General features: G+C 67.3%; 43 protein-coding genes and 1 pseudogene. 16 read left to right on the top strand and 28 right to left on the bottom strand.

All coding sequences use genetic code 11. The features are described 5' to 3' along the window. Positions 1 to 163 precede the first annotated feature (163 nt). The 3 genes from FHW85_RS21630 to FHW85_RS21620 form a co-directional block, all read right to left on the bottom strand. On the bottom strand, positions 164 to 466 hold the full coding sequence (locus FHW85_RS21630) for a hypothetical protein (protein ID WP_168649616.1): 303 nt from the start codon (positions 464 to 466) through the stop codon (positions 164 to 166). A gap of 76 nt (positions 467 to 542) precedes the next feature. Further along, on the bottom strand, positions 543 to 1,691 hold the full coding sequence (locus tag FHW85_RS21625) for a M23 family metallopeptidase (RefSeq protein ID WP_168649615.1): 1,149 nt from the start codon (positions 1,689 to 1,691) through the stop codon (positions 543 to 545). Between the two features lie 205 nt (positions 1,692 to 1,896). Further along, entirely contained in the window at positions 1,897 to 2,385 is a 489-nt protein-coding gene (locus tag FHW85_RS21620; protein ID WP_168649614.1) for a peroxiredoxin, read from the bottom strand. Positions 2,386 to 2,630: 245 nt separating this feature from the next. Here FHW85_RS21620 and FHW85_RS21615 point away from each other — a divergent pair. Further along, a pseudogene (locus FHW85_RS21615) lies at positions 2,631 to 2,966 on the top strand (Hsp20/alpha crystallin family protein); the annotation flags it as partial. Positions 2,967 to 3,076: 110 nt separating this feature from the next. Next, positions 3,077 to 3,976, top strand: coding sequence for a J domain-containing protein (locus FHW85_RS21610; protein WP_168649613.1), 900 nt, complete (start codon positions 3,077 to 3,079; stop codon positions 3,974 to 3,976). A gap of 209 nt (positions 3,977 to 4,185) precedes the next feature. On the opposite strand, the gene pilH is transcribed toward FHW85_RS21610, so the two are convergent. The 8 genes from pilH to FHW85_RS21570 all read right to left on the bottom strand — a co-directional run bounded on the left by pilH (position 4,186) and on the right by FHW85_RS21570 (position 14,032). Next, positions 4,186 to 4,551, bottom strand: a complete 366-nt coding sequence (pilH, locus tag FHW85_RS21605; protein WP_026634409.1) for a twitching motility response regulator PilH — start codon at positions 4,549 to 4,551, stop codon at positions 4,186 to 4,188. 84 nt (positions 4,552 to 4,635) lie between these two features. Continuing rightward, positions 4,636 to 5,634 (bottom strand): YhdH/YhfP family quinone oxidoreductase, encoded by a 999-nt coding sequence (locus FHW85_RS21600; RefSeq protein WP_167257750.1) that lies wholly within the window; start codon positions 5,632 to 5,634, stop codon positions 4,636 to 4,638. A 23-nt stretch (positions 5,635 to 5,657) separates the two neighbouring features. Then, positions 5,658 to 6,254 carry a TIGR00730 family Rossman fold protein gene (locus FHW85_RS21595; protein WP_167257749.1) on the bottom strand — a complete coding sequence of 199 codons (597 nt, stop codon included), beginning with the start codon at positions 6,252 to 6,254 and terminating at the stop codon, positions 5,658 to 5,660. A gap of 188 nt (positions 6,255 to 6,442) precedes the next feature. Continuing rightward, complete coding sequence (gene lpdA, locus FHW85_RS21590) at positions 6,443 to 7,870, bottom strand: dihydrolipoyl dehydrogenase (protein WP_167257748.1); 1,428 nt, start codon at positions 7,868 to 7,870, stop codon at positions 6,443 to 6,445. Positions 7,871 to 8,048: 178 nt separating this feature from the next. Then, entirely contained in the window at positions 8,049 to 9,254 is a 1,206-nt protein-coding gene (odhB, locus tag FHW85_RS21585; protein ID WP_168649612.1) for a 2-oxoglutarate dehydrogenase complex dihydrolipoyllysine-residue succinyltransferase, read from the bottom strand. Between the two features lie 6 nt (positions 9,255 to 9,260). Continuing rightward, entirely contained in the window at positions 9,261 to 12,098 is a 2,838-nt protein-coding gene (locus tag FHW85_RS21580; RefSeq protein ID WP_167257746.1) for a 2-oxoglutarate dehydrogenase E1 component, read from the bottom strand. 246 nt (positions 12,099 to 12,344) lie between these two features. Continuing rightward, complete coding sequence (locus FHW85_RS21575; RefSeq protein WP_168649611.1) at positions 12,345 to 12,848, bottom strand: hypothetical protein; 504 nt, start codon at positions 12,846 to 12,848, stop codon at positions 12,345 to 12,347. Continuing rightward, positions 12,845 to 14,032 carry a cupin domain-containing protein gene (locus tag FHW85_RS21570; RefSeq protein WP_167257744.1) on the bottom strand — a complete coding sequence of 396 codons (1,188 nt, stop codon included), beginning with the start codon at positions 14,030 to 14,032 and terminating at the stop codon, positions 12,845 to 12,847. The genes FHW85_RS21575 and FHW85_RS21570 overlap by 4 nt, the downstream gene beginning before the upstream one ends. 249 nt (positions 14,033 to 14,281) lie before the next feature. Here FHW85_RS21570 and FHW85_RS21565 point away from each other — a divergent pair, with 249 nt between their 5' ends. From FHW85_RS21565 to FHW85_RS21550, 4 genes are read left to right on the top strand one after another with little or no spacing between them, the layout of a single operon-like run. Further along, positions 14,282 to 16,075 (top strand): assimilatory sulfite reductase (NADPH) flavoprotein subunit, encoded by a 1,794-nt coding sequence (locus FHW85_RS21565; protein ID WP_168649610.1) that lies wholly within the window; start codon positions 14,282 to 14,284, stop codon positions 16,073 to 16,075. 1 nt (position 16,076) lies between these two features. Then, positions 16,077 to 17,771, top strand: a complete 1,695-nt coding sequence (cysI, locus tag FHW85_RS21560) for an assimilatory sulfite reductase (NADPH) hemoprotein subunit (protein ID WP_168649609.1) — start codon at positions 16,077 to 16,079, stop codon at positions 17,769 to 17,771. Then, a complete protein-coding gene (locus FHW85_RS21555; RefSeq protein ID WP_168649608.1) occupies positions 17,768 to 18,490 on the top strand; it encodes a phosphoadenylyl-sulfate reductase in 723 nt (240 codons plus the stop codon). Before cysI ends, FHW85_RS21555 begins: the two co-directional genes overlap by 4 nt. A gap of 37 nt (positions 18,491 to 18,527) precedes the next feature. Then, on the top strand, positions 18,528 to 20,285 hold the full coding sequence (locus tag FHW85_RS21550) for a bifunctional sulfate adenylyltransferase/adenylylsulfate kinase (protein ID WP_168649607.1): 1,758 nt from the start codon (positions 18,528 to 18,530) through the stop codon (positions 20,283 to 20,285). Positions 20,286 to 20,409: 124 nt separating this feature from the next. On the opposite strand, the gene FHW85_RS21545 is transcribed toward FHW85_RS21550, so the two are convergent. Then, positions 20,410 to 21,387, bottom strand: a complete 978-nt coding sequence (locus tag FHW85_RS21545) for a LysR substrate-binding domain-containing protein (RefSeq protein ID WP_168649606.1) — start codon at positions 21,385 to 21,387, stop codon at positions 20,410 to 20,412. Between the two features lie 316 nt (positions 21,388 to 21,703). Here FHW85_RS21545 and cysG point away from each other — a divergent pair, with 316 nt between their 5' ends. Then, complete coding sequence (cysG, locus tag FHW85_RS21540; RefSeq protein ID WP_168649605.1) at positions 21,704 to 23,152, top strand: siroheme synthase CysG; 1,449 nt, start codon at positions 21,704 to 21,706, stop codon at positions 23,150 to 23,152. Between the two features lie 75 nt (positions 23,153 to 23,227). Then, positions 23,228 to 24,169 carry a cysteine synthase A gene (gene cysK, locus FHW85_RS21535; RefSeq protein WP_167257737.1) on the top strand — a complete coding sequence of 314 codons (942 nt, stop codon included), beginning with the start codon at positions 23,228 to 23,230 and terminating at the stop codon, positions 24,167 to 24,169. Between the two features lie 185 nt (positions 24,170 to 24,354). Here cysK and FHW85_RS21530 read toward each other — a convergent pair whose 3' ends face one another. Continuing rightward, positions 24,355 to 24,711, bottom strand: coding sequence for a helix-turn-helix domain-containing protein (locus FHW85_RS21530; RefSeq protein WP_167257736.1), 357 nt, complete (start codon positions 24,709 to 24,711; stop codon positions 24,355 to 24,357). A gap of 129 nt (positions 24,712 to 24,840) precedes the next feature. Here FHW85_RS21530 and gstA point away from each other — a divergent pair, with 129 nt between their 5' ends. Next, positions 24,841 to 25,455 carry a glutathione transferase GstA gene (gene gstA, locus FHW85_RS21525; protein WP_168649604.1) on the top strand — a complete coding sequence of 205 codons (615 nt, stop codon included), beginning with the start codon at positions 24,841 to 24,843 and terminating at the stop codon, positions 25,453 to 25,455. A gap of 60 nt (positions 25,456 to 25,515) precedes the next feature. Here gstA and purB read toward each other — a convergent pair whose 3' ends face one another. Beyond that, on the bottom strand, positions 25,516 to 26,883 hold the full coding sequence (gene purB, locus FHW85_RS21520; protein ID WP_168649603.1) for an adenylosuccinate lyase: 1,368 nt from the start codon (positions 26,881 to 26,883) through the stop codon (positions 25,516 to 25,518). 134 nt (positions 26,884 to 27,017) lie between these two features. Between purB and FHW85_RS21515 the strand changes: the two genes are divergently transcribed. Next, entirely contained in the window at positions 27,018 to 28,415 is a 1,398-nt protein-coding gene (locus FHW85_RS21515) for a class II fumarate hydratase (protein WP_168649602.1), read from the top strand. A 132-nt stretch (positions 28,416 to 28,547) separates the two neighbouring features. On the opposite strand, the gene FHW85_RS21510 is transcribed toward FHW85_RS21515, so the two are convergent. The 7 genes from FHW85_RS21510 to FHW85_RS21480 form a co-directional block, all read right to left on the bottom strand. After that, positions 28,548 to 29,093 (bottom strand): DUF2884 family protein, encoded by a 546-nt coding sequence (locus tag FHW85_RS21510; RefSeq protein ID WP_168649601.1) that lies wholly within the window; start codon positions 29,091 to 29,093, stop codon positions 28,548 to 28,550. Positions 29,094 to 29,124: 31 nt separating this feature from the next. Beyond that, positions 29,125 to 30,369: a serine hydrolase domain-containing protein gene (locus FHW85_RS21505; protein ID WP_168649600.1), complete on the bottom strand. Its 1,245-nt coding sequence runs from the start codon at positions 30,367 to 30,369 to the stop codon at positions 29,125 to 29,127. A 183-nt stretch (positions 30,370 to 30,552) separates the two neighbouring features. Next, on the bottom strand, positions 30,553 to 31,233 hold the full coding sequence (locus FHW85_RS21500) for a YggN family protein (RefSeq protein WP_168649599.1): 681 nt from the start codon (positions 31,231 to 31,233) through the stop codon (positions 30,553 to 30,555). Positions 31,234 to 31,314: 81 nt separating this feature from the next. Then, a complete protein-coding gene (locus FHW85_RS21495) occupies positions 31,315 to 32,286 on the bottom strand; it encodes a hypothetical protein (protein ID WP_167257729.1) in 972 nt (323 codons plus the stop codon). Beyond that, entirely contained in the window at positions 32,283 to 33,140 is an 858-nt protein-coding gene (locus FHW85_RS21490) for an ABC transporter ATP-binding protein (protein WP_167257728.1), read from the bottom strand. Before FHW85_RS21490 ends, FHW85_RS21495 begins: the two co-directional genes overlap by 4 nt. Next, entirely contained in the window at positions 33,137 to 33,502 is a 366-nt protein-coding gene (locus FHW85_RS21485; protein WP_167257727.1) for a GntR family transcriptional regulator, read from the bottom strand. The genes FHW85_RS21490 and FHW85_RS21485 overlap by 4 nt, the downstream gene beginning before the upstream one ends. 3 nt (positions 33,503 to 33,505) lie before the next feature. Further along, positions 33,506 to 33,835 carry a hypothetical protein gene (locus tag FHW85_RS21480; protein ID WP_167257726.1) on the bottom strand — a complete coding sequence of 110 codons (330 nt, stop codon included), beginning with the start codon at positions 33,833 to 33,835 and terminating at the stop codon, positions 33,506 to 33,508. Between the two features lie 308 nt (positions 33,836 to 34,143). Between FHW85_RS21480 and FHW85_RS21475 the strand changes: the two genes are divergently transcribed. The 4 genes from FHW85_RS21475 (at position 34,144) to FHW85_RS21460 (ending at position 39,341) form a co-directional block, all read left to right on the top strand. Then, positions 34,144 to 34,929: an SDR family oxidoreductase gene (locus FHW85_RS21475; RefSeq protein ID WP_167257725.1), complete on the top strand. Its 786-nt coding sequence runs from the start codon at positions 34,144 to 34,146 to the stop codon at positions 34,927 to 34,929. A gap of 12 nt (positions 34,930 to 34,941) precedes the next feature. Beyond that, positions 34,942 to 35,271, top strand: a complete 330-nt coding sequence (locus FHW85_RS21470) for a hypothetical protein (protein ID WP_168649598.1) — start codon at positions 34,942 to 34,944, stop codon at positions 35,269 to 35,271. A 159-nt stretch (positions 35,272 to 35,430) separates the two neighbouring features. Beyond that, entirely contained in the window at positions 35,431 to 37,473 is a 2,043-nt protein-coding gene (locus tag FHW85_RS21465) for a DUF4034 domain-containing protein (RefSeq protein ID WP_167257723.1), read from the top strand. A gap of 17 nt (positions 37,474 to 37,490) precedes the next feature. Continuing rightward, positions 37,491 to 39,341: a M48 family metallopeptidase gene (locus FHW85_RS21460; protein ID WP_168649597.1), complete on the top strand. Its 1,851-nt coding sequence runs from the start codon at positions 37,491 to 37,493 to the stop codon at positions 39,339 to 39,341. 10 nt (positions 39,342 to 39,351) lie between these two features. On the opposite strand, the gene FHW85_RS21455 is transcribed toward FHW85_RS21460, so the two are convergent. The 7 genes from FHW85_RS21455 to FHW85_RS21425 all read right to left on the bottom strand — a co-directional run bounded on the left by FHW85_RS21455 (position 39,352) and on the right by FHW85_RS21425 (position 46,420). After that, entirely contained in the window at positions 39,352 to 40,026 is a 675-nt protein-coding gene (locus tag FHW85_RS21455; protein ID WP_167257721.1) for a hypothetical protein, read from the bottom strand. Positions 40,027 to 40,482: 456 nt separating this feature from the next. Beyond that, positions 40,483 to 42,207: a hypothetical protein gene (locus FHW85_RS21450; RefSeq protein ID WP_168649596.1), complete on the bottom strand. Its 1,725-nt coding sequence runs from the start codon at positions 42,205 to 42,207 to the stop codon at positions 40,483 to 40,485. Positions 42,208 to 42,246: 39 nt separating this feature from the next. Beyond that, positions 42,247 to 43,710, bottom strand: a complete 1,464-nt coding sequence (locus FHW85_RS21445) for a S41 family peptidase (protein WP_168649595.1) — start codon at positions 43,708 to 43,710, stop codon at positions 42,247 to 42,249. 84 nt (positions 43,711 to 43,794) lie between these two features. After that, complete coding sequence (locus FHW85_RS21440; protein WP_168649594.1) at positions 43,795 to 44,553, bottom strand: AraC family transcriptional regulator; 759 nt, start codon at positions 44,551 to 44,553, stop codon at positions 43,795 to 43,797. Between the two features lie 44 nt (positions 44,554 to 44,597). Beyond that, positions 44,598 to 45,218 carry a hypothetical protein gene (locus FHW85_RS21435; RefSeq protein ID WP_168649593.1) on the bottom strand — a complete coding sequence of 207 codons (621 nt, stop codon included), beginning with the start codon at positions 45,216 to 45,218 and terminating at the stop codon, positions 44,598 to 44,600. Next, positions 45,179 to 46,108 carry a DUF692 family multinuclear iron-containing protein gene (locus tag FHW85_RS21430; RefSeq protein WP_168649592.1) on the bottom strand — a complete coding sequence of 310 codons (930 nt, stop codon included), beginning with the start codon at positions 46,106 to 46,108 and terminating at the stop codon, positions 45,179 to 45,181. The genes FHW85_RS21435 and FHW85_RS21430 overlap by 40 nt, the downstream gene beginning before the upstream one ends. Positions 46,109 to 46,126: 18 nt before the next feature. After that, on the bottom strand, positions 46,127 to 46,420 hold the full coding sequence (locus FHW85_RS21425; RefSeq protein WP_167257715.1) for a hypothetical protein: 294 nt from the start codon (positions 46,418 to 46,420) through the stop codon (positions 46,127 to 46,129). Positions 46,421 to 47,180: 760 nt separating this feature from the next. Between FHW85_RS21425 and FHW85_RS21420 the strand changes: the two genes are divergently transcribed. Further along, on the top strand, positions 47,181 to 47,486 hold the full coding sequence (locus FHW85_RS21420; RefSeq protein ID WP_168649591.1) for a hypothetical protein: 306 nt from the start codon (positions 47,181 to 47,183) through the stop codon (positions 47,484 to 47,486). 507 nt (positions 47,487 to 47,993) lie between these two features. After that, positions 47,994 to 48,194 carry a hypothetical protein gene (locus FHW85_RS21415; RefSeq protein ID WP_168649590.1) on the top strand — a complete coding sequence of 67 codons (201 nt, stop codon included), beginning with the start codon at positions 47,994 to 47,996 and terminating at the stop codon, positions 48,192 to 48,194. Positions 48,195 to 48,492: the final 298 nt, after the last annotated feature.

The raw sequence follows: 48,492 nt of genomic DNA, 5'->3' as shown, positions 1-48,492 counted from the left end.
TCTCTTTGGTTACTTTCTCTTTGAGCCAGCAAAGAGAAAGTGACTCGGGCGCCGGCAGGCGTCCGAAATGCCCGCTGCATAAGCGGCCAAATCGCCACACCGCAAAAACCAGGCGATATACCCCGTCCTACGCCGGAACAACACCAAACCCACCACGCCAAACTTATTCGTAAGTGGTAATAGTCAACCGCGCATCACTCCTGGCATAGCCAGTGAAATACCTCAGCAGCTCCGGTGTATCGCCGCTGGCCAGCGCAGCACTCAACAACTGCTTGCGCGCGACAGCCGAGTTCCCATCCGGCAACACATGCACACCGGCAACGCTCAACGGCGCCGCAGGCGCCACCAATCTTCCGGTGAATTGAATCCGCCCTTGCTCGGCTTGCGCGGCAGCGGGCGACAGCAGCAGGGTGGCGATGGCGAAACCGAAGGCGGGCCGCGTGCGGCCGGTGTGACGAAGATCCATGGATAAGCATTCGAATAGTGAAGGTGACCGTAGATGTATCCGGTCACCTAGGACTATTCCTTGAGGTATTTCCCGATCAAGGCGATTTCGTCGTCGGGGATACTGCTTTGAAGACATACGGCGGCGTAAAGCTCAGCACCGACAGCGGCGCCGGCAGTTCTCCTCGGCGCACCATGACGCTGGCCGACGGCAGCCAGTGTTTCTGCTCGCCGAAATCGCCGATCGAGGCATAGCTGCCGACCCAGCCGAACTGGTCGAACGCATAAGGCAGGCCCTCCGCATCCAGCGGCACGTTCGCGTCGGCGACATGCATATGCAGATGCGGGCCGGTGGTTTCACCGGTGTAGCCGAGGCGTCCGATCACGTCGCCGCGATGCACTGCCTGGCCGCCTTTCACCGTGATGCTGCCGGTCTTCAGGTGCTCGTAGAACACGTAGTGCCCACTGCCCAGGTCCAGGCTCACGTAGTTGCCGGTGGCGTCCTGCAGCGGCACTCGGGTGGGTTTGCCGGGGTCGACTTTGGCCGGCTCCGGCATGCCGTCCAGCGCCGCGGCGATCCTGCCGTCCGCTACAGCCAGCACTTCTTCGCCGTAGCCGAGCCAGTGGTTCTTGTCGGTGGGATCGCCCTGGGTGTAGCGGCCCTGCGCGTCGACCTTGATCCAGTCGACGGCGAAGCGTCCGGGCACGTGCACCGCGCCGTTCACCGCGTACAGCGTGCGGCGATGGCCGCGCGGCCAGGCGCTGTCGTAGATGGCGACCCAGTAGCCACCGCGCAGCGGCGGCGAGAACACCACGGGTGCGGGCCCATGCCGCAGCGTGAGCTGGCCGCCTTGCGCCTGCACCGCCGTACCGTCGTCGCGTGCTGCGCTGAGTTCGTGGGTGAGATGCAGGTCCGCCGGCGCTTCGTCGAAGCTCAGGTTGAGATACACCACGGCATGCGCGCCCGGCGCGATCGTCGCATCGCCTTTCTTGCCGGACATGCCCGGCCCGCCGAGCAGCGCGCGCAGAGCGGTTTCGTCGTAGTCGCGCAGCACGTGGCCGTTGTCGGCATCGAGCACGCGCAGTTGCTTCGGCTGCAGCGGGTCGGCGGCGTAGTTGTCCACGTGCAGCTCGTACAGCAGCTGCCATTGGCCGTTGACCTTGACCGGCTGAGGTTGCCACGGCACGCGCAGGTCGAAGGTCTGCACGACGGGGGCGCGCTGCGCGAAGGCGGGGGATAGCGACATGCCGAGAAGCGCGATGGCGAAGGGAAGGAGCTGGCCGAACGTCGAAGCGGATTTCATGAGTCCCCCGATGGCGATGCCGGCCAATGTGGGAGACCACGAAGCGGCGCGCTAGTGCCCACACACCATGACCAATGGCGGGCGCCCCACGGTGTTGGGGTTCGCCTGCGGCTCACCCCAACCTACGCCGGTCGGTACCGAGAGGTTGCTAAGCGTCCAGTGCGGCCAGCATCGCTTCGGCACTGGACACGCGAAATTCGCCCGGCGCTTCCACCTGCAGCTGCCGCACCACGCCGTTCTCCGCATACAGCGCGAAGCGGCGCGAACGCAGGCCCATGCCATACGAAGCGCCGTCGAGTTCCAGCCCCAGCGCGCGGGTGAAACTGCCATTGCCGTCGGCCAGCATCAGCATGCCGGGCGGCACCTTCTGGTCGCGTGCCCAGGCCTGCATCACATAGGCATCGTTGACCGCCATGCAGATCACGTCGATGCCGCGCTGCTGGAATTGCGCGAAGCGCTGCACGTAGCCGGGCAGATGCTTGTTGGAGCAGGTCGGCGTGAACGCGCCGGGCACGGCGAACAGCACCACTTTGTGCTGGCCGAACAGCGCGGCGGTCTGGCGGGTTTCGATCTGGCCGTCGACGATGGCTTTGATCTCGAGGTCGGGCAGGGCCTGGCCGGGCTGGATCGTGGTCATGGGAACGCACTCTGCAGAAAGGGTAAACGCGGGGATGCTAGCGCCTCGGGGCCGCGGCTGTCGTCTTGGCTGGTCATCTTGAATCGCCGCGGCGTGCACCTATCTATCCAGGCAGGCGGTGATGGCACCGCAAACCTGTTCGAGGATTCACCATGTATCTGGGACGTACGCTTTCCTGGCCCCGGCAGCGCCTGGGCGACCATCTGTTCCAAGTGGAGCAGCCCGTCAATGCCAACACCGGCGAGGCGCAGTGGGCGCCGCGCGTGGACATCAAGGAAGACGACAAGCGCTTCGTGATTCTGGCCGACATCCCGGGCATCGACCCGGCCGGCATCGAAGTGAGCATGGACAAGGGCGTGCTCACCATCAAGGGCGAGCGCAAGCAGGAGGCCCCGGCCGAGGGCGAGCGCCACACCCGCGTGGAGCGCGCGCACGGCGCCTTCCTGCGCCGCTTCGCGCTGCCGGACAGCGCCGATGCGGAAGGCATCACCGCGCATGGCCGCCACGGCGTGCTGGAAGTGTCGATCCCCAAGCGGGCCGAGAGCGCGCCGCGCCGCATCACCATCGAAACCACGCACTAAGCGCGCACATCAGACGCTTGCGTGTTGCGGCTACGGCCCGCCACGGACCATGATCCGTGGCGGGCCGTCCGCGTTGTTTGGACTTGCAGCAGCCATTGGCGGGAGTGGCAGTGGAATTCAAAGACTATTACGACACCCTGGGCGTGAAAGCGGACGCCAGCGAGGCCGAGATCAAGGCGGCCTATCGCAAGCTCGCCCGCAAATACCATCCGGACAAGAACAAGGACGCGGGCGCCGAGGAGAAGTTCAAGGCCATCAACGAGGCCAACGAAGTGCTGCGCGATCCGGAAAAGCGCCGCGCCTACGACAACCTGCGCGCCGGCGGCTACCGCGGCGGCGAACAGTTCCGTCCGCCGCCGGGCTGGGGCCAGGGCCAGAACTTCGATTTCGGCGGCGGTGGCGGCGGCGATTTCAGCGACTTCTTCGAAAGCCTGTTCGGCCGCGCGGCCGGCGGCGCGCACGGCCAGGCCCGCGCCAGCCGCGGCAGCGACATCCAGGCGCAGGTGCAGATCGAGCTGCAGACCGCTTTCGACGGCGGCCGCACGCGCGTGGCCCTGCACGACGGCAGCGGCAACGAGCGCGTGCTGGAAGTGAAGATCCCCGCCGGCATCCAGCCCGGCCAGGTGATCCGCCTGTCCGGCCAGGGCCACCCCGGCCGCGGCGGCGGCCCCAGCGGCGACCTGCTGCTGGAAGTGCAGTTCCGCGACGACGCGCGCTTCCGCCTGGACGGCCGCAACGTGCTCCACGTGCTGCCCATCGCCCCCTGGGAAGCCGCCCTGGGCGCCACCGTGCCGGTGCCGACCCTGGCCGGCACCGTGGACCTGCGCATCCCCGCCGGCTCGCAGTCGGGCCGCAAGCTGCGCCTGAAGGGGCGTGGCCTGCCGGGAGCGCATCCGGGCGACCAGCTGGTGGAACTGTCGATCCGTGCGCCGGCGGCGGAGTCGGAGGCGCAGAAAAAAGCCTATGAGGCGTTGCGCGATGAGTTCGAAGGATTCGATCCGCGGCGTTGATTAAAGCCCCTCTCCCACCGGGAGAGGGGTTGGGGTGAGGGTACGGGCGGAGCGCAAGAGTGATGCGCACGGCTCCGGCCGAACCCTCATCCGCCTGCCGGCACCTTCTCCCGGTGGGAGAAGGAATCAGGATTAAGTACCGAGGCAATCATCAATAAAAAAACGGCGCCCCAGGGCGCCGTTTTTCTGTACTGCTTTGCCCGATGAGTTCAGGCCGGCAGCAGACCCTTCAGCGTCTCCACCAGCTCTTCTTCCTTGATCGGCTTGGTCACATAGGCCTTCGCACCCTGGCGCAGGCCCCACACCTTGTCGGTTTCCTGGTCCTTGGTGGTCACCAGGATCACCGGGATGTGCTGCGTTTCCGGATCCTTGCTGATGGTGCGCGTGGCCTGGAAGCCGTTGAGATTGGGCATGACCACGTCCATCAGGATGAGGTCGGGCTTCTCGCGCTTGGCCACCTCCACGCCGGCGGCGCCGTCTTCCGCAGTCAGGGTCTCGTGCCCCAGCTTCTCGACGATGCGCTTGATGCCCAGCAACTGCGACGGCGAATCGTCGACGATCAGAATACGTGCCATAAGGTGGGAGTCCCCTTGTTGTTTCGTGTTTCGAAGGATTCTAAGCCGCGCTAGCGGCTCTTCCAAGTCGGTTCAGCTTGGGCTTTACACTTCAAGTCTCACAACTGTGCGCCCGAACGAGTCGCCTGCCAGCATGCGCTCGAAAACGCCCGGCAGCTCATCCAGGCTCACTTCGCGAGTGGCGATCCGGTCGAGGTGCCGCGGTTTCCACTCGCCCGCCAGCTTTTCCCATACGCGCTCGCGCTGGTCCCGCGCGGTGCCGGCCGAGGCCACGCCCAGCAGGTTGACGCCGCGGATGATGAAAGGCATCACCGTGCTGTCGAACGCGATGCCGCCCGCATTGCCGCAGATCGCCACGTTGCCGTAGGGCGCCACCAGCGGCAGCAGGCCGGCCAGCATGGCGCCGCCGACGTTGTCCAGGGCGCCGCCGAAGCGCGCCGAATCCATCGGCTTGCCGCTGAACACCAGCTCGTGGCGATCGATGCAGGCGCTGGCGCCGAGGCTGCGCAGGAAGTCGAAATGGTCGGCCTTGCCGCTGATCGCATGCACGTCGTAGCCGGCGCGGCTGAACATGTCGATCGCCAGCATGCCCACGCCGCCGGAGGCGCCGGTGACGGCGATCGGACCCAGCGCCGGCGTCTGGCGGTTGTCTTCCATCTGCAGCAGGGCCAGCGCGGCGGTGAAGCCGGCGGTGCCCAGCACCATGCTTTCGCGCAAGCTGAGGCCGGCGGGCAGGGGGATGGTCCAGTGCGCGTCGAAGCGCGCGTATTCGCCGTAGCCGCCGTCGCGCACTTCGGAAAGGCCGCTGCCGGTGCACAGCACCGCATCGCCTTCCTTGAACTTGGGGTCGGTGGAAGCCACCACGATGCCGGCCGCATCGATGCCGCCGTTGAGCGGGTACTGGCGCAGGATCTTGCCCTTGCCGGTGCCGGCCAATGCATCCTTGAAGTTGACCGAGGACCAGGCCGTCTTCACCAGCACCTGGCCGGCGCTGAGCGCGGCGGTGCTCATGGTTTCGATGCCGCCGCGATAGCCGGAGCCGTCGTTGTGGATACGGAAGGCGCGGAACTCGATGTCGCTCATGGCGTGGCGTCCGGAAGGATGGGTCAGGCTTCGACGCTGCTGCGGTCGATCCACTTGGGGCTGTAGTGGCCCTGGTAGTGCTCCATCCAGTGGAACAGTTTTTCCATGCTGTCGCCGAACCACACGCTGTCGCGCTGCTCGGCGCGCACGAAGCGCTCGTCCACCATGTGGTCGAGCATGCCGCGCAGCTGGCGATAGTAGCCGCGCACGTCGAGAAAGGCGCAAGGGAAGCTGTGCAGGCCCAGCTGCGCCCAGGTCAGCATCTCGAACATCTCGTCCATGGTGCCGAAGCCGCCGGGCAGGGCGACGAAGGCGTCGGAGCGCTCGAACATGCGGGTCTTGCGCTGGTGCATGGTCTCGACCACTTCCAGTTCGCTCAGGCCCGCGTGCGCCACTTCGCGCTCCACCAGCTGGCGCGGGATCACCCCGATCACCTTGCCGCCGCCCGCCAGTACCGCATCGGCCACCGTGCCCATCAGGCCGACCTTGCCGCCGCCGTAGACCAGGGCGATGCCGCGCCGCGCCATCTCGGCGCCGAAGGCGCGCGCCTGCTCGGTGTATTCCGGCGAGCCGCCCGGGCTCGAGCCGCAATAGACGCAGATGGCGGTGGGCTGGGGCATGGGGGTCTCCGGGGAAAAGGAATTAGGGGGCGACGGCAGGTCGCGGGGATGTGAAGGAAGCCGGCTTTTCGGAGCTGTCCCCGAAAACGGACGGCCCGCCCATGTCGCCATGGACGGGCCGCGCCGGTGATGCCTGGATCCCGGCTCGACGCGCAGCCCGCGCCGTCCGGGATGAGGTCGTCCTGACCTCAGTTGCCCTTGTGGATCGCGCGCTTGTCCACCGACAGCGCGGCTTCGTGCACGGCTTCCGACAGCGTCGGGTGGGCGTGGACGATGCGGGCCAGGTCTTCGGCGGAGCCCTTGAACTCCATCGTCACCACGGCTTCGGCGATCAGCTCGGACACGCCCGGGCCGACCATGTGCACGCCGAGCAGGCGGTCGGTCTCGGCATGGGCCAGCATCTTCACCTGGCCGACGGCCTCGTTCATCGCCACGGCGCGGCCGATGGCGGCGAACGGGAAGGTGCCCACCTTGTAGGGGATGCCGGCGTCCTTCAGTTCCTTCTCGGTCTTGCCGGCCCAGGCGATTTCCGGTTCGGTGTAGATCACCCACGGAATGGTGTCGAAGTTGACGTGGCCGGCCTTGCCGGCGATCCACTCGGCCACCGCCACGCCTTCCTCGGAACCCTTGTGCGCCAGCATCGGGCCGCGCACGGCGTCGCCGATGGCCCACACGCCGTCCACGCCGGTGTGGTTGTGGTTGTCGACCACGATGCGGCCGCGCTCGTCCAGCTTCACGCCGGTGTCGTCGGCCAGCAGGCCGGCGGTGTAGGCGCGGCGGCCCACCGCCACCAGCAGCTTGTCCACCACCAGCTCGTGCGCGCCGTCCTTGTCTTCATAGGTGAGCGCAACCTCGTTGCCCTTGACCTCGGCCTTGGTCAGCTTGGCGCCGAGCTTGATCTTCAGGCCCTGCTTGGCGAATTCCTTGGCGGCGATCTTGGCCACGTCGGCGTCGGCCACCGAGAGGAAGTCCGGCAGCGCTTCGAGGATGGTCACGTCGGCGCCCAGGCGGCCCCACACGCTGCCCAGTTCCAGGCCGATCACGCCGGCGCCGATCACGCCCAGGCGCTTCGGAACTTCCGGAAAATCCAGCGCGCCGGCGTTGTCGACGATGAACTTGTTGTCGAACCTGGCGAACGGCAGCTCGATCGGCACCGAGCCCGAAGCCAGGATCACGTTGGTCGCGCTGATGGTCTGCTTGCTGCCGTCGTTCGCGGTGATCTCGACGTTGTTGCCTTTGAGCAGCTTGCCGGTGCCGTAGAAGGCGGTGACCTTGTTGGCCTTGAACAGCTGGCCGATGCCGCCGGTGAACTGCTTGACGATCTTGTCCTTGCGGCCGACGAAGGTGGCCACGTCGATCTTCGCGTTGTCGGCGGTAATGCCGTGCACGGCGAAGTTGTGCGTCAGGTTGTGGAACTGCTTGGACGAATCCAGCAGCGCCTTGGACGGAATGCAGCCCACGTTGAGGCAGGTGCCGCCGAGCGCCTGCTTGCCGTCCTTGCCGGTGAAGGCGTCGATGCAGGCGGTCTTCAGGCCCAGCTGCGCGGCGCGGATCGCGGCCACGTAGCCGGCCGGGCCGGCGCCGATGACGATGACGTCGAATTGTTGCTCGCTCATGTTATTCGCTCGCGGAATAGGGAAGGGGGAATAGGGAATCGGAAAAGCCAGGATGCTATGAGGGCGACCCGCTATTCCATCAACCAATCAAGGCAGCGAAGAGCGGGAATCGTGGGAGGGGTTTTTACTATTCCCTATTCACGATTCCCGATTCCCCGGTCTTTGATCGCAAAGGCGATCAAAGACCGAGCAGCATCCGCTGCGGATTCTCGAGCTGGTTCTTGATGTCGACCAGGAACAGCACCGCGTCCTTGCCGTCGATGATGCGGTGGTCGTAGCTCAGCGCCAGGTACATCATCGGCGCGGCGATCACCTGCCCGTTCTCGACGATGGCGCGGTCCTTGATGGTGTGCATGCCCAGGATCGCGCTCTGCGGCGGGTTCACGATCGGGGTCGACAGCAGCGAGCCGAAGGTGCCGCCGTTGGTGATGGTGAAGGTGCCGCCCTGCAGGTCGTCCAGGCCCAGCTTGCCGTCGCGCGCCTTCTTGGCGTACTCCAGGATGCCCTTCTCGATGTCGGCGAAGCTCTTGTCCTGCACGTCGCGCAGCACCGGGGTGACCAGGCCCTTGTCGGTGGACACGGCGATCGAGATGTCCTGGTAGCCGTGGTAGACGATGTCGTTGCCGTCGACCGAGGCATTGATCACCGGGTGGCGCTTCAGCGCCTCGGCGGCGGCCTTGACGAAGAAGCTCATGAAGCCGAGCTTCACGCCGTTCGACTTCTCGAACTGCTCGCCCAGCGTCTTGCGCATCTTCACCACCTCGGCCAGGTTCACTTCGTTGAACGAGGTGAGCATGGCGATCGAGTTCTTCGACTGCATCAGGCGCTCGGCGATGCGCGCGCGGATGCGCGTCATCGGCACGCGCTCTTCCGGACGCGCGCCCGGGGTCGGCTTCGCGGCCGGGGCTGCGGCGGCCGGCGCGGCAGCGGCGCCGCCCTTGCCGTAGTTGACCAGGTCTTCCTTGGTCACGCGGCCGTCGCGGCCGGTGCCGGCGACCTTCGACGCGTCGATGTTCTGCTCGGTGGCCACGCGCAGGCCGGCCGGGGACAGGTCCGCGCTGCCCTTGGCGGCGGTGGGAGCCGCGGCGGCCGGGGCGGGGGCGGCAGCCGGCGCAGCGGCGGCGGGCGCCGACGCGGCGGCCACGGCGCCTTCCTCGATCACCGCGATGACCTGCTGGCTGGTCACGGTGTCGCCGGACTGGAACTTCAGTTCCTTGATCACGCCGTCGACCGGAGCCGGCACTTCGAGCACCACCTTGTCGGTCTCGAGGTCGACCAGGTTCTCGTCGCGCTTGATCGCGTCGCCGACCTTCTTGTGCCAGGTGGCGATGGTGGCGTCGGAGACAGACTCGGGCAGAACGGGCACTTTGACTTCAATGGACATCGGGTCTTACTCCGCAGCGTGGTCGGTGCCGATCGGCGCGACCAGCGCCTGCTCGACGAGTGCCGCCTGTTCGGCGACGTGGGTATTGAGGTGGCCGGCAGCCGGCGCCGGCGAGCGGGCGCGGCCGGCGTAGGAGAGGCTCTGCTTGGCGTTGACGCAGGCCTGCAGGTGGTGGCGGATCTGGAACCAGGCGCCCTGGTTCATGGGTTCTTCCTGGCACCAGATCACTTCCTTGGCGGAAGCGTACTTTTCCAGTTCGGCCACGACCTGCGGACGCGGGAACGGATACAGCTGCTCGACGCGCACGATGGCGACGTCGGCGAGGCCCCGCTTCTCGGCGTCTTCCAGCAGGTCGTAGTAGACCTTGCCCGAGCACAGCACCACGCGCCTGACCTTCTTGGCCGGCAGCTCGCGGTGCTCGCCGATCACCAGTTGGAATTCGCCGTTGGCCAGTTCGTCCAGGCTGGAGATCGCCAGCTTGTGGCGCAGCAGCGACTTCGGCGTCATCACGATCAGCGGCTTGCGCGTCGGGCGCACCATCTGGCGGCGGATCATGTGGAAAGCCTGGGCCGGCGTGGTCGGCACGCAGACCTGCATGTTGTCCAGCGCGCACAGCTGCAGGAAGCGCTCCAGGCGCGCGGAGGAATGCTCCGGACCCTGGCCTTCGTAACCGTGCGGCAGGAACAGCGCCAGGCCGCACAGGCGGTTCCACTTCGACTCGCCGGAACTGATGAACTGGTCGATCACCACCTGGGCGCCGTTGGCGAAGTCGCCGAACTGGCCTTCCCAGATGTGCAGGGTGTAGGGGTCGGTGGTGGCGTGGCCGTATTCGAAGGCCATCACCGCCTCTTCGCTGAGCAGCGAGTCGATCACCTCGACGCTGGCGTTGTCGCGCAGCGTGGCCAGCGGCATATAGGTGTGGCCGTCCTTCTGGTCGTGCAGCACCGCGTGGCGGTGGAAGAACGTGCCGCGGCCCACGTCCTGGCCGACCAGGCGCAGGTTGTAGTTCTGGTCCACCAGGGTGGCGTAGGCCAGGTTCTCGGCGAAGCCCCAGTCGCCCGGCAGCTCGCCCGCGGCCATCTTGCGGCGGTCGTCGTAGATCTTGGCCACGCGCGACTGCAGCGTGGTGTCCGAGGGCACTTCGAGAATCTTGTTGGCCAGCTCGACCAGCTTTGCCTTCGGCACGCCGGTGTCGGCCTGGGTGGACAGCTTGCCGCCGATGAACTGGTTCCAGTCCACCTCGATGTCCTTGACCAGGGCGCTGGTCAGCTCGGTCATCGGGTCGCCGGCTTCCAGGCGCGAGCGGTACTCGTCGACCATCTTCTGGGCGTCGCCGTCGGCGATCACGCCTTCCTTGACCAGGGCCTGCGCGTACAGGTCGCGCGTGGTCGGGCGGGCGCGGATGATCTGGTACATCACCGGCTGGGTCGCGGCCGGCTCGTCGGCCTCGTTATGGCCGTGGCGGCGGTAGCAGACCAGGTCGATCACCACGTCCTTGCGGAACTGCTTGCGGAAGTCGTAGACCAGGCGGGTGGCCTGGATCACCGCTTCCGGGTCGTCGCCGTTCACGTGCAGCACCGGCGCGTTGACCATCTTGGCCAGGTCGGTGCAGTACAGCGTGGAGCGCGCGTCCTGCGGATTGGAGGTGGTGAAGCCCACCTGGTTGTTCACCACGATGTGCAGCGTGCCGCCGATGCGGAAGCCGCGCGCCTGCGACATGTTGAACAGCTCCATGTTCACGCCCTGGCCGGCCAGGGCGGCGTCGCCGTGGATCAGCACGGCCATGGACTGCTGGCGCTCGCTGTCGCGGCGGCGGATCTGGCGCGAATGCACCGAGCCGGCCACCACCGGGTTGACGATCTCCAGGTGCGACGGATTGAACGCCAGCGCCACGTGCACGCCGCCGTTGGGCGTCTTGACGTCGGCGGAGAAGCCCATGTGGTACTTCACGTCGCCGGAGTGGGCCGGGTCGTCCGGGTGCTCGAACTTGCCTTCGAACTCGTTGAACAGCGTCTTCGGCGGCTTGCCCAGGATATTGACCAGCATGTTCAGGCGGCCGCGGTGGGCCATGCCGACCACGACTTCCTTGATGCCGTTGTCGCCGGCCGTGCGCACCACCTCGTCCACCATCGGGATCAGGCTGTCGCCGCCTTCCAGCGAGAAGCGCTTCTGGCCCACGTACTTGGTGTGCAGGTAGCGCTCCAGGCCCTCGGCGGCGGTGAGGCCCGCCAGCACGCGCCGCTTGCCGGCCGGGTCCAGCCCGGCGCTGCCGCCGGCCTTTTCCAGGCGGGTGTAGATCCAGTTGCGCTGCTCATGGTTGCTGATGTGCATGAACTCGGCGCCGATGGTGCCGGCATACACCTTCTTCAGGCGCGCCAGCAGCTCGCGCAGCTTCATGCGCTGGCCGCCGCCGGCGAAGTTGCCGCAGTCGAATTCGGTGTCGAGGTCGGCGTCGCTCAGGCCGTGGAAGGCCAGGCCCAGGTCCGGCGCCGGCAGCTTCTCGGCCAGGCCCAGCGGATCGAGGTCGGCGGCCAGGTGGCCGCGCGAGCGGTAGGCGGTAAGGATGCGCAGCACCGCGGCCTGCTTGCGCGCGTGCTCGTCGTCGACGGGGGCGGCGACGCCCACGGCGCGCTGCTTCTGCGCGGCTTCGATGCGGGCGATCGCCGCGGAGTGCGGAACGTCACCGGATTCGCGGCCTTTGAAGGTCCCGAAATACTGGTTCCATTCGGCGGGGACCGACGCGGGGTCGGCCAGCCAGGACTCATACAACTGCTCTACGTAATCGGCGTTGCCGCCGGCGAGCTGGGACGAATCGAAGAACTCGCGAATCAGATTTGTGCTCACGTCACCACCGGTGAGGGAAGGGAGGCCTCAGGCCATCCGTCGACCTGGCGGATGGCGGGGAAAAATCCTGTTAATTATGGCCCCGGCTGCTGCACAGCGGCAACCCGGGAAACGGGTTCCAGGTGGGGTCGGAAGGCGTTATTTCGAGGCCGGAGGCTACCGACCATCGTCGTAGGCACGGGTTTTCGCCGGTTTCGCGCGCGGCGGCCGCCCGCAGGCGCAAGCGGGTTGCCGTTCAGCCGGGCGCTAGAGATCGAGCGGCTGCAGCGCGGTGGCGCGGGCCGCGCGCTCCCACGCTTCCTGGAAGTGCTGCTGCAGCGGCGCCTGGCTGGCGCGGTCTTCCATCGCGCCACGGCCGCGCGGGCGCGCCGCTTCCGGCAGGAACAGATAGCCGCCGGCGTCGGTGAGCAGGTAGGCCGAGCCATACGTGCGGTCGGACTCCTCCACCGGCTCGCGCACCAGCACCGTGCTGGGCAGGCGCTGGGCCAGGGCGATCAGCCGGTGGCTGTCGCGCAGGGCCGCGGCGGGGTCGTGCAGGATCAGGCGGATCTCGGCGCCGCGGCCGGCGGTGGCGATGCGGCGCAGCTCGTCCAGCTCGGCGGCATGGTTATAAGCGTCGGTGGGCAGCGCGGGCTGGTAGATCGCCACGCGGCGGCGCGCGCCGCGCAGCAGCTGCAGGCGCATGGCTGCCAGCGTCTTGCCGCCGTCGACGACGAGCGTTTCCGGGGCGGGGCGATCCGATGGCTTCACCGGCGGCGCGCCTTGCGCGGCACCAGGTGGCCGTCATTGACCAGCGCCAGCAGCAGCGCCCGCTCGGCGCCGGCCGGCGCGCGGCCGAACGCCAGCGTGCGTTCGGCGCACAGGCGCTCGGCCAGCTCGGCCGGCGCGGGGTAGGCCTGGCCGTTGGCGAACAGGGTGGCGCCGCCCTTCACCCGGGCCCAGGCCATGCGCGACCACGGATGGCGCAGCAGCTGCGCGCCGTCGCCCAGCAGCTTGGCCAGGGCGGCCTCGGTGCTGGCCTTGTCCGGCGCGGCTGGCGCGCGCGCCACGCGGTAGCGGGTGATATAGCGGCCGAACCAGTCGACCAGGGTGGCGTCGTCCAGCGCGGCGAACGGCAGGGCCTCGCGCACGCGGGCCAGGGCGGCGCGGTCGATCTCGCCGGCATGTCTGGCCGGGGCCAGGTCCGGGTCGCGGTAGCGCTGCTCGTCGGGCAGGCGCTCGACCAGGTAGTCGGCCAGGTCGCTGGCCAGTTCCGCGCGCGAGGGCGCGCGCATGCCCACCGAGAGGGTCATGCAGGGGCCGCCGAAGGCCACGCCGTCGTGCGGCACGCCCGGCGGCAGGTAGAGCATGTCGCCCGGTTCCAGCAGCCATTCGTGGGTGGGCTCGAAGTGCTTGAGCTGCTTCAGTTCCACGTCGTCGCGGAACTCGGTGGACGCCTGCGGATCGTCGCTGATCGCCCAGTGCCGCTGGCCCAGGCCCTGCAGCAGGAACACGTCGTACTGGTCGACGTGGGCGCCGACGCCGCCGCCGGGCTCGGCATAGGAAATCATGATGTCGTCCACGCGCCAGTTCGGCAGGAAGCGGAACGACTCCAGCAAGGCCGCCACGTCGGCGTCCCACTTGTCCACGTCCTGCACCAGCAGGGTCCAGTTGGCGGGCGGGGTCGTGGCGAAGTCGTCCTCGCTGAGCGGGCCGGTCTTGACCGACCAGCGGTCGCGGCGCTCGTCGTGGACGATCAGGCGCGACAGGGCTTCCTCTTCCAGCGCCAGGCCGGCCAGGTCGTCCGGCTGCAGCGGGGGCGTGAAGTCCGGGAAGGCGTTGCGGATCAGCAGGGGGCGCTTCTGCCAGTAGTCGCGCAGGAACTGCGCCGGGGTCATGCCGAGGGGCTGGCGGGCGCTGCCGCGGACTTCGAGGGGGAGGGTGGGCTTGGTCATCGGGAGATTGTACGGGGCGCGGCGCGGCCGGCGTAGGTTGGGGTGAGCCGCAGGCGAACCCCAACGCGGCGGGGCGCCTCGCATTGTTGGGGTTCGCCTGCGGCTCACCCCAACCTACGTGGGTGGTCGGGCTTAACGAGGAAATAATGGAAACGGCATGTGCATATGTCGATACATCCTTTCCGGCATAAGCACTCCGAGGTCTACCTTCGACGAATAGACGTATAGACGTCCAAAGAAGGTCAAGCCTTGAACGCCGTCGTTTCGCAGGAATCCCTCGCTTCGCCGCTCGCCGCCGACAAGGCCGCGCAACTCCAGCGCCTGCTGGAGGGTCTGGCGCCCCACGAGCTGTACTGGGTGGCCGCACGCAGCGCGGCGCTGGCGGCGCGCGGGCCGCAGCCGGCGCAGGTGCAGGCTGCGGCCGCGGCGACGGAGCGGGTCACCGTGCTCTACGGCAGCCAGACCGGCAATGCCAAGCGCGTGGCCGAGCAGCTGCTCAAGAAGCTGGAAGCGGCCGGCCTGCCGGCGCGGCTGGTGCGCGCCGACGCCTACGTGCAGCGCGAACTGGCGCAGGAGCGCCAGCTGTTCCTGGTGATCAGCACCCAGGGCGAGGGCGAGCCGCCGGACGATGCGCGCGGCCTGATCGACTTCATCGCCAGCCGCCGCGCGCCGCGGCTGCCGGCGCTGCGCTATGCGGTGCTGGGCCTGGGCGATTCCAGCTATCCGCAGTTCTGCGCGATCGGCCGCCAGCTCGACGCGCGGCTGGAGGAACTCGGCGCCGCGCGGCTGGATCCCCTGGCCGAGGCCGACGTCGACCTCGACGAAGTGGCCGCGCCCTGGACCGCCGCCGCGCTGGAGCGCGCCCGCGAACTGCTGAAGGCGCCGGCGGCCGCGGTGCGCGCGCCGCTGCTGCAGGCGGTGCCCACGCATGCCGTGCACGACCGCGACCACCCGTTCGCCGCCACCGTGCTGGCGAACCAGCGCATCGTGTCGCGCGACAGCGAGCGCGAGGTGCTGCATGTGGAGCTGTCGCTGGAAGGGTCCGGCCTCAGCTACCGGCCCGGCGATGCGCTGGGCGTGTGGCCGCGCAATCCGCCGGCGCTGGTCCGGCAGTGGCTGGCGCTGCTGCAGCTGGACGGCGACGCGGACGTGACCCACAACGGCCGCACGCTGCCGCTGCTGCGCTGGCTCACCGAGGAGCGCGAGCTGACCCGCCTGGCGCGCGGCTTCGCGCTGGCCCATGCCCGGACCAGCGGCGATGCCGGCCTGGCGCGGGCGCTGGAAGATCCGGTGGCGCTGACCGCGCTGCTCGACACGCACCAGCCGATCGACCTGCTGCGCCGCTATCCGGCCCCGTGGGAAGCCGCCGCGCTGGTCGCCGCGCTGCGCCCGCTCACGCCGCGGCTGTATTCGATCGCCTCCAGTTCCGCCGTGGTCGGCGACGAAGTGCACCTCACCGTGTCCACGGTCGACTACGAAGCCTTCGGCGAACGCCACTGGGGCGCCGCCTCAGCCTTTCTCGCCGCCAGCGGCGAAGACGCGCGCGTGCCGGTGTTCATCGAAGCGAACGAGCGCTTCCGCCTGCCGGCCGACAGCGCGCGCGACGTGATCATGATCGGCCCCGGCACCGGCGTGGCGCCGTTCCGCGGCTTCGTGCAGGAGCGCCACGAGACCGGCGCCAGCGGCCGCAACTGGCTGTTCTTCGGCAACCGCCATTTCGCCGACGACTTCCTCTACCAGCTGGAATGGCAGGAAGCGCTGAAGCAGGGCGCGCTGCGCCGGCTGGACCTGGCCTTCTCGCGCGACGGCGCCGGCAAGGTCTACGTGCAGCACCGCCTGCGCGAACACGGCAAGGAGCTGTACGCCTGGCTCAGCGGCGGCGCGCATCTGTATGTCTGCGGCGACGCCACGCAGATGGCCAGGGACGTGCACGCGGCCCTGGTCGACATCGCCGCCGAGCACGGCGGCCTCTCCCACGAAGACGCCGGCGCCTGGCTGGCCGACCTCCTGCAGCAAGGGCGCTACGCGCGCGACGTGTATTGATATGAGCGCAGCACTTTCCGATTTCGAACGCGTCAAGGCCGCCAGCCGCCAGCTGCGCGGCGGCATCGCCGCGGGCCTGGCCGATCCCGTCACTGGCGGCATCAGCGAGGACGACGGCAAGCTGCTCAAGTTCCACGGCAGTTACCAGCAGGACGACCGCGACCTGCGCGAGGAACGCCGCCGCCAGAAACTGGAGCCGGCCTACAGCTTCATGCTGCGCGCGCGCCTGCCGGGCGGCGTGGTCACGCCCGCGCAGTGGCTGGAATTCGACCGCCTGGCGCGCGAGCACGCCAACGGCACGCTGCGCATCACCACGCGGCAGACTTTCCAGTGGCACGGCATCATCAAGCGCAAGCTCAAGCCCACCATCGCCGCCATCCACGCCAGCCTGGCCAGCACCATCGCGGCCTGCGGCGACGTGGTGCGCAACGTGGTGAGCACCGCCAACCCGGTGGAGACGAAGGCGCACGGCGCGGCCTATGCGTGGGCGGCGAAGCTGTCGGACGATCTGGCGCCGCGCACGAGTGCGTATCACGAGATCTGGCTGGACGGCGAGCCGCTGGTGGGCGAACCGGAGGTGGAGCCGCTGTACGGCGCCACCTATCTGCCGCGCAAATTCAAGATCGGGCTGGCCATTCCGCCGTTGAACGACGTGGACGTGTTCTCGCAGGACCTCGGCCTGATCGCGATTGCGGAGGACGGCGAGCTGAAGGGTTTCAACCTTGCGGTGGGCGGCGGCATGGGCGCCACGCATGGCGATGCATCGACCTATCCGCGGCTGGCGACGGTGCTCGGCTTCGTCACGCCGGAGCAGTTGTATGCCGCCTCCGAGGCCGTGGTGGCGCTGCAGCGCGACTGGGGCAACCGCGTGGAGCGCAAGCATGCGCGGCTGAAGTACACGCTCGATCATCGCGGCGTCGACGTTTTCAAGGCCGAGCTGGAACGCCGCCTCGGTTTCGCGCTGGAACCCGCGCGTCCCTTTCGTTTCGACCATAACGGCGACCGCTACGGCTGGATCGAAGGCCACGACGACCGCTGGCATCTCACCCTGCATATCGAATCGGGCCGCCTCGCCGACCGCGGCGAGCGCCGCTGGCTGAGCGGCCTGCGCGAACTGGCGCGCGTGCACCAGGGCGATTTCCGCCTTACCTGCAACCAGAACGTGATCGTGGCCAACGTGCCGGCGCACGAGCGCGCGCGCATCGACGCCATCGTCGCCGCGCACGGCCTGGACGATTACCGGCGCATCAGCCCGATCCGCCGCCACGCGGTGTCCTGCGTGGCGCTGCCCACCTGCGGCCTGGCCATGGCCGAGGCGGAGCGCTATCTGCCGGAACTGCTGGACAAGGTCGAGGCGCTGCTGGCCGGCCATGGCCTGGCCGATGCGCCGATCGTGCTGCGCGTCTCCGGCTGCCCGAACGGCTGCTCACGTCCTTACCTGGCCGAGATCGCCCTGGTCGGCCGCGGCCCCGGACGCTACGACCTGCGCCTGGGCGCGGACTTCAGCGGGCAGCGGCTCAACCGCGCCTACCGGGAGAACGTGGACGAGGCGGCTATCCTCGCCGCGCTCGATCCGCTGTTCGGGCTTTACAAAAAGCAACGTCAACCGAACGAGGGCTTCGGCGATTTCCTGCTTCGTGCGCAGGTACTGGCGGCGCCGCCGGACCGGCGCATCCCGTTGGAGGTCAGGGCATGAACGGCGCGACGCTGGAAGCGGCGCGGCAGGATGTGGATGCATGGGCGGAACTCGATCACTGGCTCGGCACGCTGGATGCCGGACACCGCGTGGCCTGGGCGCTGGAGCACGCGCCGGGCGCGCATGCGCTGTCGTCCAGTTTCGGCGCGCAGGCCGCGGTGTCGCTGCATCTGCTGACGCGGCAGCGACCGGACTTGCCCATCATCCTGGTCGATACCGGCTATCTGTTTCCCGAGACCTACCGCTTCGTCGACGAGCTGCGCGAACGCCTCGCGCTGAACCTCCACGTGTACCGCTCTCCGCTGGGCACCGCCTGGATGGAATCGCGCCATGGCCGGCTGTGGGAGCAGGGTGTGGAAGGGCTGGGGCGCTACAACGAGCTGCGCAAGGTGGAACCGATGCGGCGCGCGCTGGAGGAGCTGGGCATCGGCAGCTGGTTCGCCGGCCTGCGCCGCGGCCAGTCGCGCAGCCGCGAACGCATTCCCTTCCTGCGGCTGAGCCAGGGCCGCTGGAAATTCCATCCGATCGCCGACTGGAGCGACCGCGACGTCGGCCGCTACCTGCAGCGCCATGGCCTGCCTTACCACCCGCTGTGGGAGCAGGGCTACGTGTCGATCGGCGACACCCACACGACCCGGCCATGGGAGCCGGGCATGGACCCCGAAGAGACGCGTTTCTTCGGCCTCAAGCGCGAGTGCGGCCTGCACGACCTCACCTGACCCTTCCGCCCCCGATATCCAGATAAAGAACGCCATCATGAGCCAGAGCGCACTCGCTGCACTTCCCGTCGAAACCGAACTGGAGCCTTTGATCGCGCCGCATGGCGGCACGCTCAAGGACCTCTACCTGCCGTATGCCGAGGCGCAGGCGCTGAAACAGCGCAGCGCGGGGCTGCCGGCACTGGACCTCAACACGCGGCAGCTGTGCGATCTGGAGCTGCTGCTCAACGGCGCCTTCTCGCCGCTGGAAGGCTTTCTCACCGAACGCGATTATCTGCGCGTGGTGAACGAGCTGCGGCTGGCCGACGGCACGCTGTGGCCGATCCCGGTCACGCTGGACGTGAGCGAAGCGTTTGCCGCCACGCTCGCGCCCGGAGCGGAGATCGTGCTGCGCGATGCGCAGAGCGTGCCGCTGGCCGTGCTGGAACTGCAGGACATCTATCGCCCGGACCGCGCGCACGAAGCGCAGCAGGTGTTCGGCACGCAGGATCATTTGCATCCCGGCGTGGCCGAACTGCTCGAACGCACCCAGCCGGTGTATCTCGGCGGCCGCCTGCGCGGCATCCAGCAGCCGGTGCACTACGACTTCACCGAACTGCGCGACAGCCCGCGCACCTTGCGCGCCTGGTTCGAAGCGAATGGCTGGCGCCGCGTGGTGGCGTTCCAGACGCGCAACCCGATGCACCGCGCGCACCGCGAGCTGACCCTGCGCGCCGCGCAGAAGGTGGGCGCCAAGCTGCTGATCCAGCCCTCGGTGGGCCGCACCAAGCCCGGCGACGTCGACCACTACACCCGCGTGCGCTGCTACCGCGCCCTGTTGCCGCAGTACCCGGCCGACAGCGCCAAGCTCTCGCTGCTGCCGCTGGCCATGCGCATGGGCGGGCCGCGCGAGGCGATCTGGCACGCGATCATCCGCAAGAATTACGGCGCCACGCATTTCATCGTGGGGCGCGACCATGCCGGCCCGGGCCAGGATTCGAACGGCCAGCCGTTCTATGGGCCGTTCGATGCGCAGCATCTGCTGGAGCGCTACCAGGACGAACTCGGCATCCAGGTGGTGGCGTTCCCGGCCATGGTCTATGCGGCCAACCGCGATGCCTACGTGCCGGCGACCGAAGTGGCGGCGGACGACGAGGTGCGCGATATCTCCGGCACGCAGCTGCGGCGGCATCTGCATGAGGGCACGGACATCCCTGCGTGGTTCACTTTCCCCGAGGTGGTGAAGATCCTGCGCGAACGCCATCCGGCGCAGGCGCCGCGCGGCTTCGCGCTGTTCTTTACCGGGCTGTCGGGCGCGGGCAAGTCGACCATCGCGCAAGCGGTGGTATCGCAGCTGCTGGAGCACACCAGCCGCGCGGTGACCGTGCTGGACGGCGACGAGGTGCGCAAGCATCTGTCGCGCGGCCTGGGCTTCTCGCGCGAGGATCGCGATGCCAACGTCACGCGCATCGCCTACGTGGCGAGCGAGATCGTGCGCCACGGCGGCGTGGCGGTATGCGCGCCGATCGCGCCGTATGCGAATACGCGTGCCGAGGCGCGCGGGCTGGTCGAGGCGCATGGGGATTTCATCGAGATCCACGTGTCGACGCCGCTGGAAGTGTGCGAGGCGCGCGACCGCAAGGGGCTGTATGCGCAGGCGCGCGCGGGGAAGATCGCGCAGTTCACCGGGATCAGCGACCCGTACGAGGCGCCGGAGCAGCCGGAGGTGCGGGTGGATGGAAGCGGTGCCGAGCCGGCGGTGCTGGCGGGGCACATCCTGGGGTTGTTGAGGGATCGGGGCTTGTTGTCCGCCTGATGCGGCTGCAACGACGGCGTAGGTTGGGGTGAGCCGAAGGCGAACCCCAACATTGCGATGCGCATCGGTGCGACGATGTTGGGGTTCGCCTTCGGCTCACCCCAACCTACGTCCTACGCCGGGGTCAGTCCGCCGCGCGCTCCCGCCAGTGCGGCACCGCCGGCCAATGCGTCGCCCCGCCGCTCGCCAGCGCGCGGCTCACCGCCCGCCGCTCCAGCTGCGGCGCAAACAACCCGATAAATTCCAGCGCGAACTCCCGCAGCACGCTTTCCTTCCGCAGCACGATCCACGTCGTGCACGGCGCGAACAGATGGTCCGCCGGCAGGGCGCGCAGATCCTGGTCGCCCGGCTGCACCGCCATCTCCGCCAGCACGCCGATGCCGACGCCGGCGCGCACATAGGTCTTGATCAGGTCCGCATCGCTCGCCGTCATGGCGATCTGCGGATGCAGGTTGGCCGCGTGGAACGCGCGCGCCAGCGAAGAGCCGGGCTTCAAGGAGGAGTCGTAGCTCACCAGCGGATACGCCGCCAGTTCGTCCAGCGTCGGCGGCCGTTCCAGCCTCGCCAGCGCATGCCGGTGCGGCACCATCGCCACGCGGTTCCAGCGATAGGCGGGCAGGGCGATGCCGCTGCCGGAGGGGGCGCCGCCCGAGCTGCTGACGATGGCCAGGTCCACGTGGCCGCCTTCGAGCAGGCCGATCACGTCGGCATCGGTGGACGGCAGCAGATGCACGCTGACCTGCGGGTATTGGCGGGTGAGCGCGGCCACCGCGCCGGGCAGGGCGAAGCGCGCCTGGGTATGGGTGGTGGCTACGCGCAGCGTGCCGCGCGATTCGTTGCGCAGGTTGGCGGCGATGGAGCGGATATTGGTGGCTTCGGCCAGGATCGTGCGCGCGCGTTCCAGCACGTGGCTGCCGGCGTGGGTGATCGAATCGAGGCTGCGGCCCTTGCGGTGGAACAGCTGGAAGCCGAGTTCGTCCTCAAGCTGCTTGAGCAGCTTGCTGAGTCCGGGCTGGGTGGCGTGCACGCGCTCGGCGGCCAGCGTGATGTTGAGGCCGGCGTCGGCGATGGCGACGAGATAGCGCAGTTGCGTGAGGGTCATGCGAGGGCATCCTGGAGCGGGCAGGTCGGGTGGACTGGCTTGCGGGCGCTGCAGGGGTACATCGCGTGATGGCGCGGCGGTACGGACCGGCGCCGGCCGGGAGGCCGGAGGGCAGGGCGTCGGTGGCGTGGCGCGCGGTCGTCATTTAGACGTCTATACATCCGTTTAATGATGGCGTCAATGCGCGGGCGGGGTCTTATGCCGAAAACGGGAGCTGCCACATAACCGCGCGGCATGAGCGGCCAAGGACAAATCATTTGCCCGGCTGCGTGGCCCCGCCTAGCGTCGTTATTCCCTTGTCGATGGTGCGATGCCCATGAAGCTGTACCCGCTGTTCGCCGATCTCGCCGGCCGCCGCGTGCTGGTGGTCGGCGGGGGCGCAGTGGCCGAACGCAAGGCGGCGGCGCTGCTCGAAGCCGGCGCGGCGGTGACCGTGGGTGCGCTGGCGGCGACGGAAAACCTGCAGGCCTGGGCGGCGGCGGGCCGGATCGAGCTGCGCCTGGACGGCTTCGAGCAGGCCTGGCTGGACGGGTGCTGGCTGGTGATCGCGGCCACCGGCGAACCCTTGCTCAACCGCCGCATCGCCACGCTGGCGGAAAAGCGCCGGCTGTTCGTCAACGTGGTGGACGATGCGGAGCTATGCAGCTTCCACGTGCCCGCGGTGATCGACCGCGATCCGGTGACCATCGCGATTTCCAGCGGCGGCACTGCGCCGGTGCTGGCGCGGCTGCTGCGCGAAGGGCTGGAAAGCCTGCTGGATCCCGCGCTGGGTCCGCTCGCCGAGCTGGCCGCACGCCTGCGCGGGAAAATCCGCGCACGCCTGCCGGATCTCGGCGCGCGCCGCCGCTTCTACGAGCAGCTGTTCGCCGGCCCCGTGCTGCAGCTGCTGCGCCGCGCGCAGCCGGAGCAGGCGGAGGCCGAAGCGGAACGCGCGCTCGCCGGCGCCGTGACGCAAAGCGTCGGCAGCGTCGTGCTGGTCGGTGCCGGCCCGGGCGATCCGGGCCTGCTGACGCTGCGTGGCCTGCGCGCATTGCAGGAAGCGGACGTGATCCTCTACGACCGCCTGGTCGCCGCCGAAGTGCTGGCCTTGGCACGCCGCGATGCCGAGCGCATCGAAGTGGGCAAGGAAGCCGGCAACCACCACGTCACCCAGGAACGCATCCACGCCTTGCTGCTCGAACACGCGCAGCAAGGCCGCCGCGTGGTGCGCCTGAAAGGCGGCGATCCCTTCGTGTTCGGCCGCGGCGGCGAGGAACTGGAACATCTGCGTGCCCACGGCGTGCCTTACGAAGTGGTACCCGGCATCACCGCCGCGCTGGCCTGCGCCGCCTATGCGGGCGTGCCGCTGACCCATCGCGAGCATGCGCAGTCGGTGCGTTTCCTCACCGCGCATTGCCGCGGTTCCCACGACACGCTGGACTGGCCCGCGCTGGCGCGCGAGCGGCAGACGCTGGCGGTGTACATGGGCGTCAGCGAACTCGGTACCGTGCAGGAACAACTGCTCGCCCATGGACGCGCGGCAAGCACGCCGTTCGCCTTGGTGGAGAACGGCTCGCGCCTGAAGCAGCGCGTGGTCACCGGCACGCTGGCCCGGTTGCAGCAGCTGGCGACAGCGCATGAGGTGCGCTCGCCGGCCTTGCTGATCCTGGGCGAGGTAGCGGCGCTGGCCCGGGAGCTGGCCTGGTTCGGCGCGCCTCCTGTCGGCGACTGTTCCGAAATTGATGCATCGTCGGTGGCCGAAACGCCCCTGGCCCGGCGCGCCTGACGCAAAATTTCACCGCGAAGGGCGCACTATGCGCCGACCCGCCCACGTCCTTTCCATCCTCGCCTGGAGCCTTTCATGATCTACGACAGCATCCTCGACACCATCGGCAAGACCCCGGTCGTGAAACTGCACCGGCTGGCGCCGAAGCACGTCGAGCTTTACGTAAAGGTGGAAGCGTTCAATCCGGCGGGTTCGGTGAAGGACCGCCTGGCCCTGGCCATCATCCTGGACGCCGAGGCGCGCGGCACCATCAAGCCCGGGCAGACGGTGATCGAGGCCACCTCCGGCAATACCGGCGTGGCGCTGGCGGCGGTGTGCGCGGCGCGCGGCTATCCGTTCGTGGCGGTGATGACCGAGACTTTCTCGATCGAGCGGCGCAAGCTGATCCGCGCCTACGGCGGCAAGGTGCTGCTGACCCCCGCCGCCGAGCGCGGCAGCGGCATGGTGCGCAAGGCCAAGGAGCTGGCGGACAAGCACGGCTGGTTCCTGGCCAGCCAGTTCGAGAATCCCGCCAATCCGGCCTATCACCGCAGCACCACGGCCGCGGAAATCCTGCGCGATTTCGCCGGCCGCCGGCTGGACTACTTCGTCACCGGCTGGGGCACCGGCGGCACGCTCACCGGCGTGGGCGAGGTGCTGAAGGTGGCGCGTCCGGAAGTGAAGGTGATCGCCAGTGAACCGGCCGGCGCCTCGCTGCTGAGCGGCAAGGAATGGCAGCCGCACAAGATCCAGGGCTGGACGCCGGACTTCGTGCCGAAGGTGCTCAACCGCGAGGTGGCGCAGCAGATCCTGCCGGTGGACGACGTGGTGGCACGCGACACCGCGCGCGCGCTGGCGCAGCAGGAAGGCATCTTCGTGGGCATTTCCTCCGGCGCCACGCTGGCCGCGGCGCTGCAGGTGGCGAAGGATGCGCCGGAAGGTTCGGTGCTGCTGGCGATGCTGCCGGATACGGGCGAGCGGTATCTGTCGACGTTCCTGTTCGAGGGCGTCAATGAGGGTTCGGACGAGGTCGAATAACTCCACGCCCCGACAACCTACCCCCTCTCCCCTCCGGGGAGAGGGCTGGGGTGAGGGGCCGGTCGGAGCGGTGAGCGGAGGGTCGGGAAAGCCTTCAAAGCTTTTCTTCGCTTCGTAGAGAGACCGTGGCTAGAGCGACCCCTCATCTGCCTGCCGGCATCTTCTCCCCGGAGGGGAGAAGAGTTCTACCGATGAGGCCCGCCCCATTCGGCAATCAGCTTCTTCCCCACATCCGCCAACGCATCGATCGCCGGCAGCAACTCCCTGCCCAACGGCGTCAACGCATACTCCGCCGACGGTGGCGACGTCTCCAGCACGGTGCGCATCACCAGGCCGCGCGACTCCAGCTCCCGCAACCGCGCACTCAACACCCGCGCCGAAATCTTCGGCATGTCATGCCGCAGTTCCCCGAACCTCCGCGGCTCCCCGCTCAGCAACCACACCACATTCGGCGCCCACGCCCCGCGCAGCAGTCCCAGCACTTCGCTGAGCGGACACGCCGGCGGCGGCATCACTTTGTTCTTGCGGACGGGCAGGCCCATGGCGCGGTACCGGTAACTGGCGAGATACCGGATTTTAGGGGCTGCCCCCGGCCAGGTGGTATCCAACAGTAACCATGGCTGGCTACGATGGCCGTCTTACCCTACCCGTTCCATCCAAGGAGGATCGCCATGAAGCTCTACTACGCCGCCGGTGCCTGTTCGCTGTCGCCGCATATCGTCGCGCTGGAAGCCGGGATTCCGGTCGAGCTGGTGAAGGTCGACACCAAGGCCAAGCGCACGGCCAGCGACCAGGACTACTGGCTGATCAACCCCAAGGGCTATGTGCCGGCGCTGACGCTGGACGACGGCGAGCTGCTGACCGAAGGCCCGGCCATCGTGCAGTACCTGGCGGACCTCAAGCCGGAAAGCGGCCTGGCCCCGGCCAACGGCACCACCGCGCGCTACCGCCTGCAGGAAATGCTCGGCTACATCAACTCCGAGCTGCACAAGACCTACTCGCCGCTGTTCAAGCCGGAAACGCCGGACGTGGTGCGCGAGGAGCGCAAGGAATACCTGCGCAAGCGCTACCGCCTGCTGGAAGAGCGCCTGGCCCAGCACCCGTGGCTGGTGGGCGACCGCTTCACCGTGGCGGATGCCTACCTGTTCACGGTCACCAACTGGGCGAAGCACGTGGCGCTGGACCTGTCGGAATTCCCGGCGCTGCTGGATTTCCAGAAGCGCGTGGCGGAGCGCCCCGCGGTGCAGACGGCGCTGGAAGCCGAAGGCCTGAAGAAAGCGGCCTGAGGCCATGAAAAAGGGGCGCGGATCACGCGCCCCTTTTCTTCATGCGGAAAACGAACGCGCTCAGATCTCGCGAGCGAGCGGCTCCGCCAGGCCGATATAGCCGCCCGGCGTCAGCTCCATCAAACGCTGCTTCGCCTCCGCCGGCAGTTCCAGCCCGGCGATGAACTGGCGCATCGACTCCTTGGTGATGCCCTGGCCGCGGGTCAGCGCCTTCAGCTGCTCGTACGGCTCCGGCAGGCCGTAGCGGCGCATCACGGTCTGCACGGCTTCGGCCAGCACTTCCCAGGCGGCGTCCAGGTCCGAGGCGATGCGGTCGGCGTTGACGTTGAGCTTGCCCAGGCCCTTCTGCAGCGATTCCAGCGCCACCAGGGTGTGGCCGAAGGCGGTGCCCAGGGCGCGCAGCACGGTGGAGTCGGTGAGGTCGCGCTGCCAGCGGCTGATCGGCAGTTTCTCGGCGAAGTGGCCGAGCAAGGCATTGGCCAGGCCGAAATTGCCTTCGGCGTTTTCGAAGTCGATCGGGTTGACCTTGTGCGGCATGGTGGACGAGCCCACCTCGCCGGCCTTCAGCGCCTGCTTGAAATAGCCCAGCGAGATATAGCCCCACACGTCGCGCGCCAGGTCGATCAGGATGATGTTGGCGCGGCGCACGGCGTCGCAGTATTCGGCCACGCCGTCGTGCGGCTCGATCTGGGTGGTGTAGGCGTTGTAGTCCAGCCCCAGGCCCTGCACGAAATGCTGCGAGAAGGCGCGCCAGTCCAGTTCCGGATAGGCGATGGCGTGCGCGTTGTAGTTGCCCACCGCGCCGTTGATCTTGCCGGGGATGGCCACTGCGGCCAGCTGCGCGCGCTGGTGCTCCAGGCGCGCCACCACGTTGGCCAGTTCCTTGCCGAGCGTGCTGGGCGAGGCGGTCTGGCCGTGGGTGCGCGAGAGCATCGGCAGCGCGGCGTTGGCGTGGGCCAGTTCGCGCAGCTTGGCGATGACCGCGTCGAAGGCCGGCAGCAGCACCTGCTGCCGGGCGTCGCGCAGCATCAGGGCGTAGGAAAGATTGTTGATGTCCTCGCTGGTGCAGGCGAAGTGCACGAACTCCTTGGCCTGGGCCAGGGCGGCGTCGTTGCCGATGCGCTCCTTGATGAAGTACTCGATCGCCTTCACGTCATGGTTGGTGGTGGCTTCGATGGCCTTGACGCGCTCGCCGTCCTCGACGCCGAACTTCGCGGCAATCTCCTTCAGCTGGGCGACCTGCGCGGCGGAGAAGGCCGGCAGCTCGGCGATGCCGGGGTCGGCGGCCAGTGCCAGCAGCCATTCGATCTCGACGTGGACGCGCCGGTGCATCAGGCCGTACTCGCTGAAGATCGGGCGCAGGGCTTGCGCCTTGCTGGCGTAGCGGCCGTCCAGCGGGGACAGGGCGGTCAGGGCATGGGCAGACATCGAGGCGATCCGGCAGAGGAAAAACGGCATTTTACAACGGGCCGGGCCTGTCCCGCCCCCGGCGCCGCTTGGCACCGCCCTAACGGGGGCGGGCCTATAGTGGCTCGATCACTCCAGCGTGAAGGAAACCAGGCATGAGCCAGTACCGCATCGAACACGACAGCATGGGGGAGCTCAAGGTCCCCGCCGATGCGCTGTACGGCGCGCAGACCCAGCGCGCCGTGGACAATTTCCCCATCTCCGGCCTGCGCCTGCCGCGCGCCTTCATCCGCGCGCTGGGCCTGATCAAGGCCGCCGCGGCCGAGGCGAACCTGGGGCTGGGCCATCTGCGCAAGAACCAGGCCGCAGCCATCCGCAAGGCCGCGCTGGCGGTGGCGGACGGGCAGTACGACGACCAGTTCCCGATCGACGTGTTCCAGACCGGCTCGGGCACCAGCACCAATATGAATGCCAACGAGGTGATCGCCCACGTCGCCGGCAAGGCCGGCGCCAAGGTGCACCCGAACGACCACGTCAACTACGGGCAGAGCTCCAACGACGTGATTCCCACCGCCATCCACGTCAGCGCCACGCTCACCGCCAGCGAGCAGCTGCTGCCGGCGCTCAAGCACCTGAAGAAGGCGATCGAGCGCCGCGCGCGCGAACTGCGCAACGTGCCCAAGACCGGCCGCACCCATCTGATGGACGCCATGCCGGTCACCTTCGGCCAGGAGCTCTCCGGCTGGGCCGCGCAGATCGCCAGCGCCATCGAGCGCATCGAAGACAGCATCAAGCGCATGCGCCGCCTGCCGCAGGGCGGCACCGCGGTGGGCACCGGCATCAATGCCGACCCGAAGTTCGGCCCCGCGGTGGCGCGCGAGCTGAAGAAGCTCACCGGCGTGCGCTTCGATGCGGCGGACAATTACTTCGAAGGCATGGCGGGGCAGGACGCGGCGGTGGAGCTGTCCGGCCAGTTGAAGGCCTTGGCGGTGGCGCTGATGAAGATCGCCAACGACCTGCGCTGGATGAATTCCGGCCCGCTGGCCGGCCTGGGCGAGATCGAGCTGCCGGCGCTGCAGCCGGGGTCGTCGATCATGCCGGGCAAGGTCAATCCGGTGATTCCCGAAGCCACCGCGATGGTGGCGGCGCAAGTGATCGGCAACGACGCGGCCATCACCATCGGCGGCCAGTCCGGCAATTTCCAGCTCAACGTGATGCTGCCGCTGATCGCGCACAACCTGCTGCAGTCGATCGGCCTGCTGGCGAACGTGAGCGTGCTGCTGGCGGATAAGGCCATTGCGGGCTTCAAGGTGAATGCGCCGCGGGTGAAGGAAGCGCTCGACAAGAACCCCATCCTGGTGACCGCGCTCAATCCGGTGATCGGGTATGAGAAGGGCGCGGCGACGGCGAAGCAGGCTTACAAGCAGAAGCGGCCGATTCTGGACGTGGCGCTGGAGACCACGGGGCTGCCGAAGGAAGAGCTGAAGAAGCTGCTCGATCCGATGGCGCTGACCAAGGGCGGCATCCACGGCGGTGGAGGCGGCGGCGGCTGAGCGCCGCGGCAACTACCTGCGGCGTAGGTTGGGGTGAGCCAAAGGCGAACCCCAACATCTCGATACGTTCGAACGTGGCGATGTTGGGGTTCGCCTTTGGCTCACCCCAACCTACGTCGTGGCGGTGGGGTGTCAGTCCTTGCGCTCGGTTTTTTCGTCATTCCTGCAATCGGTCACGGACTTCTCGTCCACGATCCCCGTATACGGCTTGAACGCCGGCAGGCTGGTGGCCAGCTGGTCCTGGGCGACCTTGATGTCCGCCAGGTCGTCGCAGATCTTCATCACCTGGGCGGTGATCTTCTGCGTCTGCGCTTCCACGCGCTTGTCCACGCTGTCCTTGTCGCCGGCGACGGATTCGGCCACGCCCTTGAGCGCTTCGCCGGCCATGGCGGCGCCGGCCTTGCCTGTCTCGATGCCGTGCTGGCGGATGGCCGTGGCGCTGATGTAATAGCGGCGCAGCAGCTCGCGCTGGCGGTCGTCGATGCCGATGTCCTTGCCGTCGATGCTCAGCGCGCCGGCCTGGTCGATGGTGGCTTCCGGCGCCCCCTGCGCGTTGAGCAGGATCAGGCCATGGCGCTGGGTGATGCGGCCATGGTCGGTCGAGGTATAGCTGCCGCTTTCGCAGCCGGCGGCGAGGACGCACAGGGCGAACACGGGGATCAGTTGACGCTTGAGCATGTGGATTTCCTGGCTCCTTGAGTGAGGGTGTTCAGGACGCCCGGCCTACCGGCGCGCACGGCGGATGCGGCTGCGTGCGCGCCTCGGGCGTGCGCCATTGCGGATGGTCGTAGGGCACGTCGCTTTCCCAGAACCACGGATAGCAGGTGGGGCCCAGCGCGGCATCGAGCAGATACAGATACAGGCCTTCGGCATTCGAGCTGTTGCTCATGATCAGCACGCAGTCGCGCGCGTTTTGCAGGCAGAAGGCAAGGTTGTTGGTGCCGTCGTCGTGGCCGGTCTTGAACCAGGCGGTGCCGCGCGGCGACTGGTACACGGTGACACCCAGCGCGGTGGACAGGCGGATGCCGTCGTTGTCGTGCGTGGTGGCGGTGTCCAGCGTGGGGAACTGGGTGATGGACCGGATGCGCTGCACCGGCTTCAGCCACTCGGCGCGCGCCTTCGCACCCAGGCCGTCGGCGCGCACCATGCCGGCCAGCAGCTGGGCATAGTCGCGCGGGGTGGTGTCCATGGAACCGGCGGCGCGCACGCTGCCGCGCTGCCTGTGGCCCAGCGGCTTGCCGTTCTCGTCGTAGCCGATGGCGAGGTTGCCGGCGAAGTCGGCGCGCCAGGTCATGGAGGTATGGCGCATGCCGAAACGGTCGAACAATTGCTTCTGCATCAGCGTGGCGACGTCGACGTCCTGGCCGTGTTCCAGCACGAACTGCATCAGGTTGATGCCCTCGCCGGAGTAGGCATAGCGGCTGCCGGGTTCGGCGTAGATCTTGAGCTTGCCGTTCGGGTCGTAGCTGGTGGCGCCCGGCGGGAAGTTGCGGAAGTTGGGAAAGCCGGCGCGATGGGTGAGCAGCATGCGCGGGGTGATCTTGCGCCAGCGCGGATCGTCGGCCAGATCCGCGTATTTGTCATAGTCGGGCAGGGGCTTGGGCAGCAGCTTGTCGATCGGCGTGTCCAGATCGAGCTTGCCCTGGTCGACCAGGCTCAGCGTGGCGTAGGTAAACGCGGCCTTGGTGATGGAGGCGGCGTACATCACGGTGTCGACGGTGAGCGGCAGCTGCCGTTCGAGGTCGCGCTGGCCGTAGGCCTTCAGATGCACCACCTTGCCGTTCTCGATCACCGCCAGCGCCAGGCCCGGCACGTGGGCGGCCTGCATGAGGCGGGCGACTTCCTGGTCGAGGGCGGGGCCACGGAGGGGGGTGGGGTCGGCGTGGGCGGTAGTGGCGAGCAGGCAGGCGGCCAGCAGCGCCGAAGCAAACGACGACTTCCTTGACCGATCCATGCAATCCCCCTTATTGACTCAGTTCCCAAGAGCGAACCCTTCTCCCTCCGGGAGAAGGTGGCGGCAGCCGGATGAGGGTTCGGGCGGAGTGGTGAACATCATTCTTGCGCTCCGCCCGAACCCTCACCCCAACCCCTCTCCCCGTGCACAAATTGGTAAACGGGGAGAGGGGCTTCACCTCGCTCAATTCTTGTCGTCGTCCTTCCCGCAATCCTCCACATCCTTCTGCGTCATCGTGGCGTACGGCCGAAACTCCGGCAGCGCCGCGGCCAGCTTCTGCTGCGAGGCGAGCAGGTCGGGCATGCGCAGGCACAGCTTGGCCGCGGCGGCCTTGATCTGTTCGGTCTGCGGCTTGATGCGGTCCTCGATTTCCTTGTCGCTCTTGCCGGTGAGCGCGCCGAAGATCGCTTCCTTGGCCGCGCTGGTGCCCAGGCTCGCGCCGCTGGCGCCGATATCCATGCCGGCTTCGGCGATGCTGATGATGTGCTGGCGGTAATCGGCCACCAGGGTGTGCTGCTCGGGCGTGGTGGTCACCGTCTTGCCGGCGATGACGAAGTCGCCCTGCGGGGTGATTACCGCGCGGGGCAGGCCGCTGGTGTCGTCGTGGTGGCGGTCGTTGTCCTTGCCGACATGCACGCTGCTGACGTTGATGTCCTTGGTGGCCAGCTCGCGCTTGGCCTGGTCGATGCCTTTCTGCACCTGCGCGGCAATGAACGAGGGCGAGGTGGCCTGCTGCACTTCCTTCGCCGCGTCGGCCACGCCCTTGGACGCGCCGGTGTCGGCCTGGTCGTCCTGGCCGCAGGCCGCCAGCGAGAGGCTGAGCGAGGCGGCGAGCAGGCCGGCGGTGATCGAGCGGTACTTCATGGCGTGACTCCTGTCGAAGCTGGATGGAATGGCGCGGAAGAGAGCGGCGGCGGCTTGGGCGCCGCCGCCGCGGAGCTTGGGTCAGCTGTCGTCGCGGACCCGGCGGAACCAGATGGCCGCGGCGATCATGGCGACCGCAGCCGCGACACCGATCCACAGGTTGGGCGAGCCCAGCACGGCGTAGGTCTGCGCCGGCGACAGCAGGGCCAGCGGGTTGTGGGCGTCGCCCAGGTCCCCGGACATGCTGCGGAAGGAGTGCCGATCCAGGGCGAAGTGGGAACCCGGGAACACGCTGAGCAGCGAGCGGGCCACGATGTTGGACCAGAACCACACGGCCGTCTCGTTGAACACGCCCATGATGCCGAACCAGGTCACCATCAGGCCGGCCACCACCGGCGCGGCCACCGCCCACAGGAAGGGCTTGCTGCGTGCCCAGGCCGAGCAGAGCATCAGCCAGCCCACCGCGGGAGCCGCCCACAGGGCATACACCGGGATGGAGCTGAGCAGCGAGGCGACGGCGCGCAGCGGGTGGGCCAGGGTCAGCAGCTCCCACATGTTGATGCCGTGGAAGGACAGCACCAGCGAGAAGATCACCAGCTGCAACAGCCCGACCGCGATGCCGACCACGACTGCGATGGCCGGTGCGAGCACCACGGCGCTGGCCACTTTCGACAGCACGGTGCCGGTGTTGGACAGCGGCAGCGACTTCCAGAACAGCACGCTGCGGTCGCGGCGGTCGTCGTACAGCGAACCCAGGCAGTAGAAGAACACCACGAAGCCCAGCACGATGGTGATCAGCCCCATCGAGGACAGCATGGTCATGTCCAGCGCCGCGCCCACCTGGGCCAGGTCGCCGTCGCTGGCCTTCTCGATCAGCTCGCGGAAGTTGTTGCCGCCGATCTGGATGCCGTGGCGGGCGCTCATCACCTCGGCGGCGACGATGGCCATCACGTTGAGCACCAGGAAGACCACGCCCGTCACGATCGGGGCCCACAGGAAGCCGCCGCGGTTCTCCCAGAATTCGCGCTTCACCTGCCAGTAGAAGGTTTTCATGCGTAGGTCCCTTTCATCGTGGCGACGAACAGGTCGCTGACCGACGGGCGGCGTACCTCGCCCATGGCTTCCAGCGTGGCGCGGTCCGCGCCGTCGAACAGGAAGATGCTCTTGCCGAACACCTGGCGCTCGTCCAGCGGCTTCATGCGGCGGGCGGCGTCGGCTTTGTCCGCGCCGACCATCACTTCGGCGAAGCGCTCGCCGACCGAATCCATGTCGGCATCGAGCACGATCTTGCCGTCGCGGATGAACATCAGGTCGGTGAGGATGTGCTCGATCTCTTCCACCTGGTGGGTGGTGACGATGATCGTCTTGTTCTCGTCGAAGTAATCCTCCAGCAGGCTCTGGTAGAACTGCTTGCGGTAGAGGATGTCCAGGCCCAGGGTGGGTTCGTCCAGCACCAGCAGGCGGGCGTCGATCGCCATCACCAGGGCCAGGTGCAACTGCACGATCATGCCCTTGGACATCTGCTTGACGCGCTGATTCGGGGTGAGCTTGGTGCGCGCCAGGAAGGCTTCGCACTTGGCGCGGTCGAAGCGCGGGTGCACGTTGGCGACGAAATCCACCGCCTCGCTCACCCGGATCCAGCGCGGCAGCACCGCCACGTCGGCGATGAAGCACACCTGTTCCATCAGGCGGTCGCGCTGGGTGCGCGGGTCGAAGCCGAGCACGTCCAGCTTCCCTTCGAAATCGGTCAGCCCGAGGATGGCCTTCAGCGCGGTGGTCTTGCCGGCGCCGTTGGGGCCGATCAGGCCGACGATGCGGCCGGACTCGATGCGGAAGTCCACGCCGTCCAGGGCGGTGGTGTTCTTGTAGCGCTTGCGCAGTCCGCTGGCGGAGACGATGGCGTTCATGACTGCTTGGCCTCCGCCGCGGTCATCAGGGTCTTGAGATCCAGCCCCAGCCGCTGCAGGCGTTCGAACAGCGCGGGCCATTCTTCGCGCAGGAACCGCTCGCGCTCGGACTTAAGCAGTGCCTCGCGGGCTCCATCGATCACGAACATTCCCAGTCCCCTCCTTTTTTCCACTAGTTGATCGTCGACCAGTTCCTGGTACGCCTTGGAGACCGTAAGCGGATTGATCTGAAAATCCGCGGCCACCTGGCGCACTGACGGCAGCGGGTCGCCCTCGTTCAAGGCGCCGTCCAGGATCATCGCCACGACGCGTTCGCGCAGCTGGCGGTAGATCGGGACGCTGTCGTTCCAGGTGATGGTCATGGATTAATCCTTCGTGATGCGGCCGAACGTGGTGCCAAACGAATAGTAGGGCATGGCCAGCTGGGCCCCGAGCAGGGCGACGCCGCTTTCGGCGGCATGGGCCGCGACCGGCGCCACGGTGGCCGTCGCGGTGGCCAGGCCGGCGTCGGCCAGCAGGGCGGCGGCGCGCATGTCTTCGGCGGTGGGGCGGACTTCGACCGGAGCCAGGTTGATGACCTTGACCCCGTTGATTTCGGTGACGGGCAGGACCTTGACGTTGTTGTTCACGGCGGCCAGGCCGGCGGTGGTCAGCAGGACGGCGGCGGTCAGGGCGAGCAGGTTCGGCGCTTTCATGGCAGGTCTCCTTTAGTGACCTCGTGGACCGGTGTTGTAGTGAACTATAACACCACATTTGAACCCGTCAATAGGCGATCGCTGAAATCGCAACATGACTGATGGCCTATAAGGCGGGCCGGGCTGGCTGGACCGCCGCGGAGTGCGCGCCGCGGGCGGTCCTGCCTTCGATGCCTATGGTCTCGCCGGGGTTTAGCCGGCGGCAGCGGCGGCCATCAGCCATCGCACATGACAGACATCAGGCCCGTCACAAGGCGCAGGCGGCGCCATCTGCTTCAATGAGCGGACACCAGCACAGGAGTTTGCGCATGGATCTGGGCCTTACCGGGCGCGTCGTCGTCATTACGGGCGCAAGCAAGGGCATCGGGCTGGCCTGTGCCGCCGCCTTTCTGCGCGAAGGGGCCACGGTGGTGGGCATTTCGCGCTCGGTGGAGCATCTGCAGGCCGCGCGCCGGCAGCTGCAGGAACAGGGCCTGGCGCTGCACGTGGAACCGGCCGACCTCGCCGACAGCGTGGCCGCCCAGGTGGTGATGGAGCGCATCGAGGACGACCACGGCCCGATCGACGTCCTGGTCAACTGCGCCGGCGCCGCCAGGCGCACGCCGCCCGCGGAGCTGGACGCCCAGGCCCTGCATGCCTCGATGCAGGCGAAATACTTCACCTATATGCATGCTATCGATCCGGTGATCCGCCGGATGGCGGCGCGCGGGCGCGGGGCGATCGTGAACGTGGTCGGGCAGGGCGGGCGGCAGGCCAATCCCGTGCATATCGGCGGCGGCGCGGCGAATGCGGCCTTGATGCTGGCCTCGGTGGGGTATGCGACGGCGTATGCGGGCAAGGGCGTGCGGGTGAATGTGATCAACCCCGGCATGACGCGCACGGGACGCGTGCAGGAAGGCTTGGAAGCGTCGTCGCGCGCGACCGGCAAGTCGAAGGACGAACTGCTCGCCGCACAGGTGGAGGAGATTCCGCTGGGCCGCATCGCCGAGCCGGAGGAGATCGCGAACGTGGCGTTGTTCCTCGCATCGCCGCTGGCCAGCTACGTCACCGGCGCGGTCATCCCGATGGATGGCGGCAAGACCGGCGCGATCTGAGGCTGGCGCATCATGGAAAGCATCGCTCAATGGCTTGGGCTGACCGACACGCGCAGCCGATGGGTATTTTCATTGGCGATGCTGGGCATTGCCGCATGCCTGCTGACGGCCGAATGGGGCACGCCGTCCTGGCACAGGAATCTGTTGACGCTGGCCTGCCTGATCGGCGCCCTCGGTGCGCGGATGTTGAACCGGGGGCAGGGTGCGTTGACCAAGACCTTGCCGGAGATCTACCGGGACCGCTTGCGCAGCGGCGTGCGCATGTCGTTCGCGGCGAAGTTGCTCAGCCTGCTATGCATCGGGCTTGGCCTGCTGTCCTTCGTTACGCCAGCGGGGCAGTAGCCGGCTGCGCCGGCATCGGGACGGTCAGCGTTTCGCAGGCTTTCCGCAGAGCGGTGAAGCGGCGTGGCTGAAAAGCCTCGAATCTTCTTGCGATCCCCGTATCATGGCCCGGCTCGATTCGATCACGGATCCGATCGCCCTCCATCAACTGGATATGCCATGAGCCCTGCCGCACCGCGTCTGCCGACCTCGCCGCTTTCCCTCGACGGCCCCGAATGGAATCTGCTTCGCCAACAGCACGCACTGCGCCTGGCCATGCTCGAACGGCGCTTCGAAGAAGTCGAGGAGATACTCGGCGCGCTGGAACACGAATGGTGGCAGGCGCCCGACGAAGCCGCGGTGGCGTACGAATATCTGGTGCGCGCACCGGCCCTGTTCGATTTCGCCACCGTGCCCGCGGACGTGCGCGTCGAATGCCTGCAGGCATGGAATGCCGCGTTTCCCAAGTCGTATCACGCACGGCTGGTGCTGGGCCGTTATTACTACGGCCGCGCCGGGGATATTCGCACCGCCGCGTGGGCGTCCCAGGTCAGCCAGGCGCAGTGGCTCGCCGCGGCCATGGCCTGTGCGCGTGCCGCCGAATATCTGCTCGAAGCCATCGCGCTTTCCGCACGGCCGGCTATTGCCGCTAAAGACCTGATGGAAATGTCGCGGCACTTCGACGAACCGGCATTCGTGGATGCGCTGTTCCGCGGCGAAACACCGGAAGCGCCGCCCAGCCGCGAGGACATAGGCCCGCAGCTCTACGACGCCGCGCTGGCCTTGCTCAAGCACTACGCCATCGTGCCGCCGGAGCATTTCCCCGCGAGCTTGCCCGCCGGCTTGCCGGCCCGCGTTGCGGGCGAAGCGGCACGGCCCGCGGATTACTGGCTTCGTTTTGCCGCGCAGGTCAAGCCCGCATGGCCCGGCTTGCTGGCCAGCTACGCCAATTACCTCACCCCGCGCTGGGGCGGCGAGCCCGGCGAAGTGGAGAAATTCGCCAAGGGGCCGCTGTGTGCGTCCTTGACGGAGGCGCAGCTCAGCGTGGTGCGGTGGCCGGGCGTCAACGACGCGCTGAGCGAATTTCCCGAGCAGGGCAACACCCGGGCCATCGCCGCTCACGAAAAGGCGATGGAGCGCTGGCTGGCCGGCCAGATGCCGGATTACGTGCGCTTTATCGCGATGGGCAGCCTCGCCAACTTCACCACCTATTCGCTGGGCGACCGCGAGAAGGCGCTGCAGCGGCATGTCGCCTCCCTGCGGTATTGCCACGCTCCTTATGTGTATACGGATGCGGAAGGAACCTTCCGCGATTACGCGCGCCTGATGCTGATGTTCGGCTTCGCCGACCAGGATGGCGCATTCAAGCAGGTGCTGGAACGCGCCGTGCGCTGGTTCGACGAGCCGACCATGCTGTCGATTGCTGCCGTCGCCTATCGTTTCGGCCTGTGGGATATCGCGCCGGATCATGCGCTGGCGGCCTCGCTGATCGAACGCACGGCCGCACTCGCGCCGATCCAGCAGCCCAGTTCCTTCACCCCGCTGGCCGTCTGCCGCATGCTGTGGGACGGCGACCGCCACGAGGCATCGGTCTATCTCGCCAGCGAGCTGGCGGAGCGCCGCGTGTACGAGGCCAGCGCCTTCATGTACGACGTACGCCGCGGCTGGCTGCCGGATACCGAGCCGCATCATGTCGACGAGGCCCAGTCGCTGCATTGGCTGGAGCGCGCGGCGGAAGAAGGCATTTCCACCGCGCTGTACAACCAGGCCTATCGGCTCGAGAAAATGGACGGCATGGACCTGAGCCAGCGCGCGAATTTCGAGCGGGTGCGCGGGCTTTATCAGCAGGCGCTGGAGCAGGGCCTGGCCATGGCCTTGATCCGCCGCACCAGCCTGCTGCGGCGCTTCGGCACGGAGCAGGAAAAACAGCAGGCCGTGGCCGATATGAAAGCGGTCATCGCGGACGAGGACTACGACGACCTTATTGCCGGCGAGGCCTACGGCGAGATCGTGCTGGCCTATAAGTACGGCGACGGCGTGCCCCGCAGCGAATACATCGCCATGCAATGGTTCGACCGTTTCAAGGAACTGCATCCGGAGCACTCCAGCCTCGAATGGCTGGAATCGCAGGTCTACGGCGACAGCGGCTGGCAGATGGCGGGCAGGGCGCTGCGTGCGTTCTTCGGCGCCAAGCCCTCGGCCGAGCACTTGCCGCCGCGCTAAGCCTCAAGGAGCGGACCATGGATCGGATACCGCGGCGCGACGGGCGATGGCGGGCGTGCAGCTGGCTGCTGCTGGGCGACCTGCTGCTGTTCGCGGCGGGCGGCGCGCTGGTGCTTTCGCCGTGGTGGCTGGCGCATGTCGTCCATTCGCCGCTGATGTTGCTGCTGCTCGCGCTGCCGGTGCTGTCGTGGGTGGTTTATGGCGTGGCGGTGTTGCGGGCTTGCGCGGTTGCCTTGCCGGCGCCGGCCGCACAGGGTGTTCTGCTTTCCGAAGGCGAAGCGCCAGCGTTATTCGCCGAGCTGAAACGGCTGCAGGCTGCGTGCGATGCGCCGGCGTTCGACGAGGTCTATATCGACGGGCGCTTGAATGCCGCGATCTACCAGACCGGCCGCTCCAGGCATGTGCTGATCGTCGGTCTGCCTTTGCTGGCGCTGTTGTCGCCCGCGCAGTGCGCGGCGGTCCTGGTCCATGAGTACGCGCATATCTCGCGCAGCCATGGGCGGCTGGCGCGCTGGGTGTATCGGGCGCGGTTGCGCTGGCAGGCGCTGGAAAGCCTGCATGAGCGCAATCACCGGCTGGTGACCGCGCCGCTGCGGCTGTTCCTGGCGTGGTATGTGCCGCGGATGCTGCGCGAGACGCTGGCGTTTTCGCGGCGCTGCGAACAGGTGGCGGATGCGCTTGCGGTGGCGGTCTGTGGTTCGCGTACGGCGTGCGAAGCCGAGGTCGCCTTGGCGTTGCGCGAGCAGGCCTTGGACGGCAGGTTCTGGCCGGAGCTCTTCGGTCGGGCCGGGCAAGACGATATCGAGGCGGTGCGGCCGTTCGAACGCCTTCTGTCGGGTGATGCAGATGCCCGGCCGCGCGATAGCGCCGAAGCGATGGTATGGGTGCACGAACTGCTCTGCCACAAGACGTCGCCGGACGATACGCATCCGGCGTTTGCCGAACGCGTTGCCGCCACGGGTGTGGATCCCTTGCGCGACTTGCCGGCATTGCCTTGGCGCCATCCGGACCGCTCGGCTGCGGAAGCATGGCTTGGCGATGCGGCGGCCGGGATAGCCGAGTGGCTGGATCACCGTTGGCAACCGAACGCGCAGTCCGATTGGACGGCGGCGACGGCGCGCCATCTCGAAAAGGCCGCGTTCTATCGCGATCTGCTTCAGCGCGAGCAAAGCCAAGTGTTTGACGCCTCCGACTGGTGCCGCCTGGCCTCGCTCGCCCGCGAGTTCGAGGAAGACCCATCCCTCCAGGACGATTTCCTGCGCCGCGGATGGGAGATCGATCCCGAGCATCCGCGCCTGCTGGCGATGCAGGGCGATCGGCTGGCGGAGCGGGGCGATCTTGTTGGGGCGATCGCGCTATGGACGTCGATAGCCGAGGGTCCGTGGCGTTCGCGTCATCAGGTGCATCGCCGGCTTTCCGAGCTCCATCTGCGTGCCGGCGACCATGCTCGTGCGGAACAGGAACGCATCGCGGCCGACGCCTTATGGCAGGACGCGGATGTCGGCCCATCGGACGCCCCGCAGCCGCACGGCCTGGATGCCGCCGAAATCGGCCTGCTGTGCCGGCAGCTGGCGCCGGTGTTCGTCCATGCCCGCGCGCTGTGGCTATGCCGCCAGGCGTCGGCGGACAACGACGAGCAAACCCCGTGGATATTGTTCGTGCAGGCTTTCGATGCGCCGCTGCTGCGCGCCGTGGGTGCGCTCACCGGCGAAAAGGACAGGCAGCGCTCCGCCTGCGAACGATTGCTGCTGAAGCTGGTGCCGCGGCTGCATCTGCCGCTGGAAGTCAGAATGCTCGGCCCCCGCGATGCGCCGGGCGATTATTGCAACCCGGCCAGCCGGATCGCCCTGGTGGCGGCATCGACCTGAGAGACCGCTGCTAATCCGCGTGCGGCAGTGCATCGAGCCTCGCCTGATATTCCATGATCAGGCCAGGGTCCGCGTCGTGGCGATGCTTGTCGATGAAGGCGGCCAGGGCGCTGCGATATTCGGCGATAAACGCCTTGTTCCCAGGGCTCACGGCAAATTGCGCGGCGGCCTTTTCGACGGGCCCGCGATCTTCGGCGAGCTGATATCTTTTTCCATAGCTCGACTGCTCGCGCATGACGACAAAGTTGCGCGGAAACCCCGGGATATACCTCACCACGAACATCTCGCCCTGCGGCGGGATCATGATGGCGTTGGTAATGGGATAGATGCTGGCGGACATGGTGTCGAACTTCACCACCACGTCCTGGCCGTCCGCCGTTTTCAGCACGCCGTCGAACTCCCAGATGTTCTGGTCGTTGAGGGTGGAGTTGGTTTCCTCGGCATGGGTGATGATCGCCGTTCCTTCGACGCCGAACGCCTGCAGGAACAGCGCATTGAAGATATGCGCGACAAAGAGATTCATCACGCCATAGATGAAGAACGCCAGGATCAGCCCATACCAGCGATCCTTGCCCGTCCGCTTGGCCAGCCACCGGGACAGCACCACGCCGATGAATATGAGCACGGGCCAGGCCAGGAACGGATGCTGGGTGAGGAAATAAAGGATCGCTGAGAGTGCGGTCATGATCGGTCCGGTCCTTCGGAGAGTGATGGGCGATGGGCGCAGTCGGGACGGCCTGGCTATGCAGTCAGCATCTTAGCGTCACGGCGATTGGGGCAGTGGCGAAGGGGCGTGCTGCCATGATGCGATACTCGCCGGAACTTGATGTTGCGATCCCGTTACCTTGGCGAAGGCTTGGCGCTTGTGGCTTTCGGCGATTGAAGCGGCTGAATGCGTCAGTGATGCATGAGCGCCACGACACCGTCATTCCGGCGCAGGCCGGAATCCAGTAGCGGGGCGCTGTGTGGAGCGTGTCGCTCCAAGATGTCGCTTTTGAATGTCCTCGCGACAATCGAACGTTATCGTTACTGGATTCCGGCCTACGCCGGAATGACGAGCATGGGATGCCGCTATTCACATCACCGGCGCGTCTTCTTCGAGCGCACCAAGCACCCGCTCAACACCGCAAATCCCAAGCCCTCACCGCACACACGACGAACTCCACCTCACCCCCGGCTGCGAACCACCGCGCGGATCAAAGCTGATCGTCTCCGCCTTACCCCCACGAGTGACCTTCAGCACCACAGGTTTATCGAGGCTTTCCGCCATGGGATTGATGTCGACGCTGGCCTCCAGCACGTCGCCATCGCGCAGCCCCGCACGTTCCGCCGGCGATCCTTTGACCAACCCACCGATACTCGCCCCCGCCGTCAGCCGCACCGGCGACGCAAAGCCGAGATCGAAAATACGCACGTCTTCCTTCGTAGCATGCATGCACGGCCCGAAAGCGCCAGCCGCCGGCACGATAAGCTTGCCGTCCATCATGTCGTTCCAGTCCTGCACCGCCCAGGAGCCAACCCGCTTGGAAAGCACCGCCAGCCAGGTGCTGTGGTCTTCCGGCGCGCCGGCATTCATCCGCGCACTCATCTCGTTGGCCAGATCGAGCACGCTGATGCCGGCACCGTGCGCCTTGAGCTTGGCATCCAGGTCGGCCAGATACAGGGTGCCGCGGTTGTACGGAAGCATCCACGCGTTGCGGCCCGACCACACGACGGCGGGAAGCGCGCTATTGGGCAGCGAGCGTTTCGCGTTGGTGTAATAGCCGGCGCTCTGGCCGCTGACCAGCTCAAGATATTCGGCCGGCGTGTACAGTCCCGCCGCATCGGGCACGGTCAGCGCGATGTAATTGGCCAGGCCTTCGGTGTACCAGTCGCCTTCGATGTCTTCTTTCGCCAGATTGCGCGCGAGGCTGTGCACCATTTCGTGCGCCACCGTGTAGTGCAGCTCCGTGGTGTCGGGGCTCTGGCCCGGCGGCACGTAGAGCATGAAGGAATGCTCGGCGGCGCGGCCGCTGGGGTTCGCCACGCCGTCGAAGGAACGGATCATGTAGCGATACGCGCGGTTGCCTTCGAGCTTGAACCCCTTGAGTTCCGCGGCGTAAGCCTTGGCAGCCCAACCGCCCGCCGCCTGCACCTGCTCCTGCGTCACGCCCAGGCCGTAGATTTCCAGCCCCGCATCCTTGGCCTGGCCCCGCGGCCGGAAGGTCTTGACCGGCCCCGCCAGGAACAGCGTGCCCAGTAGCTTGTCGGCGGTGAAGCTGCCCGCGTAATCGCCTTCGCCGTACGAGCTCACGCCCATGGCGCCCGGCGCGAGCTTCCAGTGCACCCGGGTCTTGAAACTGGCCTCGCCGATATCGGGCAAGGCCAGCACGCCGACGTAGCCGCCGGAAATGCCGCCGCCCGCCGCCTGCAGATCGACCTGCGGGCCGCGCTTCTTCGGCCGGCTGGGGGCGACGTGCATGCGGTAGGACACGTGCACCACGCCCGTCGCGGCGCGCGTCGTCGTCCAGGTCTGGAGGCTCCGCGGCCCGTCCTTGCGCACAAGCGCGGGGCCGATGGGGAGCGCGCCGCGATCGTCGCTAAGGACAAGGTCCGCGACCTGGTCCGTGCTGCGTTCTAGCCCGGGTTCCAGCGTGTCCAGTTGCAGCGTCACCGGCGCGGCGGCCGGCGTTGCCGGCGTGTAGGCATAGCTGACGGCGATCCCGTCGGCGCTGCCGCCGCTGGCCTGCGTGGTGGACAGCGTGAGGTCGAGCGACGCGGCCGGCTTCTCGGCAGGCGTTGCGGCGAACGAGCTGGCGATCGAAGACGCCGCCAGGCCCAGGAAAACCACGGGGTAAAACAACGGGACGTTTTGAACGGAGCGCATGCCGGTACTGCCTTGGGGAAAACCGAAGGCTACAGCCTGCTAGTGGCCCGGCTCCAGTTCCGCCGCCACCGTCCGCAGCAGGCGCGCCGCACGGGCGCGGTCGCTTTCGCCTTCGGTGGGGGCGATGGGCAGATCCGGTGCGATGCCCGCAACTTCGTCCGTGCCATCCGCGCGCAATCGCATGCAGTTCGGCACGCGGAAGCGCAGGCGCGAATGCGCAAGCACCAAGGGCGGAACGTCGCCCATAAAACCGCAGCCATCGCCGCCGGTACGCACGCCGATGGTTTTCGCCGCGCCGTTGTCCTTCATCGTGGCCGCGAACATTTCGGCCGAGGAAAAGGTCTTGCCGTCGGTGAGCACATAAGCGGGGCCGGGCCACGCGCCATAGAGGTCCTGCACGATGGTCGACCACGCCAAGGCCTGCTCGGTGGTCTCGTCGCCATAGGCATGCGCGGGAAGGCCGGGCAGCGGGCCGTCGGCATAACCCGCGTCGATGACGCGGCGGCAGGCGACGTCGCGCCATGCACGGCGCTCCTGCCACACCCAGGAGAGATCGCACGGCGCCGCGCCGAGGCTGGCCTTGCGCGCCTTGAACGCGGCCAGCGCTTTTTCCAGATCCGCCTTGGCCTTGCCGCCGGGCTTGGCTGCCAGCGCCTCGGTCAGTCCGTCGATCTCTTCGTCGAGATAAGCCATGCCCTCGGGCGCATCCACCACCAGCAGGCGCGACGAAGCGACCGGCCGCGTGCCGAACAGCCGCGGAATCCAGTCGCCGCTGTCGTCGCCGCCGCCGTTGTTGCCGACGTCGACGATCACCGCTTGCGCGCCCGCGCTGCGCAGCGCTTTCAGTTGCTCGGCCAGTTCCTTCAGCCATAGGTAGCGCGCCGCTTCGCCGATGGCGGCGCGGGTGATCGGCGTCGCCGCCTGGCGCGCCTGCGCCCATGCGCGCAGACAGGCCTGCGGGAAGCCGCGCGCTCGGAACACCTGCAGGCGCACCAGGCCGATGCGCCGGCCGTCGACGTCGGCCATGCCGATGCGCAACACGCTGCTCTGCCCATCGCCCAGCAGATGCACACCGGGCAGGCTTTCGAATGGCTGGCTGAAGGCGACGCTGGCGGTCGAGGCGTAGCCCATGGCCGCGCAGCCGGAGGCCGGATCGGCGGGATCCAGCGTCGCTTTCTCAGGTTCCGGCGCATCGCCTTGCGCCGCCAGCTGGGTGGCCAGCTCGGAGAGATGGCCGTCGTGGAAGCCCGCGACGAAGGTGCGCAAGACATCGCGCGCCTCGGCGTCGCTATGGGCGGCGTCGAGGGCGAGTTCGGCGCGGTGAGTGAGGGCGGGTACGTCGATGCCGCTCTCGTACGATCCCATCCAGGCCAGGTTGACGTAGCGCGCCTGCAGCGCCGTCTTCAGCTGCGCGAAGTCCGCGCGCCACGCGTGGGCGTCGTAAGGCGCGGGCGCGCTCGCCAGGGCGGTGGCCGTCAAGGCTGCGCTCAGTAAGGGGATCATCGTTGCCATCCTGCATCCGGTTCCGCCGCGGAGCTTAGGCCGCGGGCGCCGCCGCCGTCTTGGATCGCCGTGACGATTGGGATGCTACGAACAGCGCCGCAACGCGGTCGGCGCGCAGCCATAGGCCGCCTTGAACGCCCGGGACAGATGCGACTGGTCGCAGAAGCCGCAGGCCAGCGCCACCTCGCCGAGCGGCGCCTCCGTCTCGCTGACCAGGCGCAGCGCCTGCTCCAGCCGCAGCTTGCGCTGGTACTCGCCCGGCCCCAGGCCTAGCTCGCGGCGAAAGGCGCGGGCCAGGCGTGCGGGGTGGATGCCGCAGAGCGCAGCCAGGCGCGCGATGGACAGCGGCTGATCCAGATGGGCGGCGATGCATTCGCGCGCCCTGGTGACGCTGGCGGTGTCCTGCGTGCTGCGGTGCCCGGCGTGGCGGCCGAACAGGGCGACGAGTTCCCAGGAGAGGCCTTCCAGTGCGGCTGGCGAATGCGCGTCGGCGAGGCGAAGCTCCTGTGCCATGCGCTGGCCCAGGCGTACCAGTTCCGGCGCGGTGGCGACGGGCGCTTCGGCCAGCGGCAGGCGCTCCGTCAGGTATTCCAGCATGGCTGCCGCGGGCGCAAGGCTGAGCTTCACCGCGCCGCCCGGAGCGAACAGCTGCGCATGCGGTTCGCCCGGCGGATAGAACAGCAGCGCTCCTGCGCCGTGCCAGGCGGAGCGGCCGCGGATGGTTTCCTCGTAGCGGCCGTTCAACACCAGCGTGAGGCTGGGTGTGGCGTGGCTATGGACAGCCATCGGGGTGGAGCTGTAGCGCGAGATTCTGGCGTGGGCCGTGGCGGCAGAAGGGTGCATGGCTTGTCTCGCTGCAAGCCGGTTTGGGCTCGCCCATGGCGATCCTACTGAGACGCGAGCGCTGCATCCACCGGCATCACGCTGAGCGTATCCCCGCGCGCATCCAGCAGCAGCGTCACGGGATCGGGCAGCGGCGTGGGTGCGGATGCCTGGTCGCCGAGCAGGCTGCCGATGTCGTGGTGGAGCGTGACCAGGCACAGGCGCGGATCGTCCTCGCTCTGTTCGGGCGGCTGGCGCGGCGCGCTCATCACGTGATGGCAGGCCAGTTCGAAGGTGAGCAGGTCGCGCAAGGCATCCACCGGCCAATGAATCGCTGGCGGATGGGCGAGCAGCCAGTGCGCGAAGCGATGGGCTTCGAGCAGGTATTGCAGGGTGCTTTCCGGCTCGTCGGCGAAATAGGCGTCGAGCACGCCGCCAAGAATCTCGCCCAAGCGGCGGCAGGTGCGCGGCAAGACGGAATGGATGGGGATGATGCGATTGATGCGATAGAGCGTGCAGTTCATGCGCATGCCGGAGTTGCGGGCCATTACCCACAGGCGCCGCCGTTCGCGCTGCGTCAAGGCATAGTCGTGCAACGCCCGCTGCGGTTGTGCGGCGACCTCGGCGCTGTGCAGCGGCGAGGCGATCAGATCGCCAAGCGCGCGCTGGAACTCGGCAAGGGACATGGCAGGTTGCTCGCGGAGGGGTGCAGCGCCTGGCGCGCAAGCGCGATCTGCGCGAGTACGCCGTGGTCGCCCATCAGGGGGAAATACGATTCGAGGAATTCGAACGTCACGCCGCGCAGACGGGGGCAACGCGGCGCCACCAGGGCCAGCAGCTCGAATACTTCCGGCGGGCATGGCCCCGAGTGCGAGTCCAGGTAGATGCCGTGCATGGTCGAGCCGCCGGCGATATGGATCTCCTGCACCGCGTCCAGATTCAGCGCGTCGATAAAGTCGACGGGCGAGCGGCCCAGGTTCTTCGCGTTCACATGCAGATTGTGCAGGTCCAGCAGCACGCCGCAGCCGGTGCGCGCGACCAGTGCATTGAGGAAGGCCGGCTCGCTCATTTCCGAAAACGGCACGGGCGTGTATTCCACGCCGTTCTCGAACAGCATGGGCTGTCCAAGCACATCCTGCGCCTGCTGGATGCGCGTGCAGAGCAGGTCGAGCAATTCCTCGTCCCACGGCAAGGGCAGGGCGAGACCCGCATGGTGATCGCTGCCCGCCGCCTGCGCGATGCGCACAGCGGCGAGATGCTCGCTGATCCAGGCGAAACCGTAGCGCGCTTGCCAGTCCTTGAGCTGGTGGACGTAGTCCAGATCGAACAACGACGCGCTGGCGATGGACAGCCCGACGCCGTGCGCCACCACGGTTTTTTTCGCCGCGATGCGATCGAGCAGATCGATCTCGTTGGGCAGCGGCACGAAGCGCTGGCTGGCGCCGCGGCCGTGGTCGTTCCAGAAGCGCTCGGGAATGACCGAATAGAAATCGACGGCGTCGGAGCAGTGCTCGACGAAATGCGCGAGAGACGGGTTGAACAACACCCCGACGCCGATCGAGTGACGCTTGAACATGTGGCGGTAACCGACAGATCAGGCAGCTGCGGTCCGCGCGCCGATCTGCGCGTTGGCGCGTTCGACGACGTGAGCGGCTTCGGACGCGACCAGGATCACCGGGTCGTCCGAGATGTGGAACGGCACACCCGAGGTGCAGGCCGGGCACCCGGTCAGGCCGCGGATGATTTCCTGGCGCAGCTTTTCGTACTTGGACGCTTCGGCAAACGAGGCGCCCTTCGGCAGGTACAGCTTGAGCACCTGCTGGCCATTGGTGTGTTCGAGCCGGAACTCGGCAGCGCGTTTGTTGGACATGACGTTCTCCAGATTCATCGGTAGTGGCTCCGCGAGGGCGGAGCGGCGGCTACTGTGCGCCTGGCGGATGCGGGGCGGCATCCGTCAGTGGTGTTATGCAAGGGTCGTGCGTGCGACGTAGGGGATCGCTGACATGCGCTGCTGGTTTTTGCTGATCGCGGAGAGGCCGTGCGTGGCCGGTTTGATGCATGCGAAGCGATCAGTGAGACGGAGCAATCTGACAGATTGATCCTTATCGTATTTATTGGATACGCAATACAGGCTTGCGCCTACAGACAACTAAAAATCGATTTGATAGTGTCGATGGCGTTGCCCGCGGAGTGATTTCAGAAGCGCGTCGCGGGCAGCCATGGCAGCGATGTCGTGAAAGCGCGGGCCGCAGGAGTTGGCGCTCCTACGACCCGCTGACCATCACCAACTGTCTAAGGAGTTGATCATGGCTGTGCCAGATCATACGTCACTCGCGCGCTCGCCGATCCCCCGAGCGGCATACCCACCGAACATTCGGGCTGTCCGGCGACATCGCGGACAGGGTTGAAGAGCCGCGGTCTAAGAGTTTTCGCAGGTAATAAGTCCTAGCCGTGTAACCCGGCGCGTTGCCCTGCGCAACGGCGAAAGCTGCTGAAGCCGCAAATCACTTCCTCAATCAAGCCGCCCGGCGGTCCAGATATTGGGCTGTCGGTAAATCCTCGAGTCCGTAAGGTCGGCGGCACGCTGTGCTGGTTGGCGGCGTGCCGTTTTAAAGGGCGGGGATGCGGTGTGTAGCAAGGAGTTGCTTATGAATGATGTTTTTGGCGAAGCGTGGGTGAGCCGTCATGCCAACTATTACTCCGACCCTGACGCGGGGCCGGACGCGTTGTTGAACGATGCGACCGAGTGGTTGCAGTACGCGCATAGTGCGATTCATTTGGTGGCTGAGTTGGTGGATGAGCGTGGGGGTATGAAGGGGCGTCACTTGCCGATCATGCTGGCGGGCATTGCCGCGTTTATCGAGATGGGGACGAGTTGTGCGGCGCAGGGGCATTTGAGGATGCAGTGGGAGCAGGTGCGAGGGGATACGGAGAGCGTGGTGGTCGAGTCGTAGCGAGGTAGTGACTTGTCCTGAGTTGCGCCCCGCATGGTGGCAGGCAGAGTCGCGATAACGAACAGAGCGCAGTCAAGGAAGTCCGGCGATCGCATCTGCCGGGCTTTCTTGGTGTTGGCAAGGCAAGGCGGGATATCAGAGCCATAAGCTGTTGCCTGTAAACAGGCCTTTTGCGTTCCAGGCTCGGCCGGAAGAGAAATCACAATTCCTTCACGCTCATCAATGGTTGACTATGTGACGCAGGTCTCAGATGAGCTTCGGGTGCGGTGATCTAAGGGACACGGCCAGGTAGGGCTGAAACACGCAACATGGGGCTGGAGCGTGGAAAGGGGAAATCAACTCGCTTGTGCCGACACCTTGATGGAGACATCAGGACGGTTGGCTGCAGTCGCTATTAAAGCTCAGCCCAAGCTTTGATTCGGATGATTCCGAATTGAGCTCTTTAGTTAATTCCATTGTTCAGGTTTTCCGGCCCAATGGGCCTTTGCATGGATGAGGTAAAACCATATGAGCAGTCTTTTCATCAATGAGCATGATGGGCGCTTCACGGTCGAACCAGCCCATTTGAATACTCCGTTGCACACGGCAGCCACTCAGGCAGATGCCATTGCTTGGGCGCAGCGAACGCATCCGAGCGATGCCTTGCACGTCGCACGGGTACGCCATCTGTCCGATAAGCACAATCCCGATCATTGGCGCAAGGTCTGACTACACGGCACCAATTTGGGTGCCGCTTATTAGATCTGGTTTTCTTTTCGATCTCTTCGATCGCAATCACCCGTCTAGTCGTAACGTCTTTTGTACTGAATTACTTCATTCTTTCAATGCGTATTTCATTTGGGTGTGCCATAGCGGCTTGATATTTTTCGTTGGAGTAGGGGTGATGTTCATCGATTGGGATAAGTTCACTGCCTGGTACGCCCCCGCTTTCGTAGACGGTTAGCTACTGGATTTTGAGTTAGCCGCCTCGAACATCATTGGCGCAAGGCCTCCCAGATGTCCATGG

The organism is Dyella sp. SG609 (assembly GCF_012275375.1).
In the GTDB taxonomy this organism is placed as follows: Bacteria; Pseudomonadota; Gammaproteobacteria; order Xanthomonadales; family Rhodanobacteraceae; genus Dyella_D; species Dyella_D marensis.
This window is presented reverse-complemented; position numbering and strand designations above follow the sequence as displayed.

Bases quoted from the DNA above. Each gene is read 5' to 3' on its own strand.
- FHW85_RS21505 (WP_168649600.1), bottom strand. From the start codon at position 30,369: ATGGATCGGTCAAGGAAGTCGTCGTTTGCTTCGGCGCTGCTGGCCGCC.
- FHW85_RS21480 (WP_167257726.1), bottom strand. From the start codon at position 33,835: ATGAAAGCGCCGAACCTGCTCGCCCTGACCGCCGCCGTCCTGCTGACC.
- FHW85_RS21600 (WP_167257750.1), bottom strand. From the start codon at position 5,634: ATGAGCGACATCGAGTTCCGCGCCTTCCGTATCCACAACGACGGCTCC.
- FHW85_RS21490 (WP_167257728.1), bottom strand. From the start codon at position 33,140: ATGAACGCCATCGTCTCCGCCAGCGGACTGCGCAAGCGCTACAAGAAC.
- pilH (WP_026634409.1), bottom strand. From the start codon at position 4,551: ATGGCACGTATTCTGATCGTCGACGATTCGCCGTCGCAGTTGCTGGGC.
- cysI (WP_168649609.1), top strand. From the start codon at position 16,077: ATGAGCGCAGCACTTTCCGATTTCGAACGCGTCAAGGCCGCCAGCCGC.
- FHW85_RS21550 (WP_168649607.1), top strand. From the start codon at position 18,528: ATGAGCCAGAGCGCACTCGCTGCACTTCCCGTCGAAACCGAACTGGAG.
- FHW85_RS21475 (WP_167257725.1), top strand. From the start codon at position 34,144: ATGGATCTGGGCCTTACCGGGCGCGTCGTCGTCATTACGGGCGCAAGC.
- FHW85_RS21485 (WP_167257727.1), bottom strand. From the start codon at position 33,502: ATGACCATCACCTGGAACGACAGCGTCCCGATCTACCGCCAGCTGCGC.
- FHW85_RS21500 (WP_168649599.1), bottom strand. From the start codon at position 31,233: ATGAAGTACCGCTCGATCACCGCCGGCCTGCTCGCCGCCTCGCTCAGC.
- FHW85_RS21625 (WP_168649615.1), bottom strand. From the start codon at position 1,691: ATGTCGCTATCCCCCGCCTTCGCGCAGCGCGCCCCCGTCGTGCAGACC.
- FHW85_RS21455 (WP_167257721.1), bottom strand. From the start codon at position 40,026: ATGACCGCACTCTCAGCGATCCTTTATTTCCTCACCCAGCATCCGTTC.
- FHW85_RS21630 (WP_168649616.1), bottom strand. From the start codon at position 466: ATGGATCTTCGTCACACCGGCCGCACGCGGCCCGCCTTCGGTTTCGCC.
- cysK (WP_167257737.1), top strand. From the start codon at position 23,228: ATGATCTACGACAGCATCCTCGACACCATCGGCAAGACCCCGGTCGTG.
- FHW85_RS21435 (WP_168649593.1), bottom strand. From the start codon at position 45,218: ATGTCCCTTGCCGAGTTCCAGCGCGCGCTTGGCGATCTGATCGCCTCG.
- FHW85_RS21415 (WP_168649590.1), top strand. From the start codon at position 47,994: ATGAGCAGTCTTTTCATCAATGAGCATGATGGGCGCTTCACGGTCGAA.
- FHW85_RS21530 (WP_167257736.1), bottom strand. From the start codon at position 24,711: ATGGGCCTGCCCGTCCGCAAGAACAAAGTGATGCCGCCGCCGGCGTGT.
- FHW85_RS21620 (WP_168649614.1), bottom strand. From the start codon at position 2,385: ATGACCACGATCCAGCCCGGCCAGGCCCTGCCCGACCTCGAGATCAAA.
- odhB (WP_168649612.1), bottom strand. From the start codon at position 9,254: ATGTCCATTGAAGTCAAAGTGCCCGTTCTGCCCGAGTCTGTCTCCGAC.
- FHW85_RS21445 (WP_168649595.1), bottom strand. From the start codon at position 43,710: ATGATCCCCTTACTGAGCGCAGCCTTGACGGCCACCGCCCTGGCGAGC.
- FHW85_RS21555 (WP_168649608.1), top strand. From the start codon at position 17,768: ATGAACGGCGCGACGCTGGAAGCGGCGCGGCAGGATGTGGATGCATGG.
- FHW85_RS21465 (WP_167257723.1), top strand. From the start codon at position 35,431: ATGAGCCCTGCCGCACCGCGTCTGCCGACCTCGCCGCTTTCCCTCGAC.
- FHW85_RS21450 (WP_168649596.1), bottom strand. From the start codon at position 42,207: ATGCGCTCCGTTCAAAACGTCCCGTTGTTTTACCCCGTGGTTTTCCTG.
- purB (WP_168649603.1), bottom strand. From the start codon at position 26,883: ATGTCTGCCCATGCCCTGACCGCCCTGTCCCCGCTGGACGGCCGCTAC.
- FHW85_RS21510 (WP_168649601.1), bottom strand. From the start codon at position 29,093: ATGCTCAAGCGTCAACTGATCCCCGTGTTCGCCCTGTGCGTCCTCGCC.
- FHW85_RS21430 (WP_168649592.1), bottom strand. From the start codon at position 46,108: ATGTTCAAGCGTCACTCGATCGGCGTCGGGGTGTTGTTCAACCCGTCT.
- FHW85_RS21420 (WP_168649591.1), top strand. From the start codon at position 47,181: ATGAATGATGTTTTTGGCGAAGCGTGGGTGAGCCGTCATGCCAACTAT.
- FHW85_RS21545 (WP_168649606.1), bottom strand. From the start codon at position 21,387: ATGACCCTCACGCAACTGCGCTATCTCGTCGCCATCGCCGACGCCGGC.
- FHW85_RS21440 (WP_168649594.1), bottom strand. From the start codon at position 44,553: ATGCACCCTTCTGCCGCCACGGCCCACGCCAGAATCTCGCGCTACAGC.
- gstA (WP_168649604.1), top strand. From the start codon at position 24,841: ATGAAGCTCTACTACGCCGCCGGTGCCTGTTCGCTGTCGCCGCATATC.
- FHW85_RS21425 (WP_167257715.1), bottom strand. From the start codon at position 46,420: ATGAATCTGGAGAACGTCATGTCCAACAAACGCGCTGCCGAGTTCCGG.
- lpdA (WP_167257748.1), bottom strand. From the start codon at position 7,870: ATGAGCGAGCAACAATTCGACGTCATCGTCATCGGCGCCGGCCCGGCC.
- FHW85_RS21570 (WP_167257744.1), bottom strand. From the start codon at position 14,032: ATGACCAAGCCCACCCTCCCCCTCGAAGTCCGCGGCAGCGCCCGCCAG.
- cysG (WP_168649605.1), top strand. From the start codon at position 21,704: ATGAAGCTGTACCCGCTGTTCGCCGATCTCGCCGGCCGCCGCGTGCTG.
- FHW85_RS21595 (WP_167257749.1), bottom strand. From the start codon at position 6,254: ATGCCCCAGCCCACCGCCATCTGCGTCTATTGCGGCTCGAGCCCGGGC.
- FHW85_RS21470 (WP_168649598.1), top strand. From the start codon at position 34,942: ATGGAAAGCATCGCTCAATGGCTTGGGCTGACCGACACGCGCAGCCGA.
- FHW85_RS21460 (WP_168649597.1), top strand. From the start codon at position 37,491: ATGGATCGGATACCGCGGCGCGACGGGCGATGGCGGGCGTGCAGCTGG.
- FHW85_RS21515 (WP_168649602.1), top strand. From the start codon at position 27,018: ATGAGCCAGTACCGCATCGAACACGACAGCATGGGGGAGCTCAAGGTC.
- FHW85_RS21495 (WP_167257729.1), bottom strand. From the start codon at position 32,286: ATGAAAACCTTCTACTGGCAGGTGAAGCGCGAATTCTGGGAGAACCGC.